Origin of the sequence: Sulfurihydrogenibium subterraneum DSM 15120, from assembly GCF_000619805.1 — a bacterium.
Lineage (GTDB): Bacteria > Aquificota > Aquificia > Aquificales > Hydrogenothermaceae > Sulfurihydrogenibium > Sulfurihydrogenibium subterraneum.
The window spans coordinates 1-49896 of the sequence record NZ_JHUV01000014.1 but is presented as its reverse complement, the minus strand read 5'-3'; the positions used below and the strand labels follow the sequence as shown (position 1 = coordinate 49896).

Sequence of the window (49896 nt, the reverse complement as noted above, 5' to 3'; positions counted from 1 at the left end):
CGCACTACTCTTTAGGATATAAAACTCCTGCAGACATGCTTAATAAAATGTGATAAAATTTTTTAGGTGTGGGTGTTCATGATGTATAGAACTTATACAAAAATTTGAAAAAATGCTAATTTTTATGTTATAATTTTTATCAAAATTTTTTGAGGAGGTATCTGTAATGAAAAAATTAGTACTCGGTTCTGTAGCAGCTGTATTATCAGCATCTTTACTTTTCAGCTGCCAAAAGAAAGAAGAACAACCAGCTGAGCAACAAGCTCCAGCTCCAGCTGAGCAACAAGCTCCAGCTCCAGCTGAGCAACAAGCTCCAGCTCCAGCTGAGCAACAAGCAGCTCCAGCTGAGCAACAACCTGCACAACAAGGTGCTGAGCAACAACCAGCAGGAGAACAAAAACCAGCTGAACAAAAGTAATTCACCAATAAAGGGGGATATTTTCCCCCTTCCCATCAAAAATCATTCTATCTTTAACCGCACCTTCAAAATATCTTAACAAAATCATTATATAATATACATATAAAATCCCAAGGGGGAGAATACCATGAAAGGTTATTGGATGCTTGTTTTACATTCCCACTTACCTTTTGTCAAACATCCTGAGTATGATTACTTTTTAGAGGAACACTGGCTTTTTGAAGCTATTACTGAGACTTACATCCCACTTTTAATGACTTTTAAAAAACTCAAAGATGAAGGTATTGATTTTAAACTTACGACCTCTATAACTCCACCGCTGGCAAACATGTTAACAGATAAACATCTAATGTCTAAGTATGAAAAATACTTAGATAAAATGATACTGCTTACAGAAAAGGAGATAAACAGGACAAAGGCAAGTCCAACGTTTAACAAACTTGCAAGATTTTACAATGAAAGATTACTTAAAATAAAGGATTTTTATTACGGATTTTTAGATAAGAATGTTTTAAACGGATACAGATACTTTGAAGAAAGTAAAAATTTAGAGATAATCACTTGTAATGCTACCCACGGATTTTTACCTTTACTATCTCCAAATATTACAGCTGTAGAAAGACAGATAGATTTAGCTGTAAAATCCCATGAGAGATTTTTTGGAAAAAAACCAAAAGGTATATGGCTTGCTGAGTGTGCGTACTACGATGGACTTGACAAGGTACTTTCAAAGTATGGAATAGATTACTTTTTTATGGATTCTCACGGCGTTATTTTTGGAAAACCTTTCCCAAGATATGGTGTTTTTGCTCCTGTTTATACGCCTGAAAAGGTAGCAGTTTTTGCAAGAGACCCTGAATCTTCAAAGCAAGTGTGGAGTGCAAAAGAAGGATATCCTGGAGACTCAAATTACAGAGATTTTTACAGAGACATAGGTTTTGACCTTGACTTTGAGTACATAAAAGATTTTATAAGTCCTGACGGAATAAGAGTTTATACTGGAATAAAGTACTACAAAATTACAGGAGATGTCGATTTATCACAGAAAAAACCTTACGACCCGGATAAAGCTTATGAGATGACGAAAGTACACGCAGGACACTTTCACATATCAAGAGAAAAACAGATGGAACATCTATCAAAGTATATGGATAGACTTCCTATAGTAGTTAGTCCTTATGATGCAGAACTTTTTGGACACTGGTGGTTTGAAGGTCCAGACTTTTTATACAACGTATTTAAAATGATAGATGCTTACAAACAGTTTAAATCAATAACCCCTTCTGAGTATTTACAACTTTATCCCGAAAACCAAGAAATAAAACCTTCACCATCATCTTGGGGAGATAAAGGATACTACGAAGTTTGGTTAAATCCTGAAAACCACTGGGTTTATAAGTACCTTCACCAGATGGAAGAAGACTTTGTACAACTTAAAAAAATCTATGGAAGTAATGATATAATAAAACAGATGGAAAGAGAACTTCTTTTAGCTCAAAGTAGCGACTGGACTTTTCTTATAACTACACAGACGGCAAAACAGTACGCAACAAACAGACTTAAAGAACATATCCACAACTTTTATAGGTTGAAAGAGATGTTAGACACAAATATAATAGATTTTGATTATTTGAATAAATTGAAAGAAAAAAATTCAATATTTTCAGAAATTTTATAAGGGAGTTAAAGATTGGAAGAAAAGATAAAACAGTGTTTAGAATTACAAGACACTCTTAACCAAAAAATAAATAAAGACTGGAAACAGATAAGAAAAAAAGAAGACTTTTGTAGAGCTATATGGCTTGAATGTGCAGAAGCTGTAGAAAGCCTTCCTTGGAAATGGTGGAAAAAGGTTGAACCTGATTTAGAAAACCTTGAAATAGAGCTTGCAGATATTTTTCACTTTGTCCTATCTCTGATTCTTATGGAGAACAAACCAGATTTAACCTATTTTTACAAAGGTTTAAATGAGGACTTTACAAATCTTAAAGGTATAGAGGGAGAATACATAAACCACTATTTAGCAGACATTTATCAGAAAGATAGTGATAAATACAAAGAGTACATATTTTTACTTGAAAGGATAGCAGAAAAATCGTTAAGACAAGACCTAAAGGGTGTTTTATTCTTTTTTGGTTTAATTACAAAAAGATTAATGGGCTTTGATAAACTGTATCTACTGTATTATGGTAAAAACATACTAAACCATATAAGACAGGAAATGGGATACAAATCAGGAGATTATAAAAAAATAATCAATGGTCTTGAAGATAACAAGTATTTGATAAAAATCATAAAAGAAGTAGATGACTTAAATCAGTTGGAAAGAAAAATAAGAGAAGGATTTAGTAGTATAGGAGTGTAGCAGATGGAAAACACAGGATTTTTCTTTATAAGTCAGTTGTTTTGGTTTATCTTCCTCTTTATGTTGATAATGCCCATACTTCAAGCTCAGATGCTTCAATGGAGTAGAGAGAGAATATTAAAAGCCATAGAAGATATATACGGAAGTAAAGTTATAACTTTAATCCACAGGCAAGAAACAAGGTCTTTATTTGGCTTTTTTATGATGAGAATGATAACTATAGAAGACTCAGAAGCTGTTTTACGAGCAATAAGAATGACTCCTAAAGATAAACCGATTGACTTTATAGTACACACTCCTGGAGGAATTGCGCTGGCAGCTACACAGATAGCAAAAGCACTGGCAGACCACCCTGCTAAGGTTAGAGTGATAGTACCACACTTTGCAATGTCTGGAGGAACTTTGATAGCTTTAGCAGCAGATGAAATTGTAATAGATAAACACGCAGTTTTAGGACCTGTAGACCCACAACTTGGAACAGAGCCTGCAGCTTCTTTAGTGGCCATAGAAAAACTAAAAGACCCTAAAGATATAGATGACCAAACATTAGTAAAAATAGATATGAGTAAAAAAGCTTTAAAACAGATGTATGATACAGTAGTAAATCTTTTAGTTAAGAAAGGTCATCCTTTAGAAAAAGCACAAACAATAGCAGAAGAGCTTTCTCAAGGAAAGTACACCCACGACTTTCCTATTACAGTAGAACATTTACAGCAGCTGGGATTAAACGTATCAACAGATATGCCTGAGGAAGTATACGCACTTATGGATTTATATCCTCAACCAACAGGGATACCAGCAGTTCAATACTTGCCAGAACCTGTAAGAAGACCAGAGGCGGTTAAAAAGTAATGAAAAGCATAAATATTAAAAACATATTCATAACAGGATTATTTGTTTTAATCCCTATAATTGTAACTGTATGGGTTATAAAAACCCTTCTATCCGTCGTAAACAACCTAATACTTCCGTATTTAGAAGAGATTGGAATTCCTACGCCTCATATTCCAGGATTAGGTATATTAGTGACCCTATCTATAATATTTATTCTTGGACTTCTTGCTCAAAATTACTTTGGTAAGAAGTTTTTAGCGTATGTAGAGTCTTTAATATCAAAGATTCCAGTTGCAGGGTCTGTTTACAACGCTACAAAACAAACTATGGAGACTCTCTTTTCAAAAAAGGAAAACTTTTCTAAAGTTGCTTTGGTTAGATTTCCTCATCAAGATACCTATGCAATAGGTTTTATAGCTAATCAGTTAAAAATATGTGAAGAAGACTACTATATTGTATTTGTTCCTGCTGCAATTAACCCTACTTCTGGCTTTGCTATTATGGTGAAAAAGCAAGACATTATAATAACAGATTTAACCGTTGAAGAGGCAATGAGAACAATTGTATCAGGTGGACTTGTAATAAAAAAACATATAAAATTAGTTAAAGATAATCAAGCCCCTGCAGGAGAAGTTTCTGCAAACGGAGAATAAGATGCCTTACGAAGACTTGAGAGAGTTTATAAGAGATTTAGAAAAAAACAACGAACTTATCAGAGTAAAATCAAAAGTAAGTCCTATCCTTGAAATCACAGAGATAGCAGATAGAATGATGAAGATGCTCGCAGGTGGCAAAGCACTTCTTTTTGAAAATGTTGAAGGTTATGAGGGCATACCTGTTTTGATAAATGCCTTTGGTAGTGAAAAAAGAATGAAAATGGCTCTTGGAGTCAAAAACTTTGAAGATATAGGATGGAAGCTGTATAAGATAGTAAAGCCAGAGATACCAAACACATTTTTAGATAAAATAAAAAAGCTTCCAGAGTTAAAAAAATTAAACGATGCCTTACCAGTTATAGTAAAAGACGGAAAATGTAAAGAAGTTATAAAAAAAGGAGATGATATTAACGTATTTGACTTTCCTGTTTTAAAGTGCTGGCCAAAAGACGGAGGAAGGTTTATAACACTTCCTATAGTTATATCAAAAGACCCTGAAAACGGTATAAGAAACATAGGAATGTATAGGATACAGCTGATAGATAAGGATAAACTAACAGTACATTGGCAGATCCACAAAGGTGGTTCACACCACTACTGGAAAGCAAAAAAGTTAGGACAAAAGATACCTGTTGCAATAGTTATAGGTGCAGATCCTGTAATAACTTACTGTGCTTCTGCCCCACTTCCAGAAGATGTTGACGAGTTTTTATTTGCAGGAATAATAAGAGAAAAAGGTGTTAAGTTAGTAAAATGTGAAACAGTTCCGTTAGAGGTTCCTGCCGATGCAGAAATCGTAATAGAAGGCTACATAGACCCATCGGAGCCTTTACACGATGAAGGACCTTTTGGAGACCATACAGGATTTTACACACCAGTAGATAAGTATCCTCTAATGCACATAACCTGTATAACCCACAGAAAAGACCCAATCTATCAAACAACGATAGTAGGAAAACCACCGATGGAAGATGGCTGGCTTGGAAAAGCCACGGAAAGAATATTCCTTCCTATGGTTCAGTTTAATCTTCCAGAAATAGTAGATTATAACCTTCCAATAGCAGGATGCTTCCATAACTTTGCTTTTGTTTCTATTAAAAAAAGATATCCAGGTCATGCATTTAAAGTAATAAACGCACTGTGGGGATTAGGGCAGCTAATGTTTGAAAAGAATATAGTTGTGTTTGATGACTGGGTAAATGTTCAAGATTTAAACGAAGTTCTATGGATATGGGGTAATAACGTTGATCCGTCAAGAGATGTGATAATACAAAAAGGGGTTATAGATGTTTTAGACCACTCAACGAATTACGTGGGGTTTGGCGGAAAAATGGGGATAGATGCCACTACAAAATGGAAAGAGGAAGGCTACTTAAGAGATTGGCCAGAAGTTGCTAAAATGGATGAAAACGTAAAGAAAAAAGTTCTTCCAGTTTGGGAAGAAGTGCTTAAGAAAATGCTGGAGACTAAATAAAGCATTTAATCATGTAGAAGTAAATGATATAATATATTTTCTTTAAAATTTTTTAACTAAAATTTAACAGGAGTGGAATATGAGTGTAAAGTGGGAATTTTCTGCAGGTGGAGTTGTATTTAAAGAAGACCAAGACCAAATTTATATTCTACTTATTAAAAATAAAGACAGATACGGTTTTCCTAAAGGAAATATAGAAAGAACAGAAAAGAGAGAAGATGCAGCTGTAAGAGAAGTTAAAGAAGAAACAGGAGTAGATGCAGAAGTTCTTGATTACTTAGGAAATGTAGAGTATTGGTACAGGTCTGGTGTTGATACAATTCACAAGTTTGTTTATTACTACCTAATGAGATACGTAGGTGGAGAGTTAAATCCACAAAAAGAAGAAATAGAAGCTGCAGAATGGGTTCCTATAAACCAAGTAGAAGAAAAACTATCCTTTGACAAAGATAAAAAAATATTCTCTTTAGCTGTCAGTAAGTTAAAGCAATTTTCAAAAGTGAATGCTTGATAGGTTTATAAATTTTACATTTAACTACTTCAAGAGTTTAGATAGAAAAAAAGCTTTAAAAAAAGCAGACCAAATTGGAAACTTTCTATACTTTATCAACTATCGTAAAGATGTTATTGAGAAAAATTTAAGTGTAGCTTTTCCAGATAAGAATAAAAATTGGAGAGATTACATTAGAAAAAAATCTTTACAAAATATAGGAAGAGTTATTGTTGAATTTCCAAGACAACCTTATTATGTAAAGTCAGGGAAGATAGAAGATATAGTTAAAATAGAAAAAGGTTTGGATTTATTAGAAGAAATAAAAAAAACAGGAGGAATAATAGTATCAGGGCACATATCAAGCTGGGAAATGTGCGGAACAGGACTTTCCTACTACTTAAACGGTCTTACAAGCCTTGCTTACAGGCAAAAAAATGAAAAGATAAACAAAATAATAACTCAGATAAGAGAAGAGTCAGGAATAAAAATAATTTACCATGACCAACCATTAAAGTACTTTCTAAACGCCCTAAAAAATAAAGAAGTAATCAGTTTTTTAGTAGACCAAAACGCTTTACGACACAGGGGATACTTTGTTGATTTTTTTGGGTTAAAAGCTTCAACAGTTAACTTTCCTGCTAAATTGGTTGCCAAGTATAAAGTTCCTATATTAACTTCATATCTTTATTTTAACGAAGAAGATAAAAGATATTACCTTACTGTAGAAAAGCTTTATTATCAGGAAGGGAGTACAGAAGATGAAACAGCTTTTAACATTACCCAAGCTTATACAAAAAAGATAGAAGAGTATGTAAGAAAACACCCTGACCAGTACCTGTGGGTTCATAAAAGATGGAAAACAAGAGAAAACGAAGATTTAGAAAAAATATATTGACAAATAATAATTTTTTAGGTAAATTTAATTTTTGTTAATAAATATTTTTAGGAGGGTGTGATATGACAAAAAAAGAACTTATATCAGTTGTTGCACAGAAAGCCGGTTTAAAAAAGGCTGCGGCTGAGAAAGCTGTAAATGCAGCCATAGAGGCGGTAGTAGACGCTATCTCTAAGGGAGAAAGAGTAGCTATTCCTGGATTTGGAATATTTAATGTAAGAGAGAGAAAAGAAAGAAAAGGTAGAAACCCTAGAACAGGAAAAGAAATTAAAATCCCTGCAAGAAAAGTAGTGGCATTTACAGCTGCAAAAGCATTAAAAGAAGCTGTAAACAAGTAATTGTATAAAAATGGGGCTTTTATGCCCCTTTATAAAAAAGGAGCCTAATATTAGATTAGATAGATTTTTAGCAAATCAAGGTTTTGGAAGTAGGTCTGAGGTTCAGAAACTCATAAAAAAAAGATTTGTAAAGGTAAACGATAAAGAAGTAAAAGACCCTTCTATACATATAGACCCTTTAAAAGATAAAATAACAGTGGAAGATGAAGATGTAGAATATCAGGAAAATTTTTACTTTATGTTAAACAAGCCTTCAGGGTATATAACTGCTACTTACGATGAAAACTATCCAACTGTAATAGAGCTTTTAACTGATGAGCCTATCAAAGACAGACTTTTTCCCATAGGAAGATTAGACTTAGACACAGAAGGACTTTTAATACTAACAACAGATGGTCAATTGGCACACAGATTAGCCCATCCAAAGTGGAACATAGAAAAAGAGTATTATGCCATTGTAGAGGGAGATGTTTCAAAAATCGATTTTTCTCCTTTTGAAAAAGAAGGGATTTACTTGAAAAAAGACAAATACAAAACAAAACCTTTTAAAGTAAAGGTTTTATCTTCATCAAAAGAAGAGTCTAAAATTTTAATAACAGTTTCAGAAGGAAAGTACCACATAGTAAAAAAGATAATGCAGTCTTTAGGTCATCCTGTTAAGTATCTAAAAAGAATTAGAATGGGCAATCTTAAACTTGATAAAAATCTTGAGATAGGAAATTATCGCCCATTAACAGAAGAAGAGATAAAAAACTTAAAAAATCTTGTTAACTTAGAGTAATGAAAAAAATACTCTCCTTTTCTCTCTTTGATACAGGGGAAACCATACTAGGAGCTTTAATTTACTCTGTTTTCTTCCCCCTTTATATAACAAAGTACGTTGACCCGAAAATTTACAGCTACGTTTACAGTTTTTCTTTTTTACTTTCTTTTTTGTTTGCTCTTGAGATAGGTAAGTACGTTGATAGAACTGGAAAAAGGAAAGAAGGGTTTATTGTTTTTGCTACTTTAACAGCCATTTTATGTTTTTCCTTGGGTTTTTTAGAAAGTTTACCAATTTTGTCTCTCTTTATTTTTTCTCTTATGTCCATAACCCATCAGCAGAGTTTTGTTTTTTATAACTCACTACTTTTAAATTTTGAGACAAAGGGTTTAGCATCTGGTTTTGGGGTGAGTTTTGGATATGTTGGGTCAGCAATTGCACTTATCTTTTTTGCAAAAGTTTTGTCTATTCCTGCAGTTTATTTTATAACAGGATTAATTTTCTTTCTATTTGCTATTCCTTCTTTTCTTTTTTTAGAAAATCCATCTCAAAAACATAATGTAAGTCTAAAAGAGGTTTTTAAAGATAAAAGGTTTATCCTAACTATAATCTCTATTTTATCTTTAACAGAAGTAGCAAATACCTTGATAGCTATGATGAGTATCTATCTAAAAAATGTTTTTGGTTTGGAAGATACACAAATTTACAAAGTAATTGGTCTTTCAGCTGTGGGGGGTATAGTAGGAGGTGTTTTTTGGGGTAAAATTTTAGACAAGTTTTCGAGTGATAAGGTATTTCCACTGGGTTTTTTCTTATGGGCAGGATTTTTAATATCGCTACCTTTTATTCCAAAAGACTTAATTTTAGTAGCTGGGTTTTTTGCAGGATTTTCTCTATCACACCTTTGGACTGTATCAAGAGTTTACATAATCTCAAACTTTCCCCACGAAGAGGTATCTACAAGAATGTCTTTTTTATCTTTAACTGAGAGACTTGCTTCAACAACGGGACTGTTCATCTGGGGGACGTTGCTTTTTATATCACAGGATAATTATAGATTGTCAGCAATGCTTATGAGTGTTTTTCCAATTTTAGGATTTTTTGTATTTTTGTACTCTAAAAGATTTTCTACTTAACGTAAATATCACCTTTTGTTGGAAAGAAATCTACACAGTAAGGGCAGGTAAATATGTGGTGTCCTGGGTATATCATCTTTACTTTTACTTCTTTTGTCTCTCCCTTTTTTATGTTTTCTACCATAACATCGTAAGGTGGTAGTATGTAAAAGCAGTGTCCATAGTATTTTGAGTTTGGGTCTTGTTCTATTCCTTCATCTACAGCTGTGATTCTAAAAAGTATAACTTTGTTTCTCTCTACTGTTATAACATTTGGCTGATATCCGTTTTTTGATACTTTTATATCTACGACTAAATCTGGTTTTTCTTCTGTTTTGGTGCAGGATAAAACAGTTAACAAAAGCCCAATTACATAAAAAATCTTTAAAAAACTCATTTTAGATTCCTTGTTTTGAAAACTTTTTATAAATTATAAAATGGACTCCTACCATTATCAACGTTGCTATAAAAATTAAAGTAGGATTTATCTCTATATAAACAAGTTTTTCAAGATAATAGGATATAAAACTTTGTTCATAGTGATTTTCTTTAGCCAATTTTCTAAAGAAATTTTCCAAATAAGTTAAAGGACAAGTAAGATTAAAAACTTGAAGAAAAACTGAGAATACTAAGCCCAGTATGTGAATGTATTTTACCTTTTTGTGTCTTACTCCAAAGATAGAACCAAAAATTAAAAACAAAATCCACAAAAAATGAATCAGTACAGTTAAATCTGCTAAAATTCCAAAGATTAATTTATCCCCCACTTACAGGTGGTATTATCGCAACTTTATCGTTCTCTTTTAAAGAAGTGTTTTTATCTGCATAATGTTCATTAACAGCAATCATAGACTTTTGTAAAATCTCTTTAATGTCTGGATAAGTCTTTGTTAAATAGTTGATTAAGTCTTCAACTTTAATGCCATCAAAATCTAAAATCTCGCTACTTTTCCCTACTTTGTCTTTTACTTGTGAAAAGTATAAAACTTCAACTTTCATACTTGACTTCCCACTCTGTAATTAGATGAGACCCTCTCATAAAGTGAGCCCTTAATTTTAACTTTATCACGTCATCTAAACTTTTAAAACCTTCTCCACCAACTAACGTAGGAGTATCTGTTCCACCTACTATGAAGGGCATATGTATAATCCTTATTTCATCTACAAGTCCTAAGTTTAATAAATTCCAGTTAAGAGTAGAACCACCCTCAACCATTAAAGTATGTATTCCTCTGTTATATAGAAAGTCCATCATCATTATAAGGTCAACCTTTTCATCTCCTATCTTTACAACTTCTACTTTTTCTGATAATGCTTTGACTTTTTCTTCAGGAGCTTTTTCAGTTGTTATTATTATGGTAGGAGCATCTTTTTTCAAAACATTTGCATCTAAGGAAATGTCAGCTGTAGAGGTAGGTATAATTCTGGTAGGATTTTTGCCTTTTACGTATCTTACTGTTAAATATGGATTATCTGTTCTTATGGTCTCTGCACCAACCATTATACCGTCTACTTTTGCTCTTGTTTCGTGAAGGTATCTGTTTGCCTCTTCATCCATAAATTTCATTATTTCCTTTGAAGATACACCCTTTGCCAGTGTAAGTTTTCCGTCAACTGTAACTTCTGAAATTATTATCGTGTAAGGTCTTTTCATACTGTCCTCTTAATCGTAATCTTTGTTGTACTTTATGTAAAGATATACAATCCTTTGAAGTAAAGATAAGGTAGTTAATGCTGTTATTAGAACAAATCCAAATTCAAGTCCACCTAAAATTTTAAAATGTTCAAAAATAGAAAATACAATTATTGTTAAAAGAGTTTCAGGTCTTCCAAAAAATCCTATACCTTCAAGGGGGTCATCTATCTTTCCTTTCTGTCTGTTTGAAAATCCTATTTCAGCGTAAGCAACAGGTTTTATAAATGTGTGTAGCATACTTACAGTTATTGCTAAAGCTGTAAGGTAAGGAGTGGAATATGTAATTCCTATAAAGAATAGTAAAAATCCATCAACAAATTTATCCGCAAGCCAGTCAAATACTGCACCAAACTTTGATGCTTTATCTTTCTCTCTTGCAACGACACCGTCAAGTAGGTCAAAAAAACCACTCATGAAAACTAAAGTTGCACCTACTAAAGGTTTTTCTTTGTAAAAGGATATAGCTGCTAAAATACCGATTATAACTGATATTATTGTTATTATGTTTGGAGTTATACGGGTTCTCGCGAGGAGAACCCCTACCGGCTCATAAACTTTTTTAATGCTTTTTCTTTTTGACGTTAAGTTCATAGTTATCCTTTTTATAAACTTTTACCACCAAGCCATGGCATCATTTTTCTTAACTCTTTTCCTACCTTTTCAACAGGATGTTCTTCATCTTTTTTAACAAGAGCGTTAAAGTGTGGTCTGTTTGCTACGTTTTCAAGTATCCATTCTTTTGCAAACTCACCTTCTTGTATTTCTTCTAATATTTTTTTGTAGATAGGTTTTACAGCTTCGTAAACTCTTTTTCCTCTTGTAACGTCTCCATACCTTGCAGTGTCAGATATAGAGTATCTCATTCCAGATATACCGTACTGGTATATAAGGTCTACAATGAGCTTTAATTCGTGTAAGCATTCAAAGTAAGCAACTTCTGGCTGATATCCAGCTTCTATAAGGGTTTCAAATCCAGCTTTTATTAAGGCAGTTGCTCCACCACACAAGACCGCTTGCTCTCCAAAAAGGTCTGTTTCTGTTTCTTCTTTAAAAGTAGTTTCTATAAGTCCTGCTCTTGTACAGCCTATTCCTATTGCGTAAGCCATTGCTATCTCTCTTGCGTTGCCTGTAAAATCTTGGTAAACTGCAAACAGTCCGGGAACACCTTTTCCTTCTTCATACATCCATCTAACTAAGTGTCCTGGTCCTTTTGGTGCTACTAAGAAAACGTCTACATAAGCAGGTGGTACTATTTGTCCAAAGTGTATGTTAAATCCGTGGGCAAATGCTAAAGCATTTCCTTCGTCTAAGTTAGGAAGTATAGCAGAGTAGAAAAGTTGTGGCTGAACAGTGTCAGGAGTAAGTATCATTATAACGTCTGCTTTTTTAGCAGCTTCATCTGGGCTGTAAACTTCAAAACCTTCTGCTTTTGCTTTCTCTATAGACCTACTTCCTGCAAGTAGACCTATTATTACTTTTATTCCACTATCTCTTAAGTTTAATGCATGGGCATGTCCTTGACTACCATATCCTATAATCGCTACAGTTTTGTCCTTTAAATAATCTAAAGAAGCATCTTCATCGTAATAGATGTTTGCCATTTTTTCCTCCTGAATGAAATTTTTAATTATTCTACTACAACTTTTTCTATTTTGTTATTTTCAATTAAGAGTTTAAAAACCTTACCAGCGGTTTCATCATCTAACATTATAACATTTAGATTTACAAAACCATTGCCTACTTTTATACCGTCTGTACCTTTTGTAATATCTACATATCTTGTTAAGTTATCTCCTTTTTGAGATAAGAGTTTAACTTTATTATACAGAGGGTTGGTATTAAGCTGAACTCTTATGTTTACTTTTTTTTCAGGTATGTCTTTTAGTTTAAAAAATTCATTATTTTGTAATGTTTTTAATCTTGAGTACATATCTTCTGCATAGTTAACTGTTACACATGATGATGAGTAAGGATTGTTTGCTTTGTAAACTTTTATACACATATTATAAGCTTTTCCTTCCCAGCTTAAAGATGGGTATATTACGTATAAAGGTTCCTTTCCTTTCGTAAGTAAAGAAGCTCCTGATACATTATTTATTAAAAATTCTGTTAAATAGTCTGAATAACTATCTGGTAGATTCTCTATAGAGGCTTTCGCTATCGCAATATCCTGCGCATAAGCAGAAAAGGAGATAAAGGATAATGTAAAAATTAATTTTTTAATCAAACCTTTCCCCCATTATAACTTTAGTTGTTGCAGACTCTCTTACCATCGCTAAAGTCCCTGTTCTTGCCATTTCTTTAATACCAAAAGGTTTAATAAGACTTATAAAAGCTTCTATTTTATCTTCGTCTCCTGTTATCTCTACTGTATAAGTATCTGTTGAGACATCTACAACCTTTGCCCTAAATATGTTTACCAGTCTCATTATCTCGTCCCTTGTTCTGTCGTTTTCGGTATGTATCTTTATAAGTGCGAGCTCTCTTTCTATGTGAGGGATATCGGTTATATTTCTCACTCTTAGTGTTTCTATCAATTTTCTAAGCTGTTTTATAATTTGCTCTATAACTCTTTCATCTCCTTCTACAACAATTGTTATTCTTGCTATGTTTGGCTCGTGGGTTCTTCCTACTGTAAGACTTTCTATGTTATAACCTCTTCCTGCAAAAAGTCCAGTAATTCTTGCTAAAACTCCAAAGTTATGTTGAACTTTAACTGTTATTACGTGCCTTCCTATCTTTTTTTCTGGCTGTGGCCTTTCTTTTAATACTTTTATTTCACTCATATATTTTACCCCACTAAGTACATAGTTTCTGCTTCACCTTTCTGTTTAGGTGTTAAAATCATATCTCTATAGCTTTTTCCTGCTGGAACCATTGGTAAAACGTTTTCTTCTCTATCTACAACAAAATCAATTAGGACAGGTCTATCGTTTATCTCCATAGCTTTTGCTAAAACTTCTCTAACTTCGGAAGGTTTAGTTGCCCTTAATCCAACTGCTCCAAAACTTTCTGCTAATTTTACAAAATCCGGCTGGACTGATAAACAAACACTTGCGTACCTACTATCGTAGAAAAACTGTTGCCACTGTCTTACCATTCCTAAAAATCCGTTATTTATTATAGCAATTTTTACTGGGACTCTATATTGAACTGCTGTTGCTAAATCTTGTATGTTCATTATAAAAGAACCATCACCTTCTATTGCAAATACAGTTTTTTCTGGTCTTCCTATCTTAGCTCCGACAGATGCAGGAAATCCAAATCCCATAGTTCCAAGACCGCCTGAGTTTAAAAACTGTCTTGGATAACTGTATTTATAAAACATTGCAGCCCACATCTGATGCTGTCCTACACCGGCTGATATAATAGCATCTCCGTTTGTTATGTTATAAATCTCTTCTATTACGTACTGTGGTTTTATTATTTTATCTGATTTTCTGTAGGATAGTGGATGTTTTTCCTTCCATTCTTGTATCTGCTTTAACCAGTTTTCTCTCGCAGCTACCCACTCTACTGGTTTTTCTTCTAACTCTTTTATAAGTTTTTGAAGGACGTTTTTTACATCTCCAACGATAGGAACGTCTACTGTTATTGTCTTACTTATTGAAGCCGGGTCTATATCTATGTGGATTATTTTTGCCTCTGGTGCAAACTCTGATATCTTTCCTGTGACTCTATCATCAAATCTTGACCCGACTGCTATAAGTAAGTCACTGTGATAAACCGCCATATTAGCGTAGTACGTTCCGTGCATACCTAACATGTGTAGAGATAGAGGGTCTGTCTCCGGAAATGCACCTTTTCCCATATTTGTAGTAGTAACCGGTATCTTTGTTAATCTTGCTAATTTTGTTACTTCTTCTGCAGCACCTGATAGTATAGCTCCACCACCAACGTATAAAACAGGTCTTGTTGCTTTTCTTATTAACTCTGCAGCTTTTTTTATCTGTACAGGATTACCTTCTACGTGAGGATTATAGCCAGGTAAAGACTCTTTTACTTCTTCATCGGAAGGTATGTAGTATTCTGCAACCTGTTGTGTAATGTCTTTTGGAATGTCTACTAAAACAGGTCCAGGTCTTCCGGTTCTTGCTATGTAGAAAGCTTGTCTTAGAATAAGAGGTAGGTCTTTTATATCTGTAACTAAAAAGTTATGTTTTGTTATAGGTCTTGTTATCCCAATAACGTCGGCTTCTTGAAATGCATCTGTCCCTATGTAATGTCTTGGAACTTGACCTGTTATTGCAACCAATGGAATAGAATCCATATACGCAGTTGCAAGTCCTGTAACTAAGTTTGTAGCTCCTGGTCCTGATGTTGCAATTACTACTCCTACTTTACCTGTAGCCCTTGCATAACCATCTGCCATATGACAAGCTGCCTGCTCATGTCTTGTTAAAATATTTCTAAAAGGTGCGTCAAAAAGGGCATCATAAACTTCCATTATTGCACCACCGGGAAGACCAAATACAGTATCAACTCCTTCGTGTATTAATACATCTACAACTATATCTGCTCCTCTTTTCTTTTTCATCTTTAAACTCCTATTTTAATAAGTGTAAAAAATATTATAAATCTAAAAAACTTTTTGGTATGATTTAAATTTGATTTTTAGTTAAAAAATGTTTAATATCTCTTTCAGATTTTTTACATTTGTTATATTTATGTCCTTATCTTTATAGCTTGTTGGGGCAAGTATCTGATTTAAACCCTTGCTTTTACACTCTCTTATTCTAATGTCCTCAAAATGAACAGACCTTACTTCCCCTGTTAGTCCTATTTCCCCAAAAACTGCCATATCATTAGGAATAGGAATATTTTTATAAGCTGAAAAAATAGCGGTGGCAACTGCTAAATCTACTGCTGGTTCATCTATTTTTATACCCCCTACAACGTTAACAAATATATCTTTATCTTTTAAGTTTATTTTTAAATGGTTTTCCATAACAGCTGTTATGATTGATATTTTATTTAAGTCTATACCTTGACTTCTTCTTTGTGGAACAGGATAAAAGGTTTTTGATACAAGTGCTTGGACTTCCACAAGTATAGGTTTTGACCCTTCAGTGTATGGAAATATTACACTTCCTGCTTGGTCTTGAGGTCTTTGGGATATGAAAAACGAAGATGGGTCTAAAACCTCTTCCATTCCTTTATCTGTCATATTGAAAACTGCAATCTCTCCGGAGCTTCCAAATCTGTTTTTTAAAACTCTTAGTATCCTGTAAGCGTATCCTTTTTCTCCTTCAAACTGAGCTACAGTATCTACAAGATGCTCTAAAACCTTTGGTCCGGCTATACTTCCTTCTTTATTTACCTGACCCACAATTAAAGATATAATACCTTTTGACTTTGAGATTTCAGTAATTTTACTGCTTACATACTTAACCTGCGATACAGACCCTGCAGGAGATTCAAGATTTTCAGAGTAAACAGTTTGAACGGAATCTAAAACTATCAAATCAGGGTTTAAGTTTTCTATAGCTGATATTATATTTTCTAAGTTTGTGTCAGAAAGTATGTATAGGTTTTCTTTTAACGCTCTCACTCTTTCAGCTCTTATATAAATCTGATAAGATGACTCTTCAGCTGATACGTAAAGAACTTTTTTATCTTTTGAAAGATAAGAAGAGATTTGGAGAAGTAAAGTGGACTTTCCAATCCCAGGCTCTCCTGATATTAGAATTACTTGCCCTGCTACAAATCCGCCACCTATGGCAGTGTCAAAGTTATCAAATCCTGATTTTATCCTTGACAGCGTTATATCTGTTTTAAGGTCTGTAATAGGTTTTGGATAAATGTTTTTAGTTATAAAGCTTTTTTCTTTTTTAAAATCTACTATCTCTTCTGAAACAGAGTTATAAGACCCACAAACAGAGCATCTTCCTACCCAAGTGGGAAAGGTTGCACCACATTCACTACATACGTAAGTTGTTTTTGTTTTACTTTTTTTCATCTTTTACTTTCAGAGCCTCTTGTTTAGCTATTTTATCACAGTATTCATTTTCAGGATGTCCGCTGTGCCCTTTTATCCAGAAAGCTTTTACTTTATGTTTTTGTAGTAATTCATACAATTTTTTCCACAAATCTTGATTTTCAACAGGTTTTCCTGAAGATGTCTTCCAATTATTCTTAATCCATTTTTCAAGCCAAGAGTTTATTCCATTAACTACGTAGTTTGAGTCTGTGTACAGCTCAATCTCGTATGGAGATTTTTTTAATGATTCAAGGGCTTTTATTACAGCTGTGAGCTCCATACGATTGTTGGTGGAATTTTTTTCTGAGCCTTTTATTATGGCTTTCTTTTCACCGTCTGTTATTATGGAACAGTATCCACCAGGACCGGGATTTTTTAAACAAGACCCATCAGCAAATATTTTAAGTTTTTTCATTACATATATATTATTTGGAAAACTATAGGAATTTCAACAGTTATTCTTTTAGGTGGTTTTTTGTAAGGTTGAAGTTTTTTTAATATTTCTATCGCTCCTTTGTCTAAAACATTATAACCGCTTGGGTCTACTATTTTTATTGAGTTTTCATCTATAGTTCCGTCTTCGTTTATCGTAACTCTAACTATCACCTGTCCTTCTATTTTAAGTCTTTTTGCAATAGGAGGGTATAAGTCTCTTTCCCTTGCTTGCTGGTTTAGGTATCTGATAAGCTCTTTTAGATAACCGTTTATGTCCTCTTCTTTTTTCTCAGGTTGTTTGAATGTGTCTGGATGTCCTTTTGATATGTCTATAGGTTGTGGGTTTGCTGGTGGAGTTTGAGGTTGTGGAGGTTGTGAGCTCTCTTGTTTTACGGTTGTTTTGTCTTGAGTTATTTGAGGTTTTGACTCTTGTGAGGTTGTTTCTTGTTTTGGTTTTTCTTCTACCTGTGGAGTTTTTTCTACTACTTTAGGCTGTATTTTTTCTTCTTGTTTTGGTGTTATTGGTTTAACAGGTTGAGGTTTTGGCTGAATTGTTTGTTTCTCTTCTGAGATAGAAGGTTTTTCTTTTACAGGTGGAAGGTTTTCTAAGCTTATGGTTATGATTTTTTCTTTCTCTTTTTTCTCTGGAAGGTTAAATATATAAAGTAGAAGAAAAATTGTAAGGTGAATGGCAATAGATAAAACTATGGATACTGCTAATACTTTTCTCTCCTTTTGTTCCATAGATTACTCTTTTTTTGTTTCAATTACATACTTTTCTAATCCTACCTGCCTACAAACGTCAATAACACTTATAACATCTTGAAAAGGCACATCTTTTTCAGCCCTTAGAGCAACAACTGGATTTTCTACATTCTGTTTTTCTGTTTCAAGAATGGACTTTAGTTTATCTAAATCTACTTTTTGGTCTTGGAAGTAAACTCCATCTTTTTTAATAGTTATCTCTATTCTTTTTTGGAGTTGTTTTGAAGGTTCCCCTGTTTTTGCTTTTGGAAGGTCAAGGGGTATTTTACCTTCAACCATAAAGGTAGCAGTAGCCATAAATATAATAAGTATAACAAGGACTATATCAACAAGAGGAATCATATTTATTTCTGATATTTCTCTGTCATTCTCGTCAGTAATCTTCATCTGTCCTCTACCTCAAAGTATTTTGTTTTTAATCTCTTCAAAACTGTCAGCTGTAGCTACTATCTTTAAAACTTCTTCAAACTTTTCTTCATCTTCAAAAGATAAGAGCTTATTTTCTATTGTCTGGATTTCTTCAGGCTTTGGTTGAAACTTTAGTTTTATTAAGTTTAATATACTTTTTATATAACCTTTTTTTAGTCCCTTTTTTAAACCTTCCATCTCCCATTTTTCCGTTAATAACATCATATCTTTATCACCTCCTGCTTCTAAAATTATACTTTCTATAACTTCTGGTTTTTTAGTAATTGCAACTGTATAGTTAAGGATAATATAAACACAGTCTTGATTGTGTGCAATTATTAACTCTTTTACAAGAGGTTTTAGTTTTTTTATATCGTCAAATATGTTTTTCATTGTATATAAAGTAGCCATTAGGCAAAGGTTGTCGTGGATATTTTTTAAAATGTAGTTATCATCAATCTGACCTAAATCTATAAGATAGTAGTTAAAGTCTATTATGTAGTTTTTTAATGGAAAATTTTTAAAATGTTCTTGTAGGTTTTTGGGAATGTTCCACTTTTGTTTACCGTGATAGAAAACTATTGGTATTATAGGAGTGTAGTCTTTTTTTTCTCTTAAATCTTGCTCCCAAACAGAAGCACAGTAATACATTATCTGGACTGGCACTAATTTATCAGGGTAAGATTTATGTTCAAATACTACATATATTTGGCTGTCTAAATTGTTTAAATTACATTCAAAAGCAAGGTCAAGGAAAAACTTTTTTTTATTTTCTGCTTGTTTTTCTGTGTTTATAAGTTTTACACTGTTTAAGTCTAAATTTTTATAAATATCAGGAATGAAGTGTTTTAAGAATGTTTTAAAGTTTTCTACATTACCAAAAATATACTTAAACAGAGAGTCGTGAGGGTGGTGAATGTCTATCATTTTTTACTCTCATACATCATAAGTAAAAACTTCATCTTTCTTACAAAGTAGTTATAACCAATAACTGCAGGAATTGCTACAAACAGTCCCATAGCAGTGGCAACCAGAGCTTCTGATATTCCTGTCATAACAACTCTTACCCCAAACTCTGAAGATGTTCCTAAGTGGTGGAATGCTTTTATAACGCCTAAAACAGTTCCAAAAAGTCCTATAAATGGAGCGTTGTTTCCAAAAGTGGCAAGTATTCCCAGCCTTTTTTCAAGTTGGAGTCTCAGCTCCAATGGGTCGTACTTGTCTAAGTTTTGCTCTATTACTTTGTAAGCCATAAACCTTTCTATGATTATGGCTATCGTAATGATACTCATAATTAAAAGAATGTAAAGGACGGGGTCGCCACCCACCAGAGCCAGTTTCAATATTATATCTGTTAAGCTCATTCTAAACTCCCGTATAAGAATTTTAGAAAATTATACCACTGTTAGTGGTGGTGATGTGTAAACGTGGGTGGGTAAGCCATAAACGCATACTGCTGGAATATTGAAAGTAAAACATAAAAAATAGGTAAAGCCATTGCAAAAATCAAAGCAAGTTTAAATTTTGGATGTAAGTGGTAATTTTCTAATTTCATTCTGTGGTAAACAAGGTACATGCTCCAAAAACCTGCTATGTAGGTAAATATTGTAAACACTCTTAGCCATGCATCTTTTCTTGATGCCAAAGGTTCAACTGTAAAACCAAGATGAAAACCTTGAGAAATGCCGTTTAAAAATTGATGATAGTATTCAGCAAAGAAAAATGATAAGGCATGAGATAAGCCTCCTACTATCATTATAGGAGCAAAAGCATAACCAATACTGTTGAAAAAGTTTTTATAATCAACATTTAGAATCTTTGATGCTAATTTAAATCCTCCAATCGCAAAAATTAAGGCAGATAAAATTCCCATTATAAGTGCAATAAAACCACTAACATCAACAAAATGTGGAAAGTTAAAAACTTCATTTAACTTTTTTCCAATAATATTCCAAGGAAGTGAATCAGCAAGTCCAGTTCTTGAAAGTCCGTGATGATACTTCATAGTTATAGTAATAACTCCTATAATCAGTATGTAAGTCCAAACTTCGTAGCTTTGAGGTTTTTTTATCTTTTGATAAAGAGAGTATCCCCATTTTCTAATATCCCACTTAACCTCATTACAAGCGTAAGCACATTCCATACATAAAGTACATGTGTCCATAGAAGCTTTTTCGTTGAACTTTGATGGATTTAGCTTATAAGGGCAAGCTATTGTACATTCGGGTTTTTTACAGCTACTGCAAGCTTCTTGATTTGTTGACAACCAAGTAAAACCTACTCTATTAAAACTGGTACATATAGAACCTATAGGACAAAAGTACTTGCAATGCACTCCATTAGAGAAAATAAAAGATATTACAATTGCTAATATAGTGAAAAATGTAAACAAAAGAGCTGTAGGTAAAGGTTTGTTAAAAACTGTTGGAAACGTGTAAATTACTACCCAGTAGGATATTATAAGTAAAAATAAGCCTATTAAAGGATTTTTTAAACTTTTAGGCAGATTCTTTTTTAATCCTATATTTGTAAAAAATCTTACTAAAAAGCCGTGAGGACAGACTGTGCAGAAAAATCTTCCAACCGTAGGTAAGGTTATAACCATAAAGAAAGGCCAAAACAATCCCCAAAACAGTCCTGTAGTAAATAAATTTTCTTTAGTAGGGTTGACATAACCATAGATTATAGCGTAAAGGAAGATAATCAGTAAAAAAATTCTTATACCGTTTAAGATTTTAGGGTTTGTTAAAGCAGTGCCTATGATGGGCATAGATAGAATGTTATTAGAATGTTGTTTTTCTATTAAAGTTATTTTAACCTCTTGCATAGCCACACCTCCTAAAATTTTTAAAATCTATAACTTGCACTTACAAACCAAGTCCTTGGAGCTCCTGGTTTATAAGGCGTTCTAGAGTCTTCTGTGACTTCTACAGCATACTTTTTGTCAGTTAGGTTGTAAACGCTAAACCCAATCTCAAGGTTTTTCCTTTCGTACCCAAGGTATAGGTTGGTTAGAAACTCATAGCCTTTGTACTTTCCAGTATTAGCTGGGTTTGTGTAGTACTCTCCCCATGTGTTTGTATTTATCTTAGCTTTAAAGCCTAAAGGGTTAAAGTAATAAAGATATAATGTGTACTTGTGTTTTGGAATGTACTCAACTCTGTTCCCACTTCTGTCGTATTCAACGTTTCTCCTTAAAGTTGGATTATACTTAACTTCTTTGTAATCTTTGTATATAAAATCGCTGAAAGTGTAAGACCCACCTATGTAAAGACCCTTGGCTATTTTAAATCTGCCGTCAACCTCTACACCTTTTTTGTGTATTTTTCCAGCATTTGCGTAAGTTGTAAGTTGTCCGTCAATAACTCTGATTATTTCATCTCTTGAATCTATGAAAAAGAATGCAGTGTTTAAACTAAACTCATCATCTTTTACAGCTTTAAAACCAACTTCATACTGATAAGATTTTGCGTTTTTTAAGTTTGGATTTTGTATTAACTGACTCCATTGAGGTGTTTGAAAACCTGTAGAAAACGAGCCATATACATTTACAATCTTAGAAATTCCATAACTTATACCAACTCTTGGACTCCAAGCCCTAAAACTTGTAGTTTTGTCAAAAATTTGAGGTGGATTTGAAGTTTTATATCTGCCTGAAGAAAAGTCATAAGAGATGTAAGTTGTCTGGTTTAAATTAAATTTAACCGTATCCCATCTTAACCCTAAATCTATTAAAAGTTTGTTTGTAGGTTTAAGAGTTTCCTGAGCATAAAATCCATACTTTAAAATTTTGTTTTTATTGGTTTCCGCTAAGTCTCCTTTCCTGTCTGATAAAGTGTAAAGAATTTTTCCAGTTCTATCTTTTGCAACATCACCGTAAGTATATTTATCAGCATTATAATCGTCGTACTGAATTTGAAAACCACTTATTAAGGTAGCATTAATACCAAAAAGTTTGTGTTTAAGCTCTGTTATAAAGTCTGTTCCAAAAACTTTAGCTCCACCGTCGTTAATTACGCCTGTAACTGGGTGGTAATGATGCCATTTTTGGACATAAAATAACGGTTTTATTGTAAATGAGTCTGTTAGCTGGTTTTGATACTTTGTGTTGAAAAAGTATATTTCGCTGTATCTTCCAGAGTGTATCCATACGTTTTCTTTGTACTGTTTTGTAGGGTCTGTCTCAAATTGTTGTTTTGTTAGAGAGTTTGGAAGTTGAAGATCTGCTTTTGTATAGCTAAAGTAAGATTCAACTGATGCGTTGTGGTTAAATATATATCCGATTTTAAACGATGCTTGGGTTGATTTAAACTCGTTCCACTCTCTCCAAGATTCTGTTGACCTTCTGGTAATATCAACGTAGTAGAAAAGTTTACCCTTATAGCTGTTTCCGTATAAAAGGTTTGCAAGGTATGTTACATAATCTCCGTATCCAAACTTTAACTTTAAACCTTGAACTTCCCATACAGGTTTTGTTATAAAGTTAACAACTCCACCTATTGCGTTAGCTCCGTAGAGTGTAGAGTTTGGACCTTTTACTATCTCTATTTGGTCTATAAGTTGAGGGTTTACAAAGTCAAGCCTTGTCAGTCCATCTGGGTCTGTGATAGGCACACCGTCAAGAAGAATGTTAATCTGTCTTATTCCATAGGGAGCTGTCAACCCTCCACCTCTGATTATAAGTCTGACATCATAACCACCATTTTTTGTTTCTGCATTTACTCCAGATACTTCGTTTAGGCTTTCCGAAAGATTAAAACCTCTTTCAAACTTTAACTCCTCCTTTGTAATTGTAGCGGTTCCTGCTGGAATTTCTTTTTCTTCTCTCTCTGATTTAGTAGCAGTAAACTGGACTTTGTCAATTTTAAACACATCTTCTGCTTTTGAAATCAATGCTAAAGACAACATAGTGGCTACAAAGAGTCTACTTTTCATTCCTAACCTCCGTTATGCTTTATGTTGTAAATTTCATAAATTATACTTTAATTTAAAATTTAAATCAACATAAAAATTAAAAAATATTAACATTGCTTAACTCTATGTTAAAATTTTCAAAAATCTTTTAAAAAAAGGTAAAAAAATGGGTTTGAAGGAGTTTATAATTCCTGCAATAGATTTAAAAGATGGAAAAGTGGTAAGGCTTTATAAGGGTGAGTTTGACAAGATAAAAGTTTACAAAGACAACCCAATTGATATGGCAAAGTACTTCCAAGACTGTGGAGCTGTGCACGTTCACGTGGTAGATTTAGACGGAGCTTTAGAAGGTAAACCTAAAAACTATAAAGTTGTAGAGAGTATAGTTAAATCTGTCAACATTCCAGTTGAGTTTGGAGGAGGTCTTAGGAGCTACGAAGCTGTTAAGACTATGTTTGAAATTGGCGTTGATAGAGTAGTAATAGGAAGTCTTGCCTATGAAAATCAAGATGAGTTTTTAAAGATAGTAGAAGATTTTAAAAACAAAGTGATAGTTGGTATAGATGCAAAAGATGGAAAAGTTGCTATAAAAGGCTGGGTTGAAAAAACGGATTACACTCCACTGGAATTTGCGAAAAAATACGATAATTTAGACATATTTGGATTTTTATACACAGACGTAAACAGAGACGGTGCAATGGTAGGTCCTAACATTGAAGGGACAAAGTATTTAGCAGAAAATCTAAAACACTATGTTATAGCATCAGGAGGCGTAGGCTCGTTAGAAGATGTCCTACAGCTGTATAAACTAAAAGATTATGGCGTATTTGGAGTAGTTGTAGGCAAAGCTATATATGAAGGTAAGATAAAGTTAGAGGAGCTGTGATTGGGATAATGGACGAAAAACTTTTGCAAGAAATAAGTCAGCTTCCAGAGATAGAAGAAGCTCAGATAATAGAACCTCCAGAAGAAGATGCGGAGTTTGATTTATCTTTAAGGATAATAGCAAAACCAGAAGTAGATAAGTGGCAACTTCAAAAGAAAATCCAAGATTTAAGATGGAAGTATAGCAAAGTAGATGAACCTTTAACTTTATATTTAGAAATAGAGTGAATTACGGTTTTGGATTAAAAAAATTGGAAACAATAAAAATCTTGAAAGTATAAAAATTTAGCATTAACTTTAATTTAAGAAAAAAATTAAGTAAAGGTAAAATTATGAGTGTTATAAAGAAAACAGTTTCAATATCAGACGATTTATACGAAGAAGTTCAAAAATTTATTGATTCTAAAAATTTTAGTGAAGTAGTCCAAGAAGCTCTCAAAGACTATTTACAAAAAAAGAAAAAAGAAAGAATAATGTCTTTTGCAGGAGCTCTTAAAGATTGGAAAATTGAAGACGGTATAGAGTTTGTAGATAAGATAAGAGAAGAAGATGTAAAAACTCAAAAATTTAACTTTTCAAAAAATTTAATCAAGTAGGATTTATTTTTGCAAATTTGCAAAAAAGCAAAAGATGAAGCTGTATAAGTTTATAAGTTTAAATAGTTGATTTTTTGGTGTTTTTGTGATTTTCTGATTTTTGGCACGGATTTTGATACTATGATTATTGAAAAAAGAATAAGTTAAAGTTTTAATATTTAAAAGCCGAATAGGGATTGTGATTTTAATCATAGCTGTTGACAAAATAGTTAAAATGTGTTAACTTTTTTGTTAAGAAAATTTAAAAAAATCTTTTTAAGGAGGTTTACTATGAAGAAAGTAGTAGGATTAGCAGCAGCGGGATTACTCGCTACAACTGCGGCAAATGCAGGACAAATCACAGTAGCAAACACAGACATCACACTCTTTGGTGGTGTATCTGCAGCTTACAGCGCTCAAGACAATGATCATCTCTTAAGAGGTGCAGGTTTTTCAAAAGATGCATTCTCTGTTAACAACGTAATCGTTGGATTAACAAAACCAGCTCAAGACGGTGGAATAGGTTTCACAGCTGCGTTTGGTTCTTGGGAAGCTCCAACCGTAGTTGCAAGCTCTAAAGTTGTAAATGGAAATAATACTTTTAGTTTGGATTTAGTAGGACATGGTAAAACTACAGACTTCAAACCTTGGCTTGCGTTTGTATCTTACAAACCAGTTGCAGGTTTAACACTTGATGCAGGTTTACTCTGGACTAATTTTGGTGAAAGGCCAGTCACAATCTTAAACCCACACATTACAAGAGGTGTATTATTCACAGCTAACCCAGTTGCAATGGCAGGTGCAAGAGCTACTTATGATGCAGGTATTGCTAAAGTTTACGTAGGAACTGGTAAAGTTGGAGCTCAATTAATGAGTCCTTTATATGATGCATTAGGAGTTACACCTAAAACATACATAGAAGCAGGTATAACTGGAAACTTAAAACAAGTTGGATTACCTGTTGATGTAGGTTTACATACTTATAACGAAGCTGGTGGAAGAGATATTTACGCTTTAACTGTTGGTGGAGACCTTGGAATAGTATCTCTCGGATTAGAAGTTGACTACTTTAGACCGGATAAATCTTTAAAAGCTGTTCAAGGAAACAGTGATTCTGCATGGGGTGCAGCTCTTTGTGCTAACGTAAAACCAATGGCTGGTGTTCAAGTTCCTGTAAGAATAGAATATGCAGATGCTAAAAAATCTTTATTAATACCAACAATAGCTGATATTTCCGGCGGACAAAAGAATTCTGTATGGACGTTTACAGTTACTCCAACTTATAATCCAACTAAGAATACTTTCATTAGAGCAGAAGTTTCTTACGTAAACTCTGATAAAAAGATTTTCGTTAACGATAAAGGAAATAGCAAAGACAGCAGAACAACTGGAGCTGTTGAGTTAGGATTCTTATTCTAAGGTATATAAATTTTACCGTCAAGGCAGGGTCTAAAAGCCCTGCCTTTTTATTTTTTAATCATAGTAATCAAAGACTCAATAAAACCAAGATATAAAGAATATATAAAGAAAGATTTAACTTATGTTTAACTAAACTTTTTCACACTCAAAATAAACTATATTTCTCTTTTCCTTGCTAAACTCTATACCAATCAAATAAATCTCTCTACAGCTTCCTACATACTTTTCATAATACTTTTTCTCTTTTATCTGACTTAAAGCCTTGTTTTCAGCTTCTTTATCTACCACTTTAAACTCTATTATGTAAGCTCTGTCTTGATAAAACACTGTTAAGTCTATCTTTCCAATGTTAGTCGTATCTTCTGCCTTTGTGTTTAATCCGCTTCCTGTAAATAGTGCATACACCACTGACGCGTAAAATCCTTCGTAGCTGTCTAAATCGTTTCTCCTATACCAATCATTTGGTATGCTTGCAAAGAAGCTGTATAGTGTTTCCTTTAACTTGTCTAAATTGTTCTCTGCTAAACTTCTGTAAATTTGAGACTCTGGTCTGTAGCTTAGTCCAACTCTATCAATGTAGTTTAAAAATGCCTTGTTAAAACTTGTCCTTACTTCAAAATTAGGATAACTCAAAAGATAATAAATCTCATCTCCAAGAGTGTAAGTATCTTTTATAGTCAAATATCCACTTTGGAATAAGATATTTTCAACCTTTACATTATCTATGTCAAGATTAGAAATAATTCCTTCATCAGCTTCCAAGTTTTCTAAGTTTGGTAGATAATACTTATTTTTGTAAAACAATTTAACTAAAAAGGTTGGCGTTCCAGTTTCAAACCAGAAAGGTCTAAAGATTTTCTCGCTAAAAAATAGTAATATATCAAAAGGATTATAAACCTTATCACCAAGCCAATTATAGCCGTTATACCAGTATTTTAGTTTTTCTAAGTCTATTCCTTCCAATCTATCTGCAAATATAGTTTCAAGCTCTGACTGAGTATATCCGCAAATAGTTGCAAAGTTTGGAGATATAGTGATGTCTTGAAGCTGATTTAAACCGCTAAATATAGATACTTTTGAAAACCTTGACACGCCTGTTAAAAATACAAACTTTAGATAAGGCTCTGCTGTCTTCAAAACGCTGTAAAAGTCTTTTAAGACTTCCCTTATTTCAATTACTTTTTGCTGGTCTTCTATTTTGTCTAATATCGGTTTGTCGTACTCGTCAACTAATACTACAACAGGATTTTTATATGTATTGTATAGATTGAATATAAGGTCGTTAAACATAAATCTTATGTTATTTGTTTCTTCCATTTCCAAGTTATATATTAATTTGTGATGTTTTAACTGTCTTATTATCCACTCTTTTAAGTCTTGTGAGTCTTTGACTACACCACCGCCAAAATCTATGTGTATAACAGGATACTTTACACTCCAGTCCCAGTTTTTCTCTAAATACAGTCCTTCAAACAGCTGTTTATTACCTAAAAAAGCCTGTTTTAGAGTATCTACAAACAGAGATTTTCCAAATCTTCTTGGTCTGCTTAGGAAGAAGTATTTTCCGTTATCTACTAACTTTTTGACAAAAGGCGTTTTATCTACATAGTAGTAGTTATCTTCTCTAATACTTTTAAAGCTTTGTATTCCTATTGGTAGTTTTTTCATCTTTACACATTAAATCTAAAGTATATTACGTCTCCGTCTTTTACTTCGTAATCTTTTCCTTCTATTCTTACTAATCCAAGCTCTTTTGCTTTTTGTATTGAGCCTATTTTTATTAGGTCTTCGTAGTTTATAACTTCAGCTGCTATAAATCCTCTTTCTATGTCTGAGTGTATTTCTCCAGCTGCTTGGGGGGCTTTAGTGCCTTTTTTGATAGTCCAAGCTCTTGCCTCTTTTTCTCCTGCTGTAAAGTAGGTAATCAATCCAAGCAGGGAGTATCCTGTTTTTATCATCTTGTTTAATCCTGGTTCTTCTAAACCAAGAGCGTTTAAAAACTCTTTTCTTTCTTCTTTGGGAAGTTCTATCAGCTCCTGCTCTACTTTACCACATAACACAACTACAGGAGACCCTTCTTTTTCTGCTTTTTCTTTGAGTTGTTGTAGGTAAGGGTTGTTTTCTCCGTTTGGAAGGTCTTCTTCTGGAATGTTTGCCACGTACATTAGAGGTTTTATAGTTATTGGAAATAAAGTTTTATTTAGCCATTCTAACTCTTCTTTTTCAAATTTATCTGTATTTGTTCTAAGAGGTTTTAAATCTTCTAAAATTGCTTTTGCTTTTTCTAATACTTCTACTTCAAACTTTGCTTCTTTACTGCCTGTTTTTGCTGCCTTTGCTGATTTTTCTAATCTTTTTTCTATAGATTGTAAGTCTGCAAGAATAAGCTCTGTTTCTATAATCTCTGCATCTCTTACAGGGTTTACTGAGCCTTCTACGTGTATTATGTCAGGGTCGTCAAAACATCTAACTACGTGTGCTATAGCTGATACTTGTCTGATGTTTGCTAAAAATTGGTTTCCAAGCCCTTCTCCTTTACTTGCTCCTCTTACAAGTCCTGCTATGTCAACAAACTCTATAGTTGCTGGGACTATGTTTTTACTTTTTTCAATTTCTGCTAATTTGTAAAGTCTTTCATCTGGGACGTTTACTATTCCAACGTTTGGGTCTATAGTGCAGAAAGGATAGTTTGCAACGGAAGCTTTTGCCGTTTCTGTAAGTGCGTTAAATATTGTAGATTTCCCTACGTTTGGAAGTCCTACTATTCCTATGTTCATCTTCATCTATCTTCTACCACCTCTTTACCAAAAATTTTATTTAAGCGGATTAATAAACTATCTTCGTTTAGAAAAAGTGCAACCTTTCTCTCTTGTGGAATCTCGTAAATGAATTTATAACTGCCATCTCTCAACAGCTTTACAAACAAATCAAATTTTGTATTTTCTCTGTATCCAGTTATCCATATTTCTCGTGTTTTATCGTGGTAGAAAATTGGGAAGTTGTTCTCTTGTGCTATTTGGTTTAAAAGTTCTAAAATCTTTTCCATAACTACCTCTTTTTAAAGTAAATTAATATTCTACCAAAATTTGTTCTTCTCTGGTGGCGTTAAACTTTTCTTTGAAGCTGTCCATCGGTATAAAAAGCTCGTAAAATCCAAAACTTCCTTTTATAAGGTTTGGTTTATCTTTATCTCCTTCTAAAAAGTTATTTTTAACTTCTGATATTACATAATTTTTGTAGTAGAGTTTAAAGTTTTGTGGAAGATAAGACAGGTTCGTTATTGCGTTTCCAAATTTGTCAAAGGTTAGTATTTTACCTATTATTTTGTTATCTTTTTCTATTGGGTCAATATTTGATATTTTTTGATAATCTTCGATAGGTTCTCCTAAATCTTCAATACTTGATCCTTTTGACAGGTATCCAGATGCAGGTGCAAAAATGTCTCTTCCGTGAAATGTGTTTGTATCTGTTTTTAATTGATAATTTTTTATATGTACTATTTTTTCTACCTGCTGGTTTTTAAGGGCAAGGGTTAAAAGTCCATTGTCAGGTGCTACAAAGTAATAATCTTTTGTTTTTACTGCAATAGGCTTTCTGCTTGTTCCTACGCCTGGGTCAACTACACACATAAATATAGTGTTTTGTGGAAAGTATTTATAGGTTGCATTTAAAACTATAGCAGCTTCTAATATGTCAAAAGAAGTAATTTCGTGGGATATGTCTATAATGTTTAAATCTTGATTTATAGACAGTAAAACTCCTTTTACAGCTCCCACAAAACCATCTTTTAATCCAAAGTCTGTTAAAAGTGCAACTGTTCTTCTCATTTTTTTATCAGATTTTCTATATAGCTAATGACTTCCTCTATTGTTTTATCGGTTGTATCTACTATAATGTAGTCTTCTGTTGGTCTTAAAGGGGATTCTTTCCTTTCGTAATCCATTTTGTCTCTTTCTATTATTTTTTGGAGTATGTGGTTGTAATCAACTAAAAAGCCTTTTTCTTTCAGCTGCTGGACTCTTCTCTGTGCTCTAATTTCAGGGGAAGCTGTCATGAATATTTTTAGGTCTGCATCTGGGAAAATTTTTGTACCTGCGTCCCTACCTTCTATAACTGCGTTTTTTGCGTTTATTCCTATCTGTCTTTGCTTGTTTACCATTACTTCTCTGACTTTTTTATACCTTGCTATAATTGAGGCTACATTGCCAACTTCTTCTGTTCTTATTTGGTTAGATACGTCTTTTCCATCAAGAAAAACTTTATCATCTATCAAGTCTATGTTTGTGTTTTCTAAAATTTTAACTACTTCTTCTTCGTTGTTTGGGTCTATTGAAGAGGTTATAACTTTAAGTGCTAAAGCTCTATACATAGCTCCTGTGTCTATGTATGTAAAACACAGCTTTTTAGCAAGTAGTTTTGCTATTGTACTTTTTCCACTACCTGCAGGACCATCTATTGATATTATCATTTAATTACCTCTAACAGTTTTTGTGGGTCTTTTATTTTAACTTTTGATGGAACATTTGAGTTATGATTGTTTTCAGGGAGTATAAACTCTACATTTTTTCCTTCTTCTTTGTTGTAGTTATAAACCATAAGGTAATCTGCTATTGTATCTCCTATGTAAAATGTAGGATTTTTATAATCAAACTTTTTAAAAAACAGCTTCATAGGGTAAGAAGACGGTTTTCTAAGATGGGGCTGGGGTATGTCATCTTCTGTAATGATTAAATCAAAGTATTTATACAAACCAAACAGTTTAAAAGTGTAGTCTAAATCTGAAAATGGTCTTCCTGTTATCACTCCCATAACGTCAGATTTTTCTCTGATTGCAGATAAAATTTCGTGGGGAATTATAAGGCTTTCTTTATCTCTGTGTTGTCTATATTTTTCTTCAAAATATTCAACAAGCTCTTTATAATCAGGCAGTTTTATACTATTCTCTTTTGCAAACTTGTAAAAGTCTTCAAATTTTGTGCTGTATGGTTTAAAAATTTCTTTAAATGTTTGTAAATCTTTATTTGATAATGCGTATAAAATTCCAGCTAAAGATGCGTCCCAATCGTTATTTATTCCAAAGGTCAGTTTTATATCAAGTAAGTCTTTTAAATCGTTATCTTTTTTAGAAAAAAAATCAACTGTATCTTTTATAGAGTAATGGTAAGATTTACTAACGTCAATCAAAACGCCGTCAACGTCAAAAATAACTATCATTATTTAACAGCTCCAAAAATGATTTTCATAATCAGCTCCAAAGAGTTTTGATTGAGTGCAACCATTAAGATACCTAAAACAATTATCCACATTTTTAAAACTTTTATCTCTCCTTTTACCTCTTGCCTTAAAGCGTTTATCTCACCCTTTACTTCTTGTCTCAAAGCTTCAATTTCGCCTTTCAGCTCTTGCCTTACAGTTTCAATTTCTTGTCTGACTAATTCGATTTCTTGTCTGGTCAATAGTATATCTTCTTTAGTGGCTAACTCTTTTCTAAGTTCGTCTCTAAGTTCAATTTTTCTTTTTTTAGTTTCTTCTACTGTTTTATCTTCAAGCTGTTTTTGAGTTTCTTCAAATACTTTTACTACTTCTAACGCAGTTTCTTTACCCAACTTTTCTGCAAGCTTTTCATACAGCTCCACTGGTATAGCTAATGGCATTTAAACACCTCTATCTGATATTTCCAAAAATTATTCTCAAAATCAGCTCCAAAGAGTTTTGATTTAATGCAACCATTAAGATACCTAAAACAATTATCCACATTTTTAAAACTTTTATCTCTCCTTTTACTTCTTGTCTTAAAGTTTCAATCTCACCTTTCAGCTCTTGCCTTACAGTTTCAATCTCTTGTCTGACTAATTCGATTTCTTGTCTGGTCAATAGTATGTCTTCTTTGGTGGCTAACTCTTTTCTAAGTTCGTCTCTAAGTTCAATTTTTCTTTTTTTAGTTTCTTCGACTACTTTATCTTCAAGCTGTTTTTGAGTTTCTTCAAATACTTTTACTACTTCTAACGCAGTTTCTTTGCCTAACTTCTCTGCAAGCTTTTCATACAACTCCACTGGTATGGTTAGTGGCATTTTCTTAGTCCTCCCAATAAACTAAAAATATTTTACAATACAATAGATAATTAAAAGCAGTTTTTAAATTTGACAAGGTAGAGTTTAAGGTTTATAATTATTAATAATTATTACTAATAAGGAGGTTCAGTGATGAAAAAGTTATCAGTAATGGCTCTATCTGCTTTGGTAGCTGTTGGTTCAATAGCTGGTTATACTGTGGCACAGCAAAAAATTAACGACAAAGACCTTTTAAATCAAGCAAAGAATTATTTCCAACCATTACCTAAAGAAATACCAGCTCCTTCTGATAATCCTACAACTAAAGAAAAAGTTCAGCTTGGTAAAATGCTTTACTACGACCCAAGACTTTCTTTAAGTGGAGTTATAAGCTGTAATACTTGCCACAACTTAGCAACTTACGGAGTTGATGGAGTTGAAACTTCTTTGGGACATAAGTTCCAAACAGGTGGTAAAAACGCTCCAACAGTTTTAAACGCTGGATTCCACATAGCTCAATTCTGGGATGGAAGGGCAAAAACCCTTGAAGAACAAGCAAAAGGACCTATCCTCAATCCACTTGAAATGTCAATGCCAGACCCTAACCTTGTAATAGAAAGATTAAAAACTATAGAAGGTTATGTAGCAGAATTTAAAAAAGCATTCCCTAACGAAAAAGACCCTGTTAACTATGACAACGTAGCAAAGGCAATAGCTGCTTTTGAAAGAACTTTAGTAACACCTTCAAGATTCGACGAATTTTTAAAAGGTAATACAAAAGCATTAACTCAGAAAGAGAAAGAAGGTTTGAAGCTTTTTATGGAGAAAGGTTGTGCTTCTTGCCATAACGGAGTGGCTATAGGTGGAACTATGTTCCAAAAGTTTGGTGTAGTTAAACCTTATCCGTACCAAGACCCTAACGACTTAGGAAGATACAACGTAACCAAAAATGAAGCTGATAAATATGTTTACAAAGTTCCTTCTTTAAGAAACGTAACAAGAACTTATCCTTACTTCCACGATGGAAAAGTGTGGGACATAAGAGAAGCTGTTAAGATAATGGGAGAAACTCAGCTTGGAATAACCTTAACTGATGAGGAAATAGATAAAATAGTTGCATTCTTAGACTCTACAACTGGAAAAATCCCAGAAGATGCATTAAAAATGCCAGTATTACCACCATCTTCTCCAAAAACACCAAAACCTAGAATATAAAACAAAAAGGGGGCTTGGTAAGCCCCCTTTATCTATTTAACATCAAAATAATCAACTCTTCTTAATGCTCTATCACTCCAGCCAGATTTTTCCCAATAACCTTTATAATCATGATCTACAACTTCTATCTCTTTTAGCCATTTTGCAGATTTATAACCCCACTTTTCTGGACAGATAACTCTCAAGGGATAACCGTGGTCTAATGACAAATCTTTTATAACTTTTCCATCTTCATCTTTATTTATTCCGTAAACTATTAAAGGATGATAATTTTTCAGGTAATCTAATTCTATGCTTGTATGATAACCATCAAAAGACCTAAATACTACTTCTTTGGCTGTCTTATCTGGATTTACAATATGTAGTATGTCTTCTAATAAAACTCCCTTTACTTTTATTCTTCCGATTTTATCTCCTCTCACATTTGACACACATTCTAATACTACATCTCTTTCAACAGATTTTAAAGATTTTATCTCATCTAAACTTAGAGAAACGCTATTCTTAACTTTTCCATAAACTTTTAATCTATACTCTTTTAAATCCAAATTTTTTACCTGTGAAGGAACACCTTTTATATCAACTATAAACAGTTTATCTTCTGGCGTGTACTTACCTTCTGGAGGGAGCTCCTGTTTTGACTTTTTAAAGTAATCTAACAATCCAGCAAATGAAAGGTTTGGAAATATTAAAGATAAACTGATAATTTTTAGAAAATTTCTCCTTTTCATAGCTAAAACCTCAAAGAATATGTAAAGTTAGCAAAAACAAAAGTATTAATGTATTTAATCCCAAAACTACATAAATATTGAAAAATCTTTTCAAAGTAATAGTTGTATGAAAAAGAATAAGACCGTAAAGTAAAACAGGGAAGATGTAAGCGTGGATAACATAGGCATCTTTTCTGTCTAAAATATTAGAAAATATACTTCCAACTGTTCTTGGTTTTTCAATCCAATAGCCTGTTATAGCTTCTATAATAAACACAGCGTATAGAATAATTGCAATATATAAAGATAGCTTTCTCATTATTTTTCCTTACCACAATCAGACCCTAAACTACAAGCTCCACATTTTCCTTTATTAATGTCATTTTTTACTTTCTTAAAAATGTAGTATCCAGACCAAGCGACTATAACACCTAAAACTAAGTAAGTTAAAATTTCCATAGCAAACCTCCTTCAACCAAACAAGTTATCTAAAACCATCATTACAACAAATCCAAACATTAATCCAAAAGTAGCCTGTGTTTCAAAACCTTTTTTATGAGTTTGAGGAATCATCTCTTTACTGACTACAAAAAGCATAGCTCCAGCAGCAAAAGAAAGTCCTACTGGTAAAATGTAATGGGATATAGAAAAAAGTAAAACCGCAACAACTCCACCTATAGGCTCTACTATTCCTGTTAACAAGGTTATTAAAAATATATCTTTTTTTGAAAAGTTGTTTAAATACAGTGCCAAAGCTACCGCTAAGCCTTCTGGAATATTCTGAATTCCAATACCTGTTGCAAGAGATATTCCTTTTCCTACATCTCCTGTTAAAAATCCAAGAGATGAAGACATTCCTTCTGGAAAGTTATGAATCGTGATTGCAAGTATAAAAAGCCACATCTTCTTTAACGCTTTACTGTCAGAGTTTTCATATATCCTTATAAAGTAATCTTCTGGGATAAACTTGTCAGCGATTAAAAATACAACTGCCCCTGTAAGTAAACCAATAGAAACTATAAAAATTGAAAAATGGTTTTCAAAGATATTGTTTGCCATCTCAATAGCTGGATTCAACAAAGAAAAAAAAGATGCAGAGAGCATAATCCCTGCACTAAATCCTAAAAGAACGTCCTGCATTACAGGAGATACTTTTTTACCTGAAAGTATAGGCAAAATACCAAAAACCGTAGCTAATCCTGATAAGAAGCTTCCAGCAATAGCTAATACTGTTATTTCCATTACAGTAGCTTTTTAATGTTTTCTTCTATTTTCTTAATATCCCTTGCCGTAGTCATTACATCTACAATGTTTCCGTTTTTGTCAATAAATACCAGATATGGAACGTCTACTTTTTCAATAGAGTATCCTTTTATAGAATCACTACCAGCAAGCCATACAGGCATATCTATAGGAATAAACTTTTTAGCCTCTTTAATTTCCTTTGGATTAGATACACTAAGAAGTGGGGCTATGAAAATAACTTTGTCTTTATACTTTTTATACAGCTGATTTATTTTTGGCAATACTTTGTAGGTGTCTACATCTCCTATAGCCCAGTAAACTATAACAGCTGGTTTACCTTTCCCAACATAATCAGATGCTTTAACTACTTTTCCACTTTCATCTTTTCCATAAAAGTCAACAAACTCCTTACCTATTAAATCTTGAGGACTGGCAAAAGACAATCCTACCAATAACAACACAACAGAAACAAATTTTTTAAACATATTAAAACCTCCTTATTAGTAATCATTATTAATTATAAAACACAGCAAAGTTTCAAACTATATTTTAGCTCATATATTTTCTTTAAAAAGAAATTTAGATTTATTTTAAATATTTTTTAGGAGGTTTAATATGGAAAATAAAACACCTTTAACGAAAGAAGAAGTTCTAAAAGCGTTAGAGGATTTAGAAGACTGGCAGTTAGAGTTTAAGTGTATTACAAGAAGATTTTATATAGAAGACTGGGCTAAGATAACAGCATTCTTAAAGGAAGTTGCAAACGCAATAGAAAAGACTAATCATCATCCAGATATTATTTTCCACACAGCAACAAAAACTATCACAATTTCAACCACAACCCATAGCTACGGAGGTATCACTCAGGCTGATATAGATTTAGCTAAGACATTAAACCAATCCCTTAAAAAAATTTTAGGTTAGTATATACTAACTTAGCGTGGTATAATTTTTTTAATAAAGATGGAGGAATAAAAATGAAGATAGCACTACCTGTAAAACCACAGAAGGAAGAATACTTACTATCCCCAGCCTTTGGAAAGGCAAAATTTTTTCTTATCTACGATACAGAAACTCAAGAAGTTAAAATAGTAGAAAATGAACATTTAAGTGGAAGAGATGTTGTAAACATTTTGTCAAAAGAAAAGGTTAATGTAGTTATAACAAACCACTTAGGTGGAGGAGCTTACAGACATATAATAGATTGTGGAATAAAAGCTATTTATACAGAGTCTAAAAACGCGCCTTATAAAGAGGTAATAAATCAATTTTTAGAAGGGAAACTAAGAGAGTTTCAACCTACAGATTTTATGCTTACACCACATATAGCTAAAAAATAAGGGGGATTGTTATGAAGAAAGTAGTAGTTCTTGGTGGTGGGATAGGAGGTATTGAAGCTGCTATCTTTTTAAGAAAGTATAACTTTGACGTAGAAGTTATCTCAGATAGAAATTACTTTTATATTTATCCAATATCAATCTGGATTCCTACAAAAGAAAAAAAGTTTGAAGACGTTATTATACCTATAAAAGAGTATCCTTTTGCATAGACAAATATCTCTAATATGGACATTTATCTATGCATCAGGTTAAGGAACTATCACTCAAACCCTTAAAATACGGATTTTGAGTGAGTAAGCGGAGTGCCTTACTCCAAAGACACTTATACCTCTCAAGTTGCAAATTGGCTATAAACTCTTCAATCTGCAACCTGAGGGCTTGCTTCCTGCCACATACAAACATCCCCTTATCAAAACGTTTGATAAGGTTCCTTGATGCTTGCACGTCGGCATTCAGCTTGTATCCGCATAACCTACACTCAAACTTTTCCTGCGTTTTCCTGTTTTCTTTGTCTACATATCCACAGTTATTACAGGTTTGGGAGCTGTAAGCTGGATTTATCTCTACTACCTGTATTCCATATTCCTCGCTTATTTCCTTTAGCTTATTCTTTATTTCCTTTCTTCCAATCCTTATCAATGCTCTTTTAACTGAATTTGGAAATTTGTTTATTACTTGTTTTAGAAAATACTTTAGATTTTCCACAAGGATAATACTTAGTTTATATCTCTCCACTATCCTGTTTATTATTCTTCTTATCTCGTTTTTAGTGAATTGTTTTAGTTTGAAGTTTAGTTTTATGTATCTTTTGCTTTGTTTTGGATTTATTTTTTGTCTTTGTAAGTTTCTTTGTAGTTTGTCTATCTTATCCGCATACTCTTTTATTTTTTCAAAAAAGTTTCTTCCAAGTAAATCTCCTTTGTTGGTTGTAAATAGTGATTTTAATCCAAAGTCAAGTGCTATTATGTTTTCTTGGGTGTCTGTATTTTCTTTTTTTATTTCTTTTACTCTTTTTATCTCTATGGTTCCTAAATCGTTTTTTGTTATGTGAAAAATGTTAGTATCTTTGCCTTTTCTTTGGTTGTAATAATCTGTCTCTTCTACTGGTATGTATAATACTTGTCTTTTTATGTGTGTTGATAGTCTTATCCATTGTTTGAATTTTTTACTTGTTTTTGATTGTTGAAATTCTCCTGTTTTGTTGTCAACTATTAAGGGAGCATTATTGAATTTGGGTATTTTGTTTGTTTTTAAATATCTGTGAAACAGCTTTTTTATAAGGTGTTTGTTTTGTTGTGATATTTTTATTGTTTTTGTTTCTTCTTTGTTTTCTTTTTTGACTTTTATTTGTATCTCATCTGGTGGATTTAGCCACAGTCCTCTTTTGTTTAATATGTATAGCTGGAGTTTGTTTTCTTCACTGAGTGTGGAATGGGTTATAAGGTTTTTTATATAGTTTTTTGCAATTTCTAAATAAGATGAGTAGGTAGGATATACGAGGTAATTAAAGATTGTGTATTTGTATCTTTCGGATAGAATTGTTTTGATTTGTTTTATGTTTTCTCTTTTGGTTATAGGAGTTTTGGATTTGATGAATTTTTCCCATATATATTTAAAAATTGTGTTTGCGTCTTTTTGGTATAGTTTAAATAGTATGCGAATAGTTTTTAACTTTGATTTATTGGCAAAGTGTTTGTAGGGTAGGGCTCTATATAACTTTTCTTCTTTATTCTTTAAGGATTTCATTTTTAAAACCTGTTTAGTTTATGATATTTTAGCATAACTTATTATAAATGGGTATGTTTTATGTAATTAGTAGCAAGACTTCCGGGAATGTAGATTTAGATTAAAGTTTTATATAAAACTTTTTTTTCATCTCTATTGTAGATGTAATCTGCCTGTAGAGTTGTATCTCCAACGGTCGTTTCTATTTTTATGTGAAACACTTTTGATTTTACATCTATATAATTAGATATTGAGTAAAGTATATCAAATGTAAAACCATCAACCAAAACTAAATCATTTACAGACTTAAAAGGTGTTTTTCTTCTAAACTCTACTATCTTTGATACTAAATTATCATCTAACTTTGGATTTAGAGCTTTTAAAACAGCTGGAGGAACTGTGTTAACGTTTATCTTACCATCTGTAAAAACTGTTGAAACAGAAAAAAGTCCCGGATAGAAATTATTGCCTACCATTTTGCCGTATAAGTCGTCATCTGAAAAACCAAGTAGTTTCAACTCTTCTAAACTGTCCAATGGTCTTTTTTTAACAGGATAATCTATTGGAATACTTCCTTCTTCCGCACCAGTCCAAATGTAAATTCTTTTTAGTAATTCATTTTTTATATACAGCTCTCTAAACAGATTTTCATAAATTTTTCTGTATCCTGAGTCTTTTGTGTTATTCAAATTTATAAATCTGTTTTCATCGTAAATAATTATCTTAACTTTAACTGAATCTTTTTCAAACTCAAAAGGTAAAGCCCAGTTGTCGGTTAAAGTGTCTGTAGAAGGGTCATCTTTATCTAATGCAAACTTTGCAAGTTCAAAGGCTGACTTTGTAATGTAGTAAGCTTGCTGTTTATTGTAAACAGAAGATATAAACTTATACGTAGAAACTGCATCTTGATAAGCTTGTAAAACATAAGAAGACAAAGTTAAAAAAGCCATCAAAACTACAACGACTATCATTGGGTTTTAAACTGTAAGTTTGTAATAGTTCCTGAGATAACAAAATTAAAGCCAATAGCAGAAGCTGTTGCGTTTAGTTTAGAGTTTAAAGGATTTTTCTGGTCAAATGATACTACACCACTTCCAGATATATCTACTGCTTGGGTTCTGCCTTTAAAATCAAAACTTTTTCCTTTAAATAAAAACTCTAAAAACTCAAAATTTCTATTATCAGCTTTAAAGTTTTTCAAAATTAGTTTTCCTACTACTCCTTCTTTTATCTCAACCTCTCCGTTTACACTTTCAAACCCTTCTAAACATTTAAAGTTATCAAACTTAAAGTAGTATCCTCCAAAGGTTTTATGTAAAATCTGAGATTTTTTACTTTGACAAAATAGATTAAGTCCTTGATATAAAGGGGATATTTGTAGGTCAATATCACTATCCTTTATAACTAATTTATCGTTGTAGTAAACGTTTGCTTTTTTTAAGTTTATACTAAAAATACCTTCTGATACACTTTCAGGCATTATAAAAACTTTGTTTTTCATAAGTATTTTATCAATTATCAAAAACTTAGGAGTAAAGGCAAGGATAATTATAAAAGATATTATTAAAGTAATTAGCGTTATAAAAACCTTCTTCATTTATTTTCCTTTTTCAGAGCTTTTTGTATTTCTTCTGCAAGTTTTTTGTGTTCTTCTGTTATTTTTGAAAGCTCCTCTGGAGAGGATATTACGTAAGGTGTTATAAATATAAATAGTGTTGTTTTTTCATCACTTTTTGATTCGTGCTTAAACAGGTTTCCTAAAACTGGTATATCTTTTAAAAACGGAACACCTTCCATAGTCTTTATAGTTTTGTTGTTAACAAGACCACCTATAACTATAAGCTGACCGTTTTCTACAACCACGTCAGAGTTTAAGGCTCTGTTTGACGTTACAGGTACTGTGTAAGACAGTCCTCCAACAGATGGGTTTATAAAGTCAGTTACTTCTTGTAATACGAGATTAATAGATAGTCTTAAGTTTTTTTCTGATGCAACCCTTGGAACGACCCTTAAATCTAAACCTACTTCTTTATAGTCGTAAGTAATAATAGGCTGTCCGTTTATGTCAAATCTTACACCGCTTGCAAAAGGTATTACATTACCTACTTTTATCTGGGCAAGCTGATTGTCAAGAGTTAAAACTTTTGGGTTTGATATTATGTTAAACCCTGTTCCACTCTCTAAAAGAGACAAAAGTAAAGCTAAATCAGGAAAGACTACGCTCGTCCCACCAATGGATACTGTTTTCCCAGAAGAGCTTAAAAATCCAAGTAAAAAGTTTCCAGATACAAAAGACTGATATATACTGTCCTGTGTTGCACCTCTAAAGGTAGCTCCTCCAAGACTTCCTACAGCCTGCCACCTTACACCTATATCAAGGAGTTTTTTTGTAGATGCTTCTATAATGGTTGTTGTAAGGAGCACTTGCTTTCTTCTAACGTCAAGATTTTCGATAAACTTTTTAATTCCTTCATACTCTTTTGATGTTGCGTAGAGTATTATTGAGTTTGTACCCATATCAAACCCTATTTTAATACCTTCTTTTGTTGTTATTGTTGGTATTTGTGTCTGGGTTTGGACTTGGACATTTGTTGTAGGAGTTGCAAGTGTATTTGTTGTCTGTATTGGAGATAATGGATTTGTAGGGTTAACTTGTCTGTTTTCTGTAAATGTTGTCGGCTGTTGAAGATTTTGAATAGGTTGATACTGCTGAATTTGAGTCTCTGTTGCAACGGGAGAAATACCTGTAAATAAAGATGATAGACTTTTACTTATTTCTGCAACAGTAGTGTATTTAAGCGGTATGATGTAGAAACTCCTTCCTTCTGTTAAAACTCTGTCTGTATCGAGACTGTCTAAAATAGATTTTAAGTACTGGTAATTAACTTCGTTTGCGTATATTACTATTGAGTTGCTTTCACTGTTAGGTGCTACTAAAACCTGACCTGACTTTTGCATAGCTGTTAGTAATGGGCTTAAAGTTTTATAGACTTCTTCCGCTTTTAAGAATTTTAACGGGTAAACGTACAGGCTTCCAGACTTTTCTTTACTGTCTAAAACTTCAAGAAGGTTCTTTATTAGGTCTACATTTGCTTTGTAGTCATAAACTATTAATGCGTTAGACTGTAAATGGACAGAAACCTTTGAAGAAGGAGATAAAAACGGTCTTATGGCGTTTAAAATGTCGTTTGCATTAGAGTTTTCTAGAGTGTAGATAAAAAACTCCATAGACCCAGAAGCTGTTGCTTTGGATAACGTCGGTAAAGTTTTGTTTACGGGAACTATTCTTACTAAGTTTTTATCTTCTATCACTGCAAGGTTATTCATAGCTAATACTACTGTAAATAAATCCCAAGCTTCTTTTATTGATACAGGTTTGCCTGACGTTAAGGTTATATTTCCTTTTACATCTTCTGAAAGGATTATATTTTTCCCTGTTAAAGTTGCCATAAAGTTTACTACGTCTGATATGTCTGCATCTTTAAAGTTTAGAAGGACTTTTCCTTCTTTTTTTGCCTTTAATACCTGTGTTTGTTTATCATTGTCAGGAAGATTTTTTTCTTCTGCAAAAGCCAAGTTATTGAAAAAAACTATTAATAAAAGTATAGTTAATAACCTTCTCATCTTCCCTCCTACTTTATAACCGATAGTATTTCTTGGGGTGTTGTAATTCCTTTTAAAACTTTACTTACTCCATCTTCAAACATTGTCTTAAAACCTTTTTCTACAGCCATTTTTAAAATTTCATTACTGTCTTGAGTTTTCACTATCAAGGATTTTAGGTCTTGGTCAAACTCTAACACCTCGTATATACCTATTCTTCCTTTATAGCCTGTGTTCATACATTGGTCGCAACCTTCTCCTTTATAAAAGGTATATTCTCTGCTTGGGTCTAACTTCAACTCTAACACTTCTATCTGGCTTGGTTTGTAAGGTTTTTTACAGTTATTACATATTTTTCTTACAAGTCTTTGTGCTACAACTCCTTCTAACGAGTTTGCTATCAAAAATGGCTCTATTCCCATATCTACAAGCCTTGCCACAGAAGAAACTGCATCGTTTGTATGTAGCGTAGATAAAACAAAATGTCCTGTTAGAGCTGCGTGGACTGCTATGTCTGCTGTTTCACTATCCCTTATCTCTCCAACCATTATTATGTCTGGGTCTTGTCTTAGGATAGACCTTAAACCTGATGCAAATGTTAGACCTACCTTTGGGTTTACCTGTATCTGATTTATACCTTTTATTTGGTATTCTACAGGGTCTTCTATGGTTATGATGTTTTTTCTTGGGTTTTTTATAAACAGTAAAGACGCATATAGAGTTGTACTTTTTCCAGCTCCCGTAGGTCCCGTTACAAGAACTATTCCGTAAGGTTTTTGAATAAGTTTTTTATATCGTTTTAAATCTTCTTCGTCAAACCCAAGGTCTTCTAACGTGAGTAAAAATCCTGACTTGTCCAAAAGTCTCAACACTACTCTCTCTCCAAAAACCGTTGGAACTACAGACACCCTTATGTCAAGATCTTTAGCACCTATCTTTACTCCTATTCTTCCATCTTGTGGAATTCTCTTTTCTGCTATGTTTAAGTTTGCCATTACTTTTATTCTTGAAACTACTGAAGAGTAAGTATTAGGAGGTATTTTTAAGTATTCGTGTAAAACGCCGTCCATTCTAAATCTTATCAGACACTCATCTTCGTAAGGTTCAAAGTGAATGTCAGAAGCTCCCAGTGTATTTGCTTTTATTAAAATAGAGTTAACAAGGTTTACTATTGGGCTATCTTCTTCTACTGAGAGTATATCAGATACTGTTTTTACTTCTTCTGTTTGAGTCTCAATGACAATCTCTTCTTGGGATAACTTTTCTTGTAAGAGTTTTGAAAATTCATTTATAGGAAGTTTTTTTAAAATAACGTTTTTTCCAGTTTTAAACCTTATCTCTTCTACTGACAAAAAGTTATAATTTTCTGGGACTACTAAAACTATCTGGCTTTCGTTTTCACTTTCTACTATAAATTTATACTCTTTAAGTATGTTCATTATTTAACCTCTATCTCAAATTCAAAGTTTCCTGAAGGAGTTTTTTTTACAGATTTAGCAAAGGTTGGAGCTGTAGGAGATTCTCCCTTTACAGTTAAAACTCCTTCAAAGTACTCTATAGAGTAAATTTTAGAGTTAGGAGGCAGGTTAACTTGTGAAAGAAGTTTAGACAAGTCAAAACTTAAAGATGTTTTTACTTCTGCCTTTAACTGTTGATATGGTGATACCGCTGGAATATCAGGAAAGGCGGACTTAAATATTTTAGTTTGGGTCAGTTTCATATTTTTTATTGCTTTTTGTGAAAAGTAAGACAGTGTAAAAAAAGCACCTACATAAATTAAAACTAATCCGAGAATTGCAACTTTTAACTTTTCGAGTTCTTCTTTGGTTATCTGGGATTTTTTAAAAGAAAGAAAATCACTATCAAAAATTTGTTTTAACGCAACGGCTGTAGCTAAGCTATAACTGTTTTCAACGATTTTAGAAGAAGATAGAGCCTGAGACAGTGATTTTTTAGTGTTTAAATCTACATTTCCTATAACCAACAACGGTTTTTGTTTTTCTATGAAAGGAAGCTGGTCTAATATCAGGTTTATCTCTTTTATTCCGTTTATAACTCTGTAGTAAGATATAGCTGAATTTTCTACAAGGACAACTACTACTTTGTCTCCCTGAAAATTAAAAATATATCCAGTATCTTCATTATTTATTTTAAGTAATCTTTTTAGAGAAAAAATCTCTCCATCTAAGGCATAGTAATCTTTTGGAATGTTAAAATCTTTTAAAACCATAATGTGAACTGTGTTTTTTTCTTTGTCTATGTAAATGTCATACTGTAATCCTGAATATCTTTCTTCTATAAGTAGTTTATAGTAGTTTAACACTTCGGTTGTGTTTGTTATCTGTAAATTTTCCCAAAAGTAAATCATCTTATCTGCTGGGACTGTGTAGATTTTATTTTTAGACTGTTTGTTTACTACATTCCAAGTTTTTTTTAACAGGTCAAAGGCAACCGTTGAGGTATTACCTTCTGAATCTATTCCCGTAAAGTATCTTTTTATCATCTGACTACCATAAACACACTCATTTTCCCAAGTCCAGTATTGTCAACAGCTTTTAAGTTTTTTATATTTATTCCATTGCTTTCAAGCTCATAAATCACTTCAACTAAATTATACGGATTTACTTGTTTTAATTTAACTTCTATTCCGTTTTCTCCTGTATATATACTATCTACTTCAAAATTTTTTGACTTAAGAAACTGAGATAGGGAGGTCTCATCTGCTTTTAAACTTGTTTGGATACGGTTGTTTAATAAGAATTTCATCTCTTTAACCTTGGAGTACTCGTTGTTGTACTTACCAATAAAATCTCTATACTTGCCATAAGTTAAAACCAGTAAAAAAATGTTTAAAACAGTTATCAAGATTAAAACGTATTTTTTATCTATCTTAAGTTGGTTAATCAAATCCATAACTAAATTATAACACAAATTTAAGATGGGTATATAATAATTATATTAACTTTTTTAAAGAGAGGATTATGTATTTAGTTTACTACAATGTATTTATTTCTTTTTTGACCTTTTTGGGTCTTGTTTTTGGGATTTACTGGTTAGGTAATGTAAATTATGATTATGTACCTAAAACTCATTCTGAACTTTTAAGCAAGTCAAACATTTTATCTAATTGGAATAATCTATATAAAGAGGAGAAAGGCGAAAAGGTTAGTTTATTTCCAGAATTAGAGCTAAAAGCCACTTCCATTGGATACAAAAATTTTGCACTTATAAAAGTAGATGGAAAGTCTTTCGTAGTAAGTCAAAATCAAACCGTTAACGGCATAAAAATTTTTAAAATATCAAAAGACTACATAATCATAAGCTACAAAGACCAGCAGAAAAAGATAAAGTTAGGAGAAGCTGTAAAACAACCTCAAAAAAATCAACCAAATAGCTCAACACCTGTTAATCTACCACCTCTTGAGTCTATACTACCAACTAATAAAATATCAAAGTCAGAGTTAGAAAGACTTACAGCTGACCCAGGAATAATGTTTACTCAAATAAGACTTATACCTTATGTAGAGGGAGGACAGACAAAAGGTTTTAGATTTGACTGGATACAAGATGGAAGTCTGTTTCAAAAGATGGGGCTACAGGTTGGAGATGTTTTAGTTGCTATAAACAACCAGCAGATAAACTCTGGAGAAGATGCATTTAGAATACTCCAGATAATAAGAAATGAACCTAACTTTAAAGTATCTATACTTAGAAATGGAAAAATGTTAGAATTAAATTACTTTGTTGAATAAAAAGGAGACAGATATGAGAAGGGAAAAGGGGTTTACACTTATCGAGCTTTTGGTGGTTATTATTATCTTGGGACTACTTGCTGCACTTGTAGTTCCAAAAATAACAGGAAGAGTAGATGAAGCAAAAGTAGAGACTACAAAAGTCCAGCTTAAAGCTATAAAAGATGCATTAGAACAGTATAAATTAGACAATGGTATGTACCCTACAACCCAGCAAGGATTAAAGGCACTTGTAGAAAAACCTACAACTCCACCAATTCCACCAAGATGGAGACAGTATTTAGACAAACTTCCAAAAGACGCTTGGGATAACGACTACATATACATATCCCCAGCTCCTAACAAACCTTACGAACTAAAATCAGCAGGTCCTGACAGAACAGAAGGAACAGAAGACGACATATCAGTATGGAACAATTAAAAAGTAAAGAAGGCTTTACACTTATAGAAGTTTTAATAGCTACAGTGATACTTGGCATTACTTTTACCGTTTTACTTGGACTTTTATACCAAGCACAGAGAGACTTAAACCTTGCAAAAACAGTCTCTTACAACTTTTTAATCTTAGACAGTAGTATAAAAGAAGGCAGGTACGAAGGTATTAACATCACAACAAGAGAGATAAATATTTTATCCATTCCTGTTATTGAGACAACCTATGAAAAAAACGGCGTTTACATTAAAACCTACCAAGCAAAGTAAAGGATTTACACTTATTGAAGTTATAGTAGTAGTGATTATCATATCCCTTGTTTTTTCTGTTTTGTCTTTTGCACTTTACTCATCTATAAAAAACAGTATAGAGACTTCAAAATCTGCAGAAGACTTAAAACAAAAAACACTGTTTTTCTGGGATGCACAGAGAAAGTTTTACACCTCAAACTACATATACTTAAAAGACAACCTTTTAACCCTATACAATACAGCAGGCAACAATCAAGGACTTGTTAAATCAACTTTTTTCTTGAAAGATGGCTTTTTGTGGTATTATGAGTTTCCTTTTGTTTACGGCGACCCTTCTTTTTACGACGAAAAAAACGCAGTAAAACTTTTTAAAATAAAAGATATTAAAATGTACGCAGTAAAAGACAATCAGCAGTTTTTTGAGTTTCAAGGTTTACCAGACTACATTGTTATTGAGATTGACGGAATAAGGATGGTTTTAAGATGACAGAGTATTATTACGAAGGCTACCTACAAGGCAGTAAAGTAAAAGGCAGTATTCAAGCAACAGATAAGCTACAAGCTTTAAAGAAACTGAAAGAAGAAGGTATCATTCCCACTCTTATAACAGAAAAGGAAAAAGGCTTTAATCTAAACCTATTTAACAAACCTTCTGACGACGAGGTTGCCTTTGTCCTTATGCAGATGTACACTCTTTTAAAAAATGGCATTCCTATAACAAAAGTTTTAGAGCTTGTATCGTCTCAAACAGAAAACAAAACTCTATCGTCAGAGCTTATAAAGATAAAGTCAAGTGTAGAAAGTGGAAGAAGTCTATCAGATGCTTTTAAAGAGTCTAACGCTTTTCCACCTTTTTTATCCGTGATGCTACAATCAGCCCAAACTGGAGAAAATTTAGAGTTTGTATTTAAAGTCTCTTCTGAGTTTATACTAAAAGTGTCTCAAATAAAAAGTAAAATAATCTCTTCTTTAATCTACCCTTCTGTTATTATTCTGTTTAGTATAGTGTCTATTTTTATAGCTGTTAAGTTTGTAGTTCCAAAGATTACAGCTGTTTTAGAAAACTTTGGAAAAGAACCACCTTTTATAACAAAACTCATGGTTTACTTTTCAAAGGTTTTGACAGTTATTTTTTATCTAACACCTTTTTTTATATTAGGATTTATATTCAAACACAAGCTTATAAGTAAAGAAAAATATGATAAATTTTTACTATCTATTCCAGTAGTCGGTAAAGTTATTCTTTATTTTAATCTAACAAGGTTTTCCCAAGTTTTACAGATGACCCTCCAGACAAATACACCAATTCAAACAGCTGTAAAACTTTCAATAAACAGCCTTTCTAATGAGTATCTAAAACAATCTCTAAAAGATTTACCAGAAAAAATAGAAAAAGGAAGCTCCATTTCAAAAGCACTTTCTGACATTAAGATACTCCCGCCTTTATTTATAAATTTAATTCAAACAGGAGAGGCAAGTGGAGAGATTGAAAGTATGCTTCAAACTATTTCTAAAGTTTACGAAGATTTAACCGAAAAGGTTATTCAAAGGTGGATAAGTTTTATAGAACCTGCTATGATGTTGATTATAGGTGTTATAATTGCTATAATAGTTATAAGTGTTATACTTCCTATAACAGAGATATCAGCAGGGAAGTTAAAGTAAATAATTTTGTTGACAAAAGAGAGTTTTTATTGTAGAATTATATGGAGTAAAAAAATTAATTTTCTTAGGAGGAGTTACGATGAAGAAAAAAGCATTTCTTGCAAGTGCCATTTTAGCAACTTCAGTAGCATTGTCATCTTGTGGAGGCGGAGGCGGAGGTACTTCATCAACAACACCCCCACCACCACCTCCTCCACCAGCAGCAACTGACGTAGCAAAAGTGTTGGTTTTAGCTCAAAAGGGCTTTACTTCACCAGGCGCACTAATAGGTTTATTTGAAGGAACAGTGAAATCAGACGGAACAGTAGTATGGTCATCAGACCTAAACAGTGGCGATAACGACCTTGACTACTACCATGAGTTTTCAAATAACAATCTACTACTGTATGATACGGGTACTAACGAATTTTACCTTTACTCAAACCAAACTTTAACACCTATAACTCAAGGTGTAGATTATTCAACTGGGAATAATGTTAATGTAGCAGGTATAGCTATGGCATCAAATTACAACATATTCCTACCAAACTTTGTTATTAAAGACAATGGTATGCGTATAGATTACATAATAACACAAAATGGAAAAGTTATAGAAGCAGGAGTTACTGGAGCAGAACATCTAATCTACGCTGGGGAAAACTATGTAGTGTTTGGCGATGGTACAGCTAACGAAAGAGTTTTCATAGTTAAAAAAGATGGAACTATCAAAGAGTTAGACTGGGATGACGCAACTAAAGCAGTAGATCCTATAAATGTGGGAGGAGCGATAGTTTTAGACAGAGTTGAGGGAACAGACACAATCCTTTTAGGTCATAATTCTACTAATGCAAACGCACTTTTTGTTATAGATGATAATGGAGACGTTGTAAGAATTACAAACTCTACTAACGCTGCAACAGGTGATGACCCGATGTCTAACATTGTAGCAGGAAAGATTGTTAAAAACGGAAATAACTTCTTCGTAGCTGTTGGTGATAATGCTAATAATATAGAATACTTCAAAGTTATAGGTCCTGTTGCAAGCTCAGTAGTATTTACTCCTACATCTCCTATATCAGGAGACGCTACTGTTACTTCAGGAAGCTTCTCTCTTGATGGAAACGGACATTTATACTTGATAAGCGATTGTGATATTGATGGAAAATACGAACTTCTTGAAGGATTTATAGATTCAAGCAACATCTTTAACTCAGCATGTAAAAACACTGCTGCTAACGATGCCTTGACAGGATACGTTATGCTCTCATTCTCAAACGGAGTTCTTATGAGTGATGGTGCTAACTTCTTCCATTACATATACGGTAGTTCTCAACCTACAAACGTAGCTCTTAACCCTAACGTGATAAACGCAGTTAATTACTGTAATAATGTTAATAACACAACATACCTTGAGTGAGAAATTCATTTTTTCAATTTTATTTCTAATAAAAAGCCAAAAGTAGCTCGGGTTATAATATACCCAAACTACTTTTGGGAGG

62 protein-coding genes are annotated in these 49896 nt (G+C 32.8%); 25 read left to right on the top strand and 37 right to left on the bottom strand.

Annotated features, from left to right (window positions below):
• Nucleotides 1-166: 166 nt before the first annotated feature.
• The 11 genes from Q385_RS0108260 (at nt 167) to Q385_RS0108210 (ending at nt 9372) form a co-directional block, all read left to right on the top strand.
• Nucleotides 167-418 (top strand): hypothetical protein, encoded by a 252-nt coding sequence (locus tag Q385_RS0108260; RefSeq protein ID WP_028951212.1) that lies wholly within the window; start codon nt 167-169, stop codon nt 416-418.
• Between the two features lie 127 nt (nt 419-545).
• Nucleotides 546-2096, top strand: a complete 1551-nt coding sequence (locus Q385_RS0108255) for a glycoside hydrolase family 57 protein (protein ID WP_028951211.1) — start codon at nt 546-548, stop codon at nt 2094-2096.
• Between the two features lie 12 nt (nt 2097-2108).
• The gene (locus Q385_RS0108250; protein WP_028951210.1) at nt 2109-2783 is read left to right on the top strand and encodes a dUTP diphosphatase; all 675 of its coding nucleotides are present in this window, start codon (nt 2109-2111) and stop codon (nt 2781-2783) included.
• Between the two features lie 3 nt (nt 2784-2786).
• The gene (locus Q385_RS0108245) at nt 2787-3635 is read left to right on the top strand and encodes an SDH family Clp fold serine proteinase (RefSeq protein ID WP_028951209.1); all 849 of its coding nucleotides are present in this window, start codon (nt 2787-2789) and stop codon (nt 3633-3635) included.
• Nucleotides 3635-4270 (top strand): DUF502 domain-containing protein, encoded by a 636-nt coding sequence (locus Q385_RS0108240; RefSeq protein WP_028951208.1) that lies wholly within the window; start codon nt 3635-3637, stop codon nt 4268-4270. The genes Q385_RS0108245 and Q385_RS0108240 overlap by 1 nt, the downstream gene beginning before the upstream one ends.
• 1 nt (nt 4271) lies before the next feature.
• Nucleotides 4272-5747, top strand: coding sequence for a menaquinone biosynthesis decarboxylase (locus Q385_RS0108235; RefSeq protein WP_028951207.1), 1476 nt, complete (start codon nt 4272-4274; stop codon nt 5745-5747).
• A 79-nt stretch (nt 5748-5826) separates the two neighbouring features.
• On the top strand, nt 5827-6258 hold the full coding sequence (locus Q385_RS0108230) for an NUDIX hydrolase (protein ID WP_028951206.1): 432 nt from the start codon (nt 5827-5829) through the stop codon (nt 6256-6258).
• Nucleotides 6251-7135, top strand: coding sequence for a lysophospholipid acyltransferase family protein (locus tag Q385_RS0108225; RefSeq protein ID WP_028951205.1), 885 nt, complete (start codon nt 6251-6253; stop codon nt 7133-7135). The genes Q385_RS0108230 and Q385_RS0108225 overlap by 8 nt, the downstream gene beginning before the upstream one ends.
• Before the next feature lie 62 nt (nt 7136-7197).
• Complete coding sequence (locus tag Q385_RS0108220) at nt 7198-7473, top strand: HU family DNA-binding protein (protein WP_028951204.1); 276 nt, start codon at nt 7198-7200, stop codon at nt 7471-7473.
• 10 nt (nt 7474-7483) lie between these two features.
• A complete protein-coding gene (locus Q385_RS0108215; protein WP_211245396.1) occupies nt 7484-8254 on the top strand; it encodes a pseudouridine synthase in 771 nt (256 codons plus the stop codon).
• Entirely contained in the window at nt 8254-9372 is a 1119-nt protein-coding gene (locus Q385_RS0108210) for an MFS transporter (protein ID WP_028951202.1), read from the top strand. The genes Q385_RS0108215 and Q385_RS0108210 overlap by 1 nt, the downstream gene beginning before the upstream one ends.
• Here the strand turns inward: Q385_RS0108210 and Q385_RS0108205 are convergent.
• The 17 genes from Q385_RS0108205 to Q385_RS0108125 all read right to left on the bottom strand — a co-directional run bounded on the left by Q385_RS0108205 (nt 9365) and on the right by Q385_RS0108125 (nt 23570).
• Complete coding sequence (locus tag Q385_RS0108205; RefSeq protein WP_028951201.1) at nt 9365-9748, bottom strand: cupredoxin domain-containing protein; 384 nt, start codon at nt 9746-9748, stop codon at nt 9365-9367. The two genes, Q385_RS0108210 and Q385_RS0108205, sit on opposite strands and share 8 nt — an antisense overlap.
• Before the next feature lies 1 nt (nt 9749).
• Entirely contained in the window at nt 9750-10118 is a 369-nt protein-coding gene (locus tag Q385_RS0108200) for a DUF2784 domain-containing protein (RefSeq protein WP_028951200.1), read from the bottom strand.
• A complete protein-coding gene (gene moaD / locus Q385_RS0108195; RefSeq protein WP_028951199.1) occupies nt 10108-10350 on the bottom strand; it encodes a molybdopterin converting factor subunit 1 in 243 nt (80 codons plus the stop codon). Before moaD ends, Q385_RS0108200 begins: the two co-directional genes overlap by 11 nt.
• A complete protein-coding gene (locus Q385_RS0108190) occupies nt 10340-11005 on the bottom strand; it encodes a 2,5-diamino-6-(ribosylamino)-4(3H)-pyrimidinone 5'-phosphate reductase (protein WP_028951198.1) in 666 nt (221 codons plus the stop codon). Before Q385_RS0108190 ends, moaD begins: the two co-directional genes overlap by 11 nt.
• A 9-nt stretch (nt 11006-11014) precedes the next feature.
• The gene (locus Q385_RS0108185; protein ID WP_028951197.1) at nt 11015-11638 is read right to left on the bottom strand and encodes a CDP-alcohol phosphatidyltransferase family protein; all 624 of its coding nucleotides are present in this window, start codon (nt 11636-11638) and stop codon (nt 11015-11017) included.
• Nucleotides 11639-11649: 11 nt separating this feature from the next.
• On the bottom strand, nt 11650-12648 hold the full coding sequence (gene ilvC, locus Q385_RS0108180; protein ID WP_028951196.1) for a ketol-acid reductoisomerase: 999 nt from the start codon (nt 12646-12648) through the stop codon (nt 11650-11652).
• Nucleotides 12649-12674: 26 nt separating this feature from the next.
• Nucleotides 12675-13274 carry a hypothetical protein gene (locus Q385_RS0108175; RefSeq protein ID WP_028951195.1) on the bottom strand — a complete coding sequence of 200 codons (600 nt, stop codon included), beginning with the start codon at nt 13272-13274 and terminating at the stop codon, nt 12675-12677.
• Nucleotides 13267-13833 (bottom strand): acetolactate synthase small subunit, encoded by a 567-nt coding sequence (ilvN, locus tag Q385_RS0108170; protein WP_028951194.1) that lies wholly within the window; start codon nt 13831-13833, stop codon nt 13267-13269. The genes Q385_RS0108175 and ilvN overlap by 8 nt, the downstream gene beginning before the upstream one ends.
• A gap of 5 nt (nt 13834-13838) precedes the next feature.
• Nucleotides 13839-15584, bottom strand: a complete 1746-nt coding sequence (ilvB, locus tag Q385_RS0108165; RefSeq protein WP_028951193.1) for a biosynthetic-type acetolactate synthase large subunit — start codon at nt 15582-15584, stop codon at nt 13839-13841.
• A gap of 81 nt (nt 15585-15665) precedes the next feature.
• Nucleotides 15666-17006 (bottom strand): DNA repair protein RadA, encoded by a 1341-nt coding sequence (radA, locus tag Q385_RS0108160; protein ID WP_028951192.1) that lies wholly within the window; start codon nt 17004-17006, stop codon nt 15666-15668.
• Nucleotides 16993-17442, bottom strand: coding sequence for a ribonuclease HI (gene rnhA, locus Q385_RS0108155; protein ID WP_028951191.1), 450 nt, complete (start codon nt 17440-17442; stop codon nt 16993-16995). The genes radA and rnhA overlap by 14 nt, the downstream gene beginning before the upstream one ends.
• Nucleotides 17442-18206 carry an energy transducer TonB gene (locus Q385_RS0108150; RefSeq protein WP_028951190.1) on the bottom strand — a complete coding sequence of 255 codons (765 nt, stop codon included), beginning with the start codon at nt 18204-18206 and terminating at the stop codon, nt 17442-17444. Before Q385_RS0108150 ends, rnhA begins: the two co-directional genes overlap by 1 nt.
• Before the next feature lie 3 nt (nt 18207-18209).
• Nucleotides 18210-18614: an ExbD/TolR family protein gene (locus tag Q385_RS0108145; RefSeq protein WP_028951189.1), complete on the bottom strand. Its 405-nt coding sequence runs from the start codon at nt 18612-18614 to the stop codon at nt 18210-18212.
• 12 nt (nt 18615-18626) lie between these two features.
• Nucleotides 18627-19562, bottom strand: a complete 936-nt coding sequence (locus Q385_RS0108140) for an Rpn family recombination-promoting nuclease/putative transposase (RefSeq protein WP_051524437.1) — start codon at nt 19560-19562, stop codon at nt 18627-18629.
• Nucleotides 19559-19999, bottom strand: a complete 441-nt coding sequence (locus Q385_RS0108135; RefSeq protein ID WP_028951187.1) for a MotA/TolQ/ExbB proton channel family protein — start codon at nt 19997-19999, stop codon at nt 19559-19561. The genes Q385_RS0108140 and Q385_RS0108135 overlap by 4 nt, the downstream gene beginning before the upstream one ends.
• Nucleotides 20000-20040: 41 nt before the next feature.
• Complete coding sequence (locus Q385_RS0108130) at nt 20041-21462, bottom strand: 4Fe-4S binding protein (protein ID WP_028951186.1); 1422 nt, start codon at nt 21460-21462, stop codon at nt 20041-20043.
• A 20-nt stretch (nt 21463-21482) separates the two neighbouring features.
• Nucleotides 21483-23570: a TonB-dependent receptor family protein gene (locus Q385_RS0108125; protein WP_028951185.1), complete on the bottom strand. Its 2088-nt coding sequence runs from the start codon at nt 23568-23570 to the stop codon at nt 21483-21485.
• 145 nt (nt 23571-23715) lie between these two features.
• Here Q385_RS0108125 and hisA point away from each other — a divergent pair, with 145 nt between their 5' ends.
• The 4 genes from hisA (at nt 23716) to Q385_RS0108105 (ending at nt 26428) form a co-directional block, all read left to right on the top strand.
• On the top strand, nt 23716-24435 hold the full coding sequence (hisA, locus tag Q385_RS0108120; RefSeq protein ID WP_028951184.1) for a 1-(5-phosphoribosyl)-5-[(5-phosphoribosylamino)methylideneamino]imidazole-4-carboxamide isomerase: 720 nt from the start codon (nt 23716-23718) through the stop codon (nt 24433-24435).
• Nucleotides 24436-24443: 8 nt separating this feature from the next.
• Nucleotides 24444-24662 (top strand): hypothetical protein, encoded by a 219-nt coding sequence (locus tag Q385_RS0108115; protein ID WP_156925212.1) that lies wholly within the window; start codon nt 24444-24446, stop codon nt 24660-24662.
• 104 nt (nt 24663-24766) lie between these two features.
• Nucleotides 24767-25030 carry a CopG family ribbon-helix-helix protein gene (locus Q385_RS0108110; protein ID WP_028951182.1) on the top strand — a complete coding sequence of 88 codons (264 nt, stop codon included), beginning with the start codon at nt 24767-24769 and terminating at the stop codon, nt 25028-25030.
• A 270-nt stretch (nt 25031-25300) separates the two neighbouring features.
• Complete coding sequence (locus Q385_RS0108105) at nt 25301-26428, top strand: outer membrane beta-barrel protein (protein ID WP_028951181.1); 1128 nt, start codon at nt 25301-25303, stop codon at nt 26426-26428.
• A gap of 129 nt (nt 26429-26557) precedes the next feature.
• On the opposite strand, the gene Q385_RS0108100 is transcribed toward Q385_RS0108105, so the two are convergent.
• Genes Q385_RS0108100 through Q385_RS0108065 form a run of 8 tightly spaced genes read right to left on the bottom strand, consistent with a single transcriptional unit; the run spans nt 26558 to nt 32500 of the window.
• Nucleotides 26558-28096, bottom strand: a complete 1539-nt coding sequence (locus Q385_RS0108100; RefSeq protein WP_028951180.1) for an ATP-binding protein — start codon at nt 28094-28096, stop codon at nt 26558-26560.
• Nucleotides 28097-28098: 2 nt separating this feature from the next.
• Nucleotides 28099-29211 (bottom strand): redox-regulated ATPase YchF, encoded by a 1113-nt coding sequence (ychF, locus tag Q385_RS0108095; protein WP_037919893.1) that lies wholly within the window; start codon nt 29209-29211, stop codon nt 28099-28101.
• A complete protein-coding gene (locus Q385_RS0108090) occupies nt 29208-29474 on the bottom strand; it encodes a hypothetical protein (RefSeq protein ID WP_028951178.1) in 267 nt (88 codons plus the stop codon). The genes ychF and Q385_RS0108090 overlap by 4 nt, the downstream gene beginning before the upstream one ends.
• Nucleotides 29475-29496: 22 nt before the next feature.
• Nucleotides 29497-30255 carry an SAM hydrolase/SAM-dependent halogenase family protein gene (locus Q385_RS0108085; protein WP_028951177.1) on the bottom strand — a complete coding sequence of 253 codons (759 nt, stop codon included), beginning with the start codon at nt 30253-30255 and terminating at the stop codon, nt 29497-29499.
• Entirely contained in the window at nt 30252-30896 is a 645-nt protein-coding gene (cmk, locus tag Q385_RS0108080) for a (d)CMP kinase (RefSeq protein ID WP_028951176.1), read from the bottom strand. Before cmk ends, Q385_RS0108085 begins: the two co-directional genes overlap by 4 nt.
• A complete protein-coding gene (locus Q385_RS0108075) occupies nt 30893-31642 on the bottom strand; it encodes an HAD family hydrolase (RefSeq protein ID WP_028951175.1) in 750 nt (249 codons plus the stop codon). Before Q385_RS0108075 ends, cmk begins: the two co-directional genes overlap by 4 nt.
• Entirely contained in the window at nt 31642-32082 is a 441-nt protein-coding gene (locus Q385_RS0108070) for a CCDC90 family protein (RefSeq protein WP_028951174.1), read from the bottom strand. The genes Q385_RS0108075 and Q385_RS0108070 overlap by 1 nt, the downstream gene beginning before the upstream one ends.
• A gap of 10 nt (nt 32083-32092) precedes the next feature.
• Entirely contained in the window at nt 32093-32500 is a 408-nt protein-coding gene (locus Q385_RS0108065; RefSeq protein WP_028951173.1) for a CCDC90 family protein, read from the bottom strand.
• A 132-nt stretch (nt 32501-32632) separates the two neighbouring features.
• Here Q385_RS0108065 and Q385_RS0108060 point away from each other — a divergent pair, with 132 nt between their 5' ends.
• Entirely contained in the window at nt 32633-33694 is a 1062-nt protein-coding gene (locus Q385_RS0108060; protein WP_028951172.1) for a cytochrome-c peroxidase, read from the top strand.
• A 32-nt stretch (nt 33695-33726) separates the two neighbouring features.
• Here Q385_RS0108060 and Q385_RS0108055 read toward each other — a convergent pair whose 3' ends face one another.
• Genes Q385_RS0108055 through Q385_RS0108035 form a run of 5 tightly spaced genes read right to left on the bottom strand, consistent with a single transcriptional unit; the run spans nt 33727 to nt 36134 of the window.
• Nucleotides 33727-34425 carry a molybdopterin-dependent oxidoreductase gene (locus Q385_RS0108055; protein WP_028951171.1) on the bottom strand — a complete coding sequence of 233 codons (699 nt, stop codon included), beginning with the start codon at nt 34423-34425 and terminating at the stop codon, nt 33727-33729.
• Nucleotides 34426-34435: 10 nt separating this feature from the next.
• Complete coding sequence (locus Q385_RS0108050) at nt 34436-34723, bottom strand: hypothetical protein (protein WP_028951170.1); 288 nt, start codon at nt 34721-34723, stop codon at nt 34436-34438.
• Complete coding sequence (locus tag Q385_RS09420) at nt 34723-34863, bottom strand: FeoB-associated Cys-rich membrane protein (protein ID WP_169733176.1); 141 nt, start codon at nt 34861-34863, stop codon at nt 34723-34725. The genes Q385_RS0108050 and Q385_RS09420 overlap by 1 nt, the downstream gene beginning before the upstream one ends.
• A 12-nt stretch (nt 34864-34875) precedes the next feature.
• Nucleotides 34876-35646, bottom strand: a complete 771-nt coding sequence (locus tag Q385_RS0108040; protein WP_028951169.1) for a ZIP family metal transporter — start codon at nt 35644-35646, stop codon at nt 34876-34878.
• Nucleotides 35646-36134 (bottom strand): TlpA family protein disulfide reductase, encoded by a 489-nt coding sequence (locus Q385_RS0108035; protein ID WP_028951168.1) that lies wholly within the window; start codon nt 36132-36134, stop codon nt 35646-35648. The genes Q385_RS0108040 and Q385_RS0108035 overlap by 1 nt, the downstream gene beginning before the upstream one ends.
• A gap of 130 nt (nt 36135-36264) precedes the next feature.
• Between Q385_RS0108035 and Q385_RS09065 the strand changes: the two genes are divergently transcribed.
• The 3 genes from Q385_RS09065 to Q385_RS0108020 are packed head-to-tail and all read left to right on the top strand — an operon-like array spanning nt 36265 to nt 37198.
• Entirely contained in the window at nt 36265-36573 is a 309-nt protein-coding gene (locus tag Q385_RS09065) for a 4a-hydroxytetrahydrobiopterin dehydratase (RefSeq protein ID WP_037919892.1), read from the top strand.
• 53 nt (nt 36574-36626) lie between these two features.
• Nucleotides 36627-36989: a NifB/NifX family molybdenum-iron cluster-binding protein gene (locus tag Q385_RS09060; protein WP_051524436.1), complete on the top strand. Its 363-nt coding sequence runs from the start codon at nt 36627-36629 to the stop codon at nt 36987-36989.
• Between the two features lie 11 nt (nt 36990-37000).
• Nucleotides 37001-37198: an FAD-dependent oxidoreductase gene (locus Q385_RS0108020; RefSeq protein WP_028951167.1), complete on the top strand. Its 198-nt coding sequence runs from the start codon at nt 37001-37003 to the stop codon at nt 37196-37198.
• 34 nt (nt 37199-37232) lie between these two features.
• On the opposite strand, the gene Q385_RS0108015 is transcribed toward Q385_RS0108020, so the two are convergent.
• The 7 genes from Q385_RS0108015 to Q385_RS0107985 all read right to left on the bottom strand — a co-directional run bounded on the left by Q385_RS0108015 (nt 37233) and on the right by Q385_RS0107985 (nt 45224).
• Nucleotides 37233-38735, bottom strand: coding sequence for an RNA-guided endonuclease InsQ/TnpB family protein (locus Q385_RS0108015; RefSeq protein ID WP_028951166.1), 1503 nt, complete (start codon nt 38733-38735; stop codon nt 37233-37235).
• Between the two features lie 95 nt (nt 38736-38830).
• Nucleotides 38831-39685 (bottom strand): type II secretion system minor pseudopilin, encoded by an 855-nt coding sequence (locus Q385_RS0108010; protein ID WP_028951165.1) that lies wholly within the window; start codon nt 39683-39685, stop codon nt 38831-38833.
• A complete protein-coding gene (locus Q385_RS0108005) occupies nt 39682-40311 on the bottom strand; it encodes a hypothetical protein (protein ID WP_028951164.1) in 630 nt (209 codons plus the stop codon). Before Q385_RS0108005 ends, Q385_RS0108010 begins: the two co-directional genes overlap by 4 nt.
• On the bottom strand, nt 40308-42338 hold the full coding sequence (gene gspD / locus Q385_RS0108000) for a type II secretion system secretin GspD (RefSeq protein ID WP_028951163.1): 2031 nt from the start codon (nt 42336-42338) through the stop codon (nt 40308-40310). The genes Q385_RS0108005 and gspD overlap by 4 nt, the downstream gene beginning before the upstream one ends.
• 8 nt (nt 42339-42346) lie before the next feature.
• Nucleotides 42347-43756, bottom strand: a complete 1410-nt coding sequence (locus Q385_RS0107995; RefSeq protein WP_028951162.1) for a GspE/PulE family protein — start codon at nt 43754-43756, stop codon at nt 42347-42349.
• A complete protein-coding gene (locus tag Q385_RS0107990) occupies nt 43756-44820 on the bottom strand; it encodes a hypothetical protein (protein WP_028951161.1) in 1065 nt (354 codons plus the stop codon). The genes Q385_RS0107995 and Q385_RS0107990 overlap by 1 nt, the downstream gene beginning before the upstream one ends.
• Nucleotides 44817-45224, bottom strand: coding sequence for a hypothetical protein (locus Q385_RS0107985; protein WP_156925211.1), 408 nt, complete (start codon nt 45222-45224; stop codon nt 44817-44819). The genes Q385_RS0107990 and Q385_RS0107985 overlap by 4 nt, the downstream gene beginning before the upstream one ends.
• 74 nt (nt 45225-45298) lie before the next feature.
• On the opposite strand from Q385_RS0107985, the gene gspC reads away from it, so the two are divergent.
• From gspC to Q385_RS0107955, 6 genes are all read left to right on the top strand, one after another.
• Nucleotides 45299-46069, top strand: coding sequence for a type II secretion system protein GspC (gene gspC / locus Q385_RS09165; protein ID WP_051524434.1), 771 nt, complete (start codon nt 45299-45301; stop codon nt 46067-46069).
• A gap of 13 nt (nt 46070-46082) precedes the next feature.
• Nucleotides 46083-46490 (top strand): type II secretion system major pseudopilin GspG, encoded by a 408-nt coding sequence (gene gspG, locus Q385_RS0107975; RefSeq protein WP_028951159.1) that lies wholly within the window; start codon nt 46083-46085, stop codon nt 46488-46490.
• Nucleotides 46478-46771: a type II secretion system protein gene (locus tag Q385_RS09050; RefSeq protein ID WP_037919890.1), complete on the top strand. Its 294-nt coding sequence runs from the start codon at nt 46478-46480 to the stop codon at nt 46769-46771. Before gspG ends, Q385_RS09050 begins: the two co-directional genes overlap by 13 nt.
• Nucleotides 46728-47240, top strand: coding sequence for a prepilin-type N-terminal cleavage/methylation domain-containing protein (locus Q385_RS0107965; protein WP_028951158.1), 513 nt, complete (start codon nt 46728-46730; stop codon nt 47238-47240). Before Q385_RS09050 ends, Q385_RS0107965 begins: the two co-directional genes overlap by 44 nt.
• The gene (locus Q385_RS0107960; RefSeq protein WP_028951157.1) at nt 47237-48418 is read left to right on the top strand and encodes a type II secretion system F family protein; all 1182 of its coding nucleotides are present in this window, start codon (nt 47237-47239) and stop codon (nt 48416-48418) included. The genes Q385_RS0107965 and Q385_RS0107960 overlap by 4 nt, the downstream gene beginning before the upstream one ends.
• A 79-nt stretch (nt 48419-48497) precedes the next feature.
• On the top strand, nt 48498-49814 hold the full coding sequence (locus tag Q385_RS0107955; protein WP_028951156.1) for a hypothetical protein: 1317 nt from the start codon (nt 48498-48500) through the stop codon (nt 49812-49814).
• The last annotated feature ends 82 nt before the right edge of the window (nt 49815-49896 follow it).

Bases quoted from the DNA above. Each gene is read 5' to 3' on its own strand.
- Q385_RS0108260 (WP_028951212.1), top strand. From the start codon at position 167: ATGAAAAAATTAGTACTCGGTTCTGTAGCAGCTGTATTATCAGCATCT.
- Q385_RS0108255 (WP_028951211.1), top strand. From the start codon at position 546: ATGAAAGGTTATTGGATGCTTGTTTTACATTCCCACTTACCTTTTGTC.
- Q385_RS0108245 (WP_028951209.1), top strand. From the start codon at position 2,787: ATGGAAAACACAGGATTTTTCTTTATAAGTCAGTTGTTTTGGTTTATC.
- Q385_RS0108240 (WP_028951208.1), top strand. From the start codon at position 3,635: ATGAAAAGCATAAATATTAAAAACATATTCATAACAGGATTATTTGTT.
- Q385_RS0108235 (WP_028951207.1), top strand. From the start codon at position 4,272: ATGCCTTACGAAGACTTGAGAGAGTTTATAAGAGATTTAGAAAAAAAC.
- Q385_RS0108230 (WP_028951206.1), top strand. From the start codon at position 5,827: ATGAGTGTAAAGTGGGAATTTTCTGCAGGTGGAGTTGTATTTAAAGAA.
- Q385_RS0108225 (WP_028951205.1), top strand. From the start codon at position 6,251: ATGCTTGATAGGTTTATAAATTTTACATTTAACTACTTCAAGAGTTTA.
- Q385_RS0108220 (WP_028951204.1), top strand. From the start codon at position 7,198: ATGACAAAAAAAGAACTTATATCAGTTGTTGCACAGAAAGCCGGTTTA.
- Q385_RS0108215 (WP_211245396.1), top strand. From the start codon at position 7,484: ATGGGGCTTTTATGCCCCTTTATAAAAAAGGAGCCTAATATTAGATTA.
- Q385_RS0108210 (WP_028951202.1), top strand. From the start codon at position 8,254: ATGAAAAAAATACTCTCCTTTTCTCTCTTTGATACAGGGGAAACCATA.
- Q385_RS0108205 (WP_028951201.1), bottom strand. From the start codon at position 9,748: ATGAGTTTTTTAAAGATTTTTTATGTAATTGGGCTTTTGTTAACTGTT.
- moaD (WP_028951199.1), bottom strand. From the start codon at position 10,350: ATGAAAGTTGAAGTTTTATACTTTTCACAAGTAAAAGACAAAGTAGGG.
- Q385_RS0108190 (WP_028951198.1), bottom strand. From the start codon at position 11,005: ATGAAAAGACCTTACACGATAATAATTTCAGAAGTTACAGTTGACGGA.
- Q385_RS0108185 (WP_028951197.1), bottom strand. From the start codon at position 11,638: ATGAACTTAACGTCAAAAAGAAAAAGCATTAAAAAAGTTTATGAGCCG.
- ilvC (WP_028951196.1), bottom strand. From the start codon at position 12,648: ATGGCAAACATCTATTACGATGAAGATGCTTCTTTAGATTATTTAAAG.
- ilvN (WP_028951194.1), bottom strand. From the start codon at position 13,833: ATGAGTGAAATAAAAGTATTAAAAGAAAGGCCACAGCCAGAAAAAAAG.
- ilvB (WP_028951193.1), bottom strand. From the start codon at position 15,584: ATGAAAAAGAAAAGAGGAGCAGATATAGTTGTAGATGTATTAATACAC.
- radA (WP_028951192.1), bottom strand. From the start codon at position 17,006: ATGAAAAAAAGTAAAACAAAAACAACTTACGTATGTAGTGAATGTGGT.
- rnhA (WP_028951191.1), bottom strand. From the start codon at position 17,442: ATGAAAAAACTTAAAATATTTGCTGATGGGTCTTGTTTAAAAAATCCC.
- Q385_RS0108150 (WP_028951190.1), bottom strand. From the start codon at position 18,206: ATGGAACAAAAGGAGAGAAAAGTATTAGCAGTATCCATAGTTTTATCT.
- Q385_RS0108145 (WP_028951189.1), bottom strand. From the start codon at position 18,614: ATGAAGATTACTGACGAGAATGACAGAGAAATATCAGAAATAAATATG.
- Q385_RS0108140 (WP_051524437.1), bottom strand. From the start codon at position 19,562: ATGATAGACATTCACCACCCTCACGACTCTCTGTTTAAGTATATTTTT.
- Q385_RS0108135 (WP_028951187.1), bottom strand. From the start codon at position 19,999: ATGAGCTTAACAGATATAATATTGAAACTGGCTCTGGTGGGTGGCGAC.
- Q385_RS0108130 (WP_028951186.1), bottom strand. From the start codon at position 21,462: ATGCAAGAGGTTAAAATAACTTTAATAGAAAAACAACATTCTAATAAC.
- Q385_RS0108125 (WP_028951185.1), bottom strand. From the start codon at position 23,570: ATGAAAAGTAGACTCTTTGTAGCCACTATGTTGTCTTTAGCATTGATT.
- hisA (WP_028951184.1), top strand. From the start codon at position 23,716: ATGGGTTTGAAGGAGTTTATAATTCCTGCAATAGATTTAAAAGATGGA.
- Q385_RS0108115 (WP_156925212.1), top strand. From the start codon at position 24,444: ATGGACGAAAAACTTTTGCAAGAAATAAGTCAGCTTCCAGAGATAGAA.
- Q385_RS0108110 (WP_028951182.1), top strand. From the start codon at position 24,767: ATGAGTGTTATAAAGAAAACAGTTTCAATATCAGACGATTTATACGAA.
- Q385_RS0108105 (WP_028951181.1), top strand. From the start codon at position 25,301: ATGAAGAAAGTAGTAGGATTAGCAGCAGCGGGATTACTCGCTACAACT.
- Q385_RS0108100 (WP_028951180.1), bottom strand. From the start codon at position 28,096: ATGAAAAAACTACCAATAGGAATACAAAGCTTTAAAAGTATTAGAGAA.
- ychF (WP_037919893.1), bottom strand. From the start codon at position 29,211: ATGAAGATGAACATAGGAATAGTAGGACTTCCAAACGTAGGGAAATCT.
- Q385_RS0108090 (WP_028951178.1), bottom strand. From the start codon at position 29,474: ATGGAAAAGATTTTAGAACTTTTAAACCAAATAGCACAAGAGAACAAC.
- Q385_RS0108085 (WP_028951177.1), bottom strand. From the start codon at position 30,255: ATGAGAAGAACAGTTGCACTTTTAACAGACTTTGGATTAAAAGATGGT.
- cmk (WP_028951176.1), bottom strand. From the start codon at position 30,896: ATGATAATATCAATAGATGGTCCTGCAGGTAGTGGAAAAAGTACAATA.
- Q385_RS0108075 (WP_028951175.1), bottom strand. From the start codon at position 31,642: ATGATAGTTATTTTTGACGTTGACGGCGTTTTGATTGACGTTAGTAAA.
- Q385_RS0108070 (WP_028951174.1), bottom strand. From the start codon at position 32,082: ATGCCATTAGCTATACCAGTGGAGCTGTATGAAAAGCTTGCAGAAAAG.
- Q385_RS0108065 (WP_028951173.1), bottom strand. From the start codon at position 32,500: ATGCCACTAACCATACCAGTGGAGTTGTATGAAAAGCTTGCAGAGAAG.
- Q385_RS0108060 (WP_028951172.1), top strand. From the start codon at position 32,633: ATGAAAAAGTTATCAGTAATGGCTCTATCTGCTTTGGTAGCTGTTGGT.
- Q385_RS0108055 (WP_028951171.1), bottom strand. From the start codon at position 34,425: ATGAAAAGGAGAAATTTTCTAAAAATTATCAGTTTATCTTTAATATTT.
- Q385_RS0108050 (WP_028951170.1), bottom strand. From the start codon at position 34,723: ATGAGAAAGCTATCTTTATATATTGCAATTATTCTATACGCTGTGTTT.
- Q385_RS09420 (WP_169733176.1), bottom strand. From the start codon at position 34,863: ATGGAAATTTTAACTTACTTAGTTTTAGGTGTTATAGTCGCTTGGTCT.
- Q385_RS0108040 (WP_028951169.1), bottom strand. From the start codon at position 35,646: ATGGAAATAACAGTATTAGCTATTGCTGGAAGCTTCTTATCAGGATTA.
- Q385_RS0108035 (WP_028951168.1), bottom strand. From the start codon at position 36,134: ATGTTTAAAAAATTTGTTTCTGTTGTGTTGTTATTGGTAGGATTGTCT.
- Q385_RS09065 (WP_037919892.1), top strand. From the start codon at position 36,265: ATGGAAAATAAAACACCTTTAACGAAAGAAGAAGTTCTAAAAGCGTTA.
- Q385_RS09060 (WP_051524436.1), top strand. From the start codon at position 36,627: ATGAAGATAGCACTACCTGTAAAACCACAGAAGGAAGAATACTTACTA.
- Q385_RS0108020 (WP_028951167.1), top strand. From the start codon at position 37,001: ATGAAGAAAGTAGTAGTTCTTGGTGGTGGGATAGGAGGTATTGAAGCT.
- Q385_RS0108015 (WP_028951166.1), bottom strand. From the start codon at position 38,735: ATGAAATCCTTAAAGAATAAAGAAGAAAAGTTATATAGAGCCCTACCC.
- Q385_RS0108010 (WP_028951165.1), bottom strand. From the start codon at position 39,685: ATGATAGTCGTTGTAGTTTTGATGGCTTTTTTAACTTTGTCTTCTTAT.
- Q385_RS0108005 (WP_028951164.1), bottom strand. From the start codon at position 40,311: ATGAAGAAGGTTTTTATAACGCTAATTACTTTAATAATATCTTTTATA.
- gspD (WP_028951163.1), bottom strand. From the start codon at position 42,338: ATGAGAAGGTTATTAACTATACTTTTATTAATAGTTTTTTTCAATAAC.
- Q385_RS0107995 (WP_028951162.1), bottom strand. From the start codon at position 43,756: ATGAACATACTTAAAGAGTATAAATTTATAGTAGAAAGTGAAAACGAA.
- Q385_RS0107990 (WP_028951161.1), bottom strand. From the start codon at position 44,820: ATGATAAAAAGATACTTTACGGGAATAGATTCAGAAGGTAATACCTCA.
- gspC (WP_051524434.1), top strand. From the start codon at position 45,299: ATGTATTTAGTTTACTACAATGTATTTATTTCTTTTTTGACCTTTTTG.
- gspG (WP_028951159.1), top strand. From the start codon at position 46,083: ATGAGAAGGGAAAAGGGGTTTACACTTATCGAGCTTTTGGTGGTTATT.
- Q385_RS09050 (WP_037919890.1), top strand. From the start codon at position 46,478: ATGGAACAATTAAAAAGTAAAGAAGGCTTTACACTTATAGAAGTTTTA.
- Q385_RS0107965 (WP_028951158.1), top strand. From the start codon at position 46,728: ATGAAAAAAACGGCGTTTACATTAAAACCTACCAAGCAAAGTAAAGGA.
- Q385_RS0107960 (WP_028951157.1), top strand. From the start codon at position 47,237: ATGACAGAGTATTATTACGAAGGCTACCTACAAGGCAGTAAAGTAAAA.
- Q385_RS0107955 (WP_028951156.1), top strand. From the start codon at position 48,498: ATGAAGAAAAAAGCATTTCTTGCAAGTGCCATTTTAGCAACTTCAGTA.